This is a genomic window from Trinickia mobilis, assembly GCF_017315705.1.
GTDB lineage: Bacteria > Pseudomonadota > Gammaproteobacteria > Burkholderiales > Burkholderiaceae > Trinickia_A > Trinickia_A mobilis.
The window spans coordinates 105580-163059 of sequence record NZ_JAFLRF010000006.1 but is presented as its reverse complement, the minus strand read 5'-3'; the positions used below and the strand labels follow the sequence as shown (position 1 = coordinate 163059).

Sequence of the window (57480 nt, the reverse complement as noted above, 5' to 3'; positions counted from 1 at the left end):
CATGTTCAAAAACATCGAATTGGAGGCGGACCTGAGAAAGCAGCACGTCTCGATGGCGTCGCCGGCAGCCGGATGGAAGAGCGAATTCACGCCCGACCTGGTGCGGATCGAATCCTTCGAAGGAAAGCCCGCCGAGCAGCGCAACGCGCCTCGGACGTCGTATGAAGGCCACACGCAGCTATCGCCATGGGATCGCTTGCACGCCCTGTACTTCTGCAGCTATGCGTTGTGGAGCTACCTGACCATTCCGTTTCTCTACGCCTATCCAGGGTTCCGCACGGAAGAGCTCCCCGAGTGGAAGGAAAACGGCGAAGTCTGGCGACGGCTGAAAGTCAAATTCCCGGACGGGATCGCCAGTCACAGCGCCGAGCAGGTCTCGTACTTCGGCGAAGACGGCTTGCTGCGCCGTCACGATTACACAGTCGATGTGATGGGCGGCGCGCCCGGTGCCAACTATGCATCGAACTACCGCAACGTCGCGGGCATCATGGTTCCCACGTCGCGCCGGGTCTTTGCGTACGACGAAGCCGGTCAAAAGGTCAATGAGCCGCTGCTGGTTTCCATCGACTTCCACGACATTGCGTGGCAGGTGGACTGAGCCTCGGTCCTGAACGTTCTGGCCGTGCCGTGGCACGTCCAGCCCTGGGGCAAATCACTTATCGCATCAGTGGACGCCCCTACTCCCAGTGCCATCGTTTCCAACAGGAGTCTCGGCCATGAAAGCCGTCGTTCTTCACACCTATGGTGAGCCGTCCGCGGCTCTTGAATTCCGCGAGATTCCGGAACCTGCAAAGCCAGGCCCCGGCCAGGTCCTGGTGGCGGTCCAATACGCCCCGATTAACTTCAGCGATATTCTTGTTGCCCGGGGGCTCTATCCACTTCGTCCCGAGTTGCCGTCTGTCATCGGCAACGAAGGCGCAGGTCAGGTGCTCGAGATTGGCGAGGGCGTCAGTAACGTGCGCGTCGGTGAACGCGTGGTTCTTCCGATGGGCGGCTTTGCCTGGCGCGAACGGTTGGTCGTCCGCGCGCAAGACCTGGTTGCGGTCCCTCAGGCAATCGACCCCCGGCAAGCGGCGATGCTTCGCATCAACCCGCCGTCAGCGTACCTGCTGATCAATGCGTATGTGGATTTGAAAGCGGGGGACTGGATCGCTCTCAACGCGGCTAATTCGGCCATCTCTCGCTGGATCGTCAGATTCGCCAAGCGAAGGGGAGCCAAGGTACTCGGTCTGGTCCGTCGCCCGGAAGCAGAACGTGCAGCCGTGGAAGCAGGTTGCGACCTCGTCTTGCTTGACGCCGGCAGGGCGCCCGATCAATTTGCCGAATCGCAGGGCGAGACGCACATTCGTCTTGCCCTGGATGCCATCGGCGGCGAAGCGACGGGTCGGCTGGCCAAGTTGCTTGGGCCGCGAGGCACGCTGGTGTCTTACGCTGCTGAGAGCCTCTCGCCGATGGTGACAAGTCCCTTTGATGTCATTTTCAATGACCTGACCATCCGTGGTTTCTCAATTGGGCACCCTGACTTCGCCGACCAGATCACCGGCGCCATTTTGACCGCAGCAGAGATGGTGGTGTCGGGTGAAGCGTCGATCCCGGTGGCGGCGGAATACAAACTCGAGGACATTCGCGAAGCCATTGCGCATGTGGAGAAGGGCGGAAAGGTTCTGCTGAAAGTCGCTGGTTAAAAACGATCTCGTCATTACGTGCCGTTATGCGCCCTTTCCCGCGAGAGCAGCTCCTGTTTCAGCGAGAGCGCCTCGCGGTTGTCATGTTCGAGCGAGAGCGCCCAGTAGACGCCCGAGCGGGCCTTGCGCAGATCGTTCTTGTCGAGGCCGTCATGCGCACGCGCCAGCGCAAGCGATAGCAGCTTGCTACGTCGATCGCCGTGCGGCGCTTCGCTCGGCGCCAGGCTCGGCGGCCGCGCCGCCACCGCCGTGGACGACGCAGTGGCCGGAGCCGCTGGCGTTTGCGGCAGCGTCCGATTGGAGGCTGTCGGCGTGCGCTGCGCCGGCATCGAATCCCGGGCAATCGTGGCCCCCTGTGTCGCCGTAACAGTCCGGCCGTCCTGGCTCGCGCCTTCTGCAATTACGCTGCCTTGTACCGTTTGCAACGTGTCATGCCGTTCGCGCGCGGCGGCGCTCTCATGCCGCTGCAAAACCACCGATGCGCCGAACAGAATAAGGAATGCGAACGATGTGAGCGCTGTGTTCGGCTTCACACTCCAGAATCGTGAGGCGCTGTGCAAAGGCGAGCGCACCTTCCCATCAAGATAGTGGTCGGGCGACTCGAACAAGAGCGTCGGCCGCGGGAGCCGTTGCAATTCGCCGAGCGAAACTGCGGCACGCCCTCCTGCCGCACTTGCGCGCGCGGATGCGATTGCCCTGTCCGGCAGCTTCGTACGCTCGTGTTCACTGAGAGCCCGGCGAACATTCACGCCGCAGTGCGGACAATAAGAGACAGGCTCCAACAATTTGCCGCCGCAACGGGCGCACGTGGTCGGAGAAATGCGGTCGTGAGCGAGTGGATCGCTCATCGTGAAACCTTCCATTCTGATCTCAAGCATGAAGACGGGACTAATGCGTTGGGGGTCGGATGGCGTGCTCGCCGGGGCGAGCACAAGCCCTTGCTCGATCCGTTAAAGAGGGCCTGCTTTCGTCGTGATGACGATACGATCGAAGCAAATGACCCGGCCAATATCGTTCAGCAGCGGCGCAGCGTCAACCCGCGAAAACCGTGCACATCGGGACTCATCCGCCAAACTTCAGCGGCTGCCCGCCATGCCTGTTACCGAGCCCTTGCGGCCCCCGCCGGGCTGATGCCTCTCTGACCTAATCCGCAGAATTCGTGCCCGCCCAGACTGGCAAGCAGTCGAAACCGATGCCGATCCGCACCTGCGCGCGTTTTACTTCAGCCGGTCAATTGTGTTATGAAAGAGCCCGATGGTCGAATCGGCGAGATAGCTCGCATTAAAGGAGACCGTAAATGTCCGTACCCGCTGACGAGCTGGGCAGGCTGGCCGCCTATTTCACGCAGAGGCGCGCTCCCAGGTTGCCGCTGAAATACGCGGAATCGAAGCCGGACCGCGCCGTGCTCTATCGAAAAATGGTCCAGAAGGAGTGGGACGACGGTTCGGAACCCATCGGCGGGGCGAAAGAGGGCGAGTGTGAATTCGACTTCGCGGTCGCTTTCAAGACTTATCACACGGGCGACTACGCCAGAGTCTGGACGTCGACCGAGCTCGCGAAGGTGCGAGGCTTCGACAACGAGAGCAAGGGCGGGACCGGCTATGTGATCGCACAGTTCGTGTTCGACCAGGAATTGACCACCCTCTTCAAGGGGAAAATCCTGCCGCAGAAGATGCAAGGCGCGCAACATATGAACGACTTCGTTCTCATGCATCGTGAAGGCTACGAGCCTTTTTTGCATGGGCGGCTCGAGGTCAAAATGTTCACGAGCCAGGAAGAAGTCGAGGTGACGATTGCGCGTCACAGGGCGTTCGACTTGGGATTCTCGGAAGAGCAAGCGGACACGCTGAACGAACACCTGAGGTTTGCGCGCTTGATGGATGATTGATGCCGCTGACCCAGTCCGGCGGCCGCCCCGCCCAAGCGCTAAAATCCGCCGCCTGAGCGTCAACGGCGAGCGTGCGTTTTGACGGAGTTCGAGCAGGGTTTCATCCTCACCCGCCACTGGCGGGACACCGCGACCGGCATCGAGATCGAGTTCTGGCTGGCAACCGAACGCGGTCCGCGCCGGGTGCGGTTGCGCCCGCAGGAATCGGTCGCCTTCATCCCGGCCGAACAGCGCGAACAAGCCGAGCGCGTGCTGGCGGGCGAAAGCGGCGCCGAGCTGCGCCCGCTCGCGCTGCGCGACTTCCGTCAACGCCCGGTCGCCGGTCTCTATTGCCGGCGGTATCGCCATCTTGTCGCGCTTCAGAAGCGCCTGACCCGGGCGGGCATCGACGTCTACGAATCCGACGTACTGCCGCCGGACCGCTACATGATGGAACGGTTCATCACGGCGCCCGTCCTGTTCCGCGGCGTGCCGGCCGCTGACGGCGTCGTGTCCGACGCGGAGCTGAAGAGCGCCGGCGACTATCGTCCTGCGTTGCGATGCGCGTCGCTCGACATCGAGACCAGCGCCCGCGGCGAGCTCTATTCGATTGCGCTGGAAGGCTGCGGGCAGCGGCAGGTGTTCATGCTGGGCCCGGCCAACGGCGACGCCCGGGACCTCGACTTCGATTTGGAATACTGCGACAGCCGGCCCGCGCTGCTGGCCCGGCTGAACGACTGGTTCGAGCAACACGACCCGGACGTGCTCATCGGCTGGAACCTCGTCCAGTTCGACTTGCGCGTGCTGCACGCGCATGCCGAGCAGTATCGCGTCCCGTTGCGGCTCGGACGCGGCGGCAGCGTGCTCGACTGGCGCGCGCACGGCCAGCAGCCCGATCATTTCTTCGCGGCCGCGGCCGGACGCCTCGTGATCGACGGCATCGACGCGTTGAAGTCCGCGACCTGGACCTTTCCGTCGTTCAGCCTCGAATACGTCGCGCAGTCGCTGCTGGGCGTCGGGAAGGCGATCGACGACCCGTACCGGCGCATGGAAGAAATCCAGCGCCGCTTCGATCACGACAAGCCCGCGCTCGCGCACTACAACCTGAAAGACTGCGAGCTGGTCACGCGCCTCTTCGAGAAGACGGATCTGCTGTCGTTCATGCTCGAACGCGCGACTGTCACCGGCCTGGCGGCGGACCGCATGGGCGGATCGGTCGCGGCCTTCACGCATCTGTACCTGCCGAGGATGCATCGGCTCGGCTACGTCGCGCCGAACGTCGGCGACGTGACGGGACAAACGAGCCCCGGCGGCTTCGTCATGGATTCACGGCCCGGCCTCTACGATTCGGTGCTCGTATTCGACTACAAGAGCCTGTACCCGTCGATCATCCGCTCGTTCCTGATCGATCCGGCCGGGCTGATCGAGGGCCTCGCCCACCCTGGCGACGCCGAATCGGTGCCCGGCTTTCTCGGCGCGCGCTTCTCCCGAACCCGCCATTGCCTGCCGGACATCGTGCGGCGCGTATGGGACGGCCGCGAGCTCGCGAAACGCCAGCGTAACCAGCCGCTGTCGCAGGCGCTGAAGATCATCATGAATGCGTTCTACGGCGTGCTCGGCTCGACCGGCTGCCGGTTCTTCGATCCGAGACTCGCGTCGTCGATCACGATGCGCGGCCACGAGATCATGCACAGGACGCGCGAGCTCATCGAATCGCAGGGCTACGAGGTGATCTACGGCGACACCGATTCGACCTTCGTCTGGCTGAAAGAGCCGCATACCGACGATGAAGCCGCGCGCACGGGGCGCGCGATCGTCGAGCACGTGAATCGCTGGTGGAAGACCCATCTGCACGATCGTTTCGGGCTGGAGAGCGCGCTGGAACTGCAGCACGAGCGGCACTACCGCCGCTTCCTGATGCCGACCGTCCGCGGCACGGAGGAGGGCAGCAAGAAGCGCTATGCGGGGCTCGCGGTCACGCCGGACGGCAGCGAAGATGTCGTGTTCAAGGGCCTCGAGACGGTCCGTACCGACTGGACGCCGCTCGCCCAGCAGTTCCAGCGGGAGCTGTACCGGCTCGTCTTCAAGCGGGAACCGTATCAGGACTTCATCCGCGACTACGTCCGCCGCACGCTCGCGGGCGAGCTCGACGATCTGCTGGTCTATCGCAAGCGCGTGCGCCGGCCGCTCGCCGAGTACGAGCGCAACGTGCCGCCGCATGTCCGCGCGGCGCGCATCGCCGATGCGTTCAACGCGGCGCACGGCCGTCCGCTTCAATACCAGCGCGGCGGCTGGATCGGCTACATGATGACGACGGCCGGCCCGGAGCCGCTCGAAGCCATGCGCTCGCCGATCGATTACGCGTTCTATGTGAGCCGCCAGCTCCAGCCCGTCGCCGATGCCATCCTGCCGTTTCTGCGCGATGACTTCGAGTCCGTGATTTCCGGGCAGGAGCGGCTGTTCCAGGGTTAGCGCAATGGGCGGCGGTGCGGCGCCGGCCAACACTTTTCTTCCTCACTCACACGCTGCGTATCGCAGCAACCGCCTTGATCTCGACGAAGAGGGCCGGCCTGGCCAATGCCGCCACCCCGAGAATCGTCCATGCCGGAGCGTTCTCCTTGATGTAGCGGTCCTTGATTTCGCGAAACGCCGCAAGCTGCTTGTCGATATCTACGTGATAGCTGACGAGCTCGACGAGATCATCGAAACCCAGCCCGGCGGCTTGCAGGACCGCGCCCAGCCGCTGAAATGCGAGATCGATCTGTTCTTCGACGCTTGCGGGAACGGTCCCGTCCGCCCGGATCCCGATCTGGCCGGCGACGAACAGCAGACCACGCGCCGCAACTGCGGGAGCGTAATTGAAAGTCTTGAATACGTCGGTGCTGCCCAGAACGGGATGGGGATTCGAAAGGGCGATGGCGGTCTTGGAGGGTTGCATGATGAGTCCCTTGGAAACGAACAAGAAGATTGGCTGACCTCAGCAAGATGCTTCCATCACCCTTGCCGTAAAGAAGGATCCCCCGGCTCGCGCCGGCCGAAACGCGTTCCGGCCGGCGCGCTGTGCGATTGCGCGATTACGCCGTTTCGAGCGCCGGGTAATCGGTATACCCCTGCGCACCTTCCGCGTAGAACGTTGCGGGATCCGGCTCGTTGAGCGGCGCATCGAGCTCGAAGCGCTTTGGCAGATCCGGATTGGCGATGAAAAGCTTCCCCCACGCGACCGCATCGGCTTCGCCCGCATCGAGCGCTTGCTGCGCGGTTTCTTTCGAGAACTTTTCGTTTGCGATGTAGGTGCCGCCGAACTCGGTCTTCAGCAGATGGCCAATGCGGTTGTCGCCAAGCGATTCGCGCACGCACAGGAACGCGATCTTGCGCTGGCCGAGCGCGCGGGCGAGAAAGCCGAACGTCGCTGCCGGATCGGCGTCGCCCATGGTGTGCGCGTCGCCACGCGGCGCAAGGTGCACGCCGACGCGATCCGCGCCCCAAACATCGATACATTCGTCGGTGATGTCGAGGATCAGGCGTGCGCGGTTTTCAATCGGGCCGCCCCACTGATCGGTGCGCAGGTTCGTGCTGTCCTGCAGGAATTGGTCGAGCAGGTAGCCGTTTGCGGCGTGAATTTCGACGCCGTCGAAACCGGCGGCCTTCGCGTTTTCAGCGCCGCGGCGGAACGCTTCGATGATGCCCGGGATCTCCGAGGCTTCGAGCGCGCGCGGCGTCACGAACGGGCGTTGCGGCCGCACGATGCTCACGTGGCCTTGCGGCGCGATTGCGCTCGGTGCGACGGGCAGATCGCCGTTCAGGAAGATCGGGTCCGATACGCGGCCGACGTGCCATAACTGCAGGAAGATCTTGCCGCCCTTCGCATGGACGGCGTGCGTCACGAGCTTCCACCCTTCGACTTGCTCTTGCGACCAGATGCCCGGCGTCGCGGCATAGCCGACGCCTTGCGGCGTGACCGCGGTCGCTTCGCTCAGGATCAGCCCGGCGCTCGCGCGCTCGGCGTAGTACCGCGCCATCAGCGTGTTGGGGACGCGTTCGTCGCCGGCGCGCTGGCGCGTCAGCGGCGCCATGATGATGCGGTTCGCCAAGGTCAGGTCGCCCACGCGGAGCGGATCGAATAATGTCGGCATAACAATTCACCTCTTCGGCGGGCAAGGGCCCGCGCTTCTCGGATCAAACAACAACGGTTGGAGACGCCGCACGCGGGGACTAAAGCCCTGTATGCAGCGCATCGAGAAATGCCTGAATGACGGTTTCGTTGCGCTTGAAGAACACCCACTGGCCGATGCGCGTCGAGCTGACGAGCCCCGCGTTTTGCAGCACGGCGAGGTGCGCCGAGACGGTCGATTGAGAGAGACCGCAATGCGCGTTGATCGCGCCCGCGCACACGCCGTTCTCGAACGACAGTTCTTGCTCCGGAAAGCTGGCAGCCGGCGCCTTGAGCGACGAGAGGATTTCCCTCCGTACAGGGTTGGCAAGGGCCTTGTGGATTGCGTCGATGTCGATCGTCGTCATGATTCAGGCACGGGTTCGCTAACCAGCGGGTACGGCGTTCGCCGCGAGGACGGCGCCGGCCGTACGAATCGCTGTTGGCGGAATCATAAATCGGATTTTGACGATATGTGAAAAGGCACTACTCGATATGAGGTTTAGCGTGGGTAAGTCCGCGCTCGACCATTTCAAAATGCTTTGGCTTTCATCTAATGAATCGGATGGGTTGGTGGCGCATCGGCTGGTCTGGCTGGTCCGGCTCGGCCGCGTCGATCGAGACGACACTCTGTTCACAGTGGGGTCATCGTTTGGTCACATCTCATCCCCGATAATCTGGCCGCTTGATGAGCTGTTAAACCAGAAAAGCGAACCACCTTACCAAAACTACGACGAGCTGGTTCGCTCCGGGGAATCCTGCTATGACCATTCGTCACCGCATTACCTTATTGGTAATCTTGATGTTCGTCGCGTTGTCTGCCATCGGTGGTTACGCGGTCTACCAGACGCGCAACAGCGCTGCCAACGTGAAACAGGTCACACAGGGTGTCGTGCCCAGCGCGCTGGCCTCCGCCGATCTTGTCTCCGAAGTCAAAGACGTGCAGCTCGCGACAATGACGCTCGTCTACGCGCCGGACAGCAATATGGTCGCGCAGGCGCAAGACGAACTGAAAGCCAAGGAAGCGTCGTTGCGCGCTGCGCTCGACGTGCAGGCGAAAGCCGCCGCAAGCCACGCGCAGGAGGGCCTGGTCGCGCAGGCCCGGGATAGTCTCGCGAATTATTTCGCGGCGATTAACGACACCGCGAAGATGAAGGCCGAGGGCAAGAACGAACTCGCGCAAGCGTATCTGTTCGCGAATGTCGCCGAGTACCGCGACGAGTTGGAGGGCATCGTCGAGACGCTGCGCATCGAGAAGAACCGTCAGAAGGACGACGCGATCAGTGCGCTGAACGGCTTGCTGTCGACGACGACCACCGCGATCGCAGCGGTTACCGGCGCGGCGGCCCTGCTGTTGACCGTGATTGGTTCGCTTCTCTACCGCCAGATCACCCGGCCGCTGAGCCGGATGCAGGAGATGATGAGCGAGATCGCGTCGAGCCAGGACTTCACGCGGCGTGTGCCGGTCGGCCGAATGGACGAAATCGGGCGCTCGATCGTCGCGTTCAACGAGATGATCGAGAAGATCCAGCAAAGCTCCGCGCTGCTCAAGCAAAAGACGGCCGATATCCAGGCGATGCTGCAGAACATGCAGCAGGGCATTCTGACGGTCGTCGACGGCGCGGTGGTTCACGCGGAATACTCCGCCTATCTCGAGGCGATCTTCGAGACACAAGAGATTGCCGCGCGTCCGGTGATGGACCTGGTATTCGATCAGACGGATTTGGGGGCCGACGGGCGGTCACAGGTCGATGCCGCCATTCACGCGTGCCTCGGTGAGGACGCGATCAATTTCGAATTCAACCAGCATCTGCTCGTCAACGAGATTGCGAAGACGATGCCTGACGGTCGCGTGAAGACGCTCGACCTGAGCTGGTCGGCGATCACCGATGAAAGCGATACGGTGATGCGCCTGATGCTGTGCGTTCGCGACGTGACGGAGTTGCGGCAACTGGCCGCCGAAGCCGGCGAGCAGAAGCGCCGGCTGGAGATGATCGGTGAGATTCTCGCCGTCAGCCAGGAGAAGTTCCACCAGTTTGTCGACAGCGCAACGGGCTTCGTCAGCGAAAACGAACGCATCATCCGCCAACACGTCCATGCGGACGGCGCAGCGGTCGCGGAACTGTTCCGCAACATGCACACGATCAAGGGCAACGCACGGACCTATAGCCTGCAGCACCTGACCAGCATCGTCCACGAGACTGAGCAGCGCTATGACAATTTGCGCCGGCCGGAATCTGCCGAGAAGTGGGACCAGCAGCTATTGATTGCCGATCTGGAGCGCGTAAAGGAAGCCATCGAGCGCTACGCGACGATCAATGAAGTGAGTCTGGGCCGCAAAGGGCCTGGCGGGCGCGGCAGTGTCGAGGGCTACCTGATGGTTGACCAAGAACATATCCAGGAAAGCTTGCGCCTGCTGGAATCAGCCGATCCTGCCGATATGGGCGGCCTGCTGACGATGCGCGACTCGGTGCGTCAGACCTTGCGCTTACTCGGCACGGAAACCGTCGCCGAGGCGTTGGCGGGGGTACTCGAATCGCTGCCGTCGCTGGCGAAGGAGCTCGGCAAGGAGGCGCCTCTGGTACGCATCGACGACAACGGCTACAGGGTACGAGCGCAGGTCAGTGGCGCACTGAAGAACGTTTTCATGCACTTGATGCGCAATTCGATGGATCACGGTATTGAAACCGCCGCGCAACGCGCTGCTCAAGCCAAGGACGCGGCAGGGACGATCGATATCGAGGTTGGGATGGACAACCAGACGCTGCAGATCACCTTGAGCGACGACGGCCGTGGCCTCGCGCTCGCGCGGATTCGCGGCATCGCGGTCGAACGCGGGTGGATCGATGCGGATGCTCAAGTGAGCGACGAGACAATTGCCGAATTCATCTTCCGTGCGGGTTTCTCGACCGCGGAGAAGGTATCGGAAGTGTCGGGTCGCGGGGTGGGCATGGACGCGGTGAGAGACCTCCTGAAACGCGAGAACGGCAGCATCGAACTGCGCTTCACTGACGATCGGCGCGGTGCCGATTATCGCCACTTCCAGACAATCGTCTACTTGCCTGAACACTGCGCAGTCGACAGCGTAGGCCTGGCGAGTGAGCGTGATGCAAAGCCGTTGCAGCTCGACGCGCTTTCGGATTGAGCCTATTTGGGGAAACGCCGTGGTTGAACGGTATGGGGTTGCCGCATTGGCGGGCGGCGCGCTGGTCATGCTCGCCACATGGTTCTTGCAAAAGCGAAGGAGCGCCAAGGCGATGGCGGTGCAGCGCGCGCAAGCCGATGCGAGTCGCGAGGCCGCACTCGCACAAGCCGACGCAAGGCATCAGGAATCGATGAGCAAAGTCGAGCAGGAGAAACGCGAGCTCGAATCGCTGGTGGACAGCATGCGTGAGGATTTAGCATCCCAGTCGGCCGACGCAGACGAAGTGCGCACGGCTCTTGCAGCTGCGATCGAGCGCGAGAAAGAATGGTTGCAGCAAGCCACGCGCATCGCTGCGGAATCCGCTCGATTGAAGGGTCTCGCGGTGACCTTCGAGCGCTGGCATGAACAGATGATCTCGCTGATGTCGCAGAACCAGGACATGCACAGGAAGAATCACGAGTTGTCGTCGATCGTCAACCACGTGCTGATCGTTTCGCTGAATGCGTCGATTGAAGCGGCTCGCGCAGGCCCGACCGGTCGCGGCTTTTCCGTCGTTGCGAGCGAAGTGCGTACTCTCGCTTCGCGCTCGCAGGAGTTGTCGCGGAGCTATCGAGAGAGTTTGAACAAGAACGACTTGGTTACAACCGCCACGTTCCAGGACATTCAGGCGGGCGGCAAAATGATCACCGCATCGCTTGGCAGTGTCGAGACGCTTGCGAACCAGTTCCAATCCAAGCTTGAACAGGCGATGACGTGATCAGCGCGCAGGCGATAGACAGCTTCGAGAAAATCTTCTACTACGCCGCGCGTTCCCGGTTGACGGTCGACTCCGCGCATTCGTGCGAAATCACGCCCGTGGCGCTGCCGGAAGGCGAAACGAGGACGCATGCCGATGTCGTAGTGCTCACCATTTCATCCATATTTTTCAGACTGCTGCTGATCCTGCATTTCGACAATGAGCAAGCGACGCGTAACTATTACCTCGGTGCTGGGCAGGGAACGCTGGAGGAGAGTTTGCTCGAGGTCAGCAATCTGTGCTGCGGAGCGATGAACCAACAACTGGTCGAATACTTTCCTGATCTCGGAATGTCGACGCCGTACTTGCTCAGCAGTGGTTGCGTCCCCTATCTGGATCAGTTGAAACCGGACCATGTGTCGTCGTATCGGGTCATGATCGGCGATTCGGTGCGCCTCGGGGCAACGCTATGCCTGTGCGCCGACGCTCCGCTCGACTTCGCCGCCAAGGTCTCCGACACCACGGAAAGCGTCGGCGAACTTGAACTCTTTTGAAGTCGAACCCGTGGGTAAGGAAATCAGCATGAATATGAACATGCCGGTCAGCAAAGTGCTCGTGCTTGATGATTCATCGGAGCATGCTGAGGCGATCAAACGCTTCTGCGATGAGAACAATCTGATTGGTTTGAAGGTGCGCAAACATCGTTTGCCGGCGGTGTTGCGCTCAAATATCGATCTGGGTGCGATTCTGCTCGCGGAGAACTATGGCGGCTCGATTGCAGAAAGCACGGCAATTGCGACCCGCATCGATGCGCTTCGCCCGGAGCTGCCCGTTATCCTGCGCCGTCATGAGCAGCCGACGCTCGACGATTTGCCGACCGCGTTGCGGGGGACGGTGTGTGCAGCCTACGTCGCCAGTGACATGGGGACGTTGCGCAAGGCGATCGACGAATACATCTTCGGCCTCGACTATCCGAACGCGCTAGTGCGCGGTATCAGCGAGATCACCGAGTCGAGATTGGGGCATGTGTTTCGGGACCTCACCGTTAGTTGGGACACGCCTTGCATCGTGCGGGACCAGATCATCTTCGGCGAAGTGTTCAGTCTGATTGCCCTCGAGAGTGCGTGGTGCCGTGGCTACATGATGATTCAAGCGGACGAGCAACCGCTGCTCGATATGCTCAGCAGAGAACAAACGCGCAACGAAGCCGCCGACTTCCGCGACCTGAACAGCTCGCTTGGCGAGCTTACCAACATGATTTGGGGCGCGTTTAAGGACCGCTATCTCGGAGATGCCGATGCGGCATCGCGCAGCCAGATTCAGGTGCCCCTGTTGATCAATCACAAGCAGCGGTACATTTCTTTCGGTTCCAGCAACCCGCAACTCTGCTTCAAGTACCGCCTGACTGACGAAGCGTCAGGACGGTTTGTCGTTCTCGACCAGCGTTTCATTTTCAGCCTGACTTGGTCGCCTGAGGACTTCAAGGAAAACATCGGCGATGTCGATGCGCTCGTCGAAGCCGGTGAACTGGATTTATTTTAATGGGTAGCGTTTCAAGGATACGATAGGAAAGATCATGGCGAAAATCTTGGTGGTGGACGACTCGAGCACCGTGCGCGACGAAGTGGCGGGTTTTCTAAGAAAGAACGGCCTCGATGTGGATACGGCGGTGGACGGCAAGGACGGGCTCGCGAAACTGAAGACCGGTTCGGGCATCAAGCTCGTCATTAGCGACGTGAACATGCCGAACATGGACGGCCTGACGATGGTCGAGAAGATCCGGGGCGAACTGGCGAACCAGACCGTCAACGTGATCATGCTGACGACGGAAAGCAGTCCGGCGATGAAGGAGCGAGGCAAGGCAGCTGGCGTCAAAGGCTGGATCGTCAAGCCTTTCAAAGGCGAGGCGGTACTCGAAACGTTTAAGAAGCTCGCAAGCTGAGCAACGGAGCCGTCTGGCCTTTAATGGCCAATTTCTCTCGAGACGCGGCACCCCGGTGCCGCACAGCTTCAAGTCGCCGCGACGCTCTCGAGCACGAAGTCCTTGATATCGCGCCGACCTTCGTCAGGCACTTGCACAATCTGGAGTCCGTACTTGAAGCAGCCGCCCTCTTGTCGGCGGTTCCGGACTTCCACCACCACCTCGACATGACGCGTGCGGCTGTCGATGGAGAGGTTCATCGCAAGGCGGGCGCTCTGCCCCACTATCAGGAAGTCCTGTTCCGCTGAAATGCCAACCCCAATTGAACTCACGTTTTCGACCAGGACATCTGTCGCCGGGCGCTGATACTCGTTAGTGTGAAGCTGGCCGATGATCGACGTCGGCACGCGGTGCTGCCTGCGCACAATCGCCTGAGAAACGACCTCAGGATATTTAAGGAAATGGCAACCTAGCGGTCCGGAACTTTCTGGCAGCAGCCGGGTGGCGAACTTGAAGACCCGCGAACCGGTAAAGAGCCGTGCCTCATAGACCATCCCTGTCGCCAGCGCCGGCGCGTCCTGCCTCGTGTGGCGGGCAATGAGCGCTTCGTCGGGAATGACGCCGGCGAGTTCCATGCGTAAGGCATCCGTGCCGCCGTCACGCGTCAAGTGAAAGAATTCCACCTTCTGCCGAAGATTGGGCAGCGACGGGCTTTTCTTGGAAGTGGTCGGATTTTCGTCCGGTTGACTGCGGTCCAGATTGACGGTGCCGAAGAGCAGTTGATTACGATCAGTGTCGCCCGTTGGTGAAGGTTCGATCGTGGAGGGAATGCCGGTCCTGGCTCGCGCTGCCGTACCTTCACGGTGTCCCAGGCGATAAAGTCGCTCGAGCAAGCCCTCTGAATCGACGACATACCCCTGCTGAAGCAGAAGCTTGCCGTCACCGCTATAGACCGCAAAGTCGATTGGCTTGCCAAGCCTAATGTCGCCGGCAGAAAGTTTGATCAGCATATTTTTTTGTAGTTTCAGGACAATCCGTACGCTCGCAGCCACTCGTCGACTTTCACGTGGACCTGCATTTCGACCGGGACGTCCATGTACAAACCGATCGTACTCCTTCGATTATTCGAGTTCTGCGCTACCGCACGATCCGATGCGGATCGGGGGCGCTCGAATCTTTCGAAACGACTCCAACGCTCAAGGCGGAAGGGTACCTTCATGCTGTTTCACCGTTGTGACGGCAATGATCGGCGCTCGCCGGCCGGCCGCGGGCGCTCACGGCCGACTAGTCGTCCTGCCGCCCCGGTGCGGGTTCGGCCAGGCTGACAATGAGCTTCGCCAGCGTTCTCGCAGGTTCGGTCAGTTGCTGGGTCGCGCGATGGAGCAGCCCGACGTCGCGGTGGAACGTGTGTTGTCCGAGGTCGATCGCGCGCACGGCAGCCGGCCAGCGCCGGTGGGTCGGGGTCTGGGGCACGAGCGCGACGCCGACGCCGTTCGCCACCAGCTTGACGATCGCTTCGAGTTCATCGGCCTCGCACACCTCCCGCAACGCGAAGTGCATCCGGCGCAAGAAGCGATCGACCTGACGGCCGCCGAATGACGCACGATCGTAGCGGATGAACGGCTGCGTGGACAGCAGTTCCGCCCAGTCATCCCCCGGCACGCCGCGCGGGACGATCAGCCGGTAGGGTTCGCGAGTGAGTGTCGTCCAGCGCAGGTCGCTTTGCAGCGAGAATGGTGGACGGATGACGGCTGCCATGTCGATTTCTCCGGCATCGACCCAATTGACCAACTCCATCGACAGGCCGGGAATGATCCGCGTCCGGCATTCCGGACATTGACGGTGAAGCTTGGCCAGCGCGTCGGGCAGCAACGAGCGCTGCACCGACGCGATGGCGCCGATGCTCACCAGAACGGAAGCGGGCGTCCCGACTGGCGCGGCCCCCAGATTGTTGTAGAGGCGGATGACCTCCTGGGCCTGAAGAAGGATCTGTTGGCCCGCCTTGTTGAGATGGGCTGCACGGCCTTTCCTGTCGAACAGCTCGAAGCCCAGTTCGGCCTCGAGGCGCTGCATTTGTGCGCTCACGGCCGCCTGCGTCAGGCCGATCTTGTCGCCGGCCGAGGCAAACGTGCCTTCCCGGGCGACCGCAATCAGGGTTTTCAGTTCGCGGATCATATACAAATGCTGTTTGTGTATCTGACAAATATATATTGATTTTATTATCATCGGATTGTTTCTACGATTGCAGCCGGAGCCAGACCGGATTCTGGATAGGCAATCGCTCGGCCGCCTGCGGCGCAACCAAAAGTCTTGGCAATCCAATCACTTCGGAGCACACGATGAATCTCTCGCCGTTTCACCTTGCAATCCCTGTTTACGATCTGCCGGCCGCACGCCGTTTCTATGGCGAGGTGTTCGGCTTGGAGGAGGGGCGCTCGAGCACGCAGTGGGTGGACTTCAACTTCTACGGGCATCAACTCGTGATCCACGAGCATCCGAAAACCGCGTCGCAGGAACACGCGCACTCGAATCCGGTGGACGGCCACGACGTTCCCGTCCCGCACTTCGGCATCGTGCTCGAGTGGGACCAGTGGGAAGCCCTGGCCGAGCGTCTAAGGTCGTTCGGCACGAAGTTCGTGATCGAACCGTACATCCGCTTCAAGGGGCAAGTCGGCGAACAGGCGACGATGTTCCTGCTCGATCCCTGCGGCAACGCGCTGGAATTCAAGGCCTTCAAGGATTTATCGCAGTTGTTCGCGAAATAATGAAAGAGGGCACGACTTCCTTCGTCGTGCCCTTTCGTATTGGCAAACCGACGCGCTACGAGGCGTTGAAGAACCGCTGATATCAGAACGCGACGTAAGGTCCGTTGCCGCGGGGAGTCGGACGGTCCTGAATCGCCGTGTACACCGTGCGGCCGAGGAAGATCGGCAGTCCGAGATCCACGAGCGGCGCGTCTTCTATGGCGACCCTGGGGCAACCTGTTCATCGCAACTAACGGTCAGCGCCGCCAGCCCCTCCGAATTCGGCGAACTGCGCGGCAGTTAACGAGGCTGCCGCGCGTATCCGGTGCGGGCAGGGCGCGCTCACCGCTAGTTCATTCAACGGTTGCCGTCAAGCAGATCGCCTAGCATTTCGTCGAACGCGGCTTGTGCGTCTTCGAGTTCCTGCAGGGCGGCGTCGAATGTTTGCAGCGCGAATTGCGACGGATTGCCGGCGCCTTGCGGCGGGAACTGCGATTGGAGCGACGCGAACGCCGTCTGGACTTGGCGCGTGGCGTTGAGGACGCGCTCCATCGCGCGGGTTTCTTCGGCTCGTGCCTGTTCGGGGTTCATCGGGAAGGCTCCATGGTTCGTCGGCGTCGCCACTATGCCATGCGCGGCCCGGGCAGGTTAGGGGAAAGCTCCAAATGACTTGGAAGACGCTTTGAAAATAGCCGGAAATCGCTTGTGTGCCGGCTGCAAGATAGAGCCCTCTCGAGAAAACGCCGGGCCGCCCCAAGTTTTCCGCCCCGCAGGAAGTCCCCTTGGGGGATTGCCCCCTCGGGGGGCCTGACGCGCAGCGGCAGGTCTGGGGGCGCTATTAATCAACGGTGTGCGTCATGGTTTCCAGTCATTTGCTGATCGTTTATCTCGCTGCATTGGTGGTCGTCTTTGCGATGCCGGGGCCGGACATGGCCCTCGTGCTGCAAACGAGCATCGGACGCGGTGCGCGCTCCGGGCTCGCCGCCGCGGGCGGCCTCGCCGTCTCGCGGGCGACGCACGTGACGCTGTCGGCGTGCGGGGTGGCGGCGCTCTTGCAAAGCGCGCCGTGGCTCTATGAAGCGGTGCGCTATGGCGGCGCGGTGTATCTGGCCTACGTCGCGATTCAGATTTTCCGGTCGCCGGTGTTTGCATTGCCGGCGGGCGACGAGGCGGATCGCTCGTCCCGTCCGTTGCGCGCGATGTTCGTCAAGGGCTTGCTGACGAACCTGCTCAATCCGAAGGCGCTGTTGTTCTGCTCCGTGCTGCTGCCGCAGTTCGTGCGCCCCGAAGCCGGTCCGGTCGCGCTGCAAGTGACCGAACTCGGCATCCTGCTCGTCGCAGCCGGCGCGACTTTCGATATGGTCTATGCGGTCGGCGCCGCGCGGATCTCGAACTGGATGCGCTCGCATCCGCTCGCCCAGACCTTGCAGCGCTGGACGTTCTCCGCCGCGCTGATCGGCTTTGCGCTGCGCTTGTCGCTCGACTGAAATCCCCTCAGCGGATGATCCGGATCGATAGGGAATCCGAATCAACCTGCCCGCCTTGCGACGCCGCGGCCATCTTCGCCCGCGGCTTGCGCGGCGTTCGCTTCGCTCGATTGCGGCGGGCATGCTCGGACGCGTGGCGCACGGCCGCCGCAAAACGCTCGAGCGCGGACACCGAGCCGCACACGCTTTGGTAGATCTCGCTGCCGATCCGGCCGTCGAGGATGACTTGCATGCCCGAAGCACGCGCCAAGTCGATGATGTCCATTTGCGCCCCCTCTTTCGAAATCCACAGCTCTTGATTGGCTAACACGGCGTCGTGCGTGTTTATTCCGCTTGGGCGAGGCTTTCCTTTGCGGTGCGGGCGCTGGGAAGTCGGCCTTCATGCGGTCAAGACGAACGCGGCGGCCGGGCTTTTCAAGGGGGAGGGATCGTGGCTGACACGGATGCGCAGCGCCCCCGCCGGCGGGGGCGCTGCTGTCGCGTTGAAGACGCGGGCGCGTGCGGTGCTGGTGTAGTCCGTTGCACCCGGCGCGATCAGCTCGCTCAGTCGGATTTGCCGAGATAGTCGAGCTTGCCGATTTCGACACCGTTGTGCCGCAGGATGTCGTACGCGGTCGTGATGTGGAAATAGAAGTTGGGCATCACGAAGTACATCAGGTAGCTCGCGCCGGTGAACTCGACCGGGCCGGAGCGCATCTTGAGGACGACGCTGCGCTCCTCGGTGCCGTCGATCTGCGCGGGCGTGAATTCCTTCAGATAGGCGATGGTCTTGTCGAGGCGGTCGCACAGCTCGTCGAACGTCGCTTCGACGTCTTCGTACTTCGGCGCTTCGACGCCGGCGAGGCGGGCGACGCAGCCCTTGGCGGTGTCGGTGACGATGTGCACCTGGCGGTTGAGCGGCAGCATGTCCGGAAAGAGGCGGGCGCCGAAGAGCGCCGATGGATCGATCTGCTTTGCGGCAGCGTGTGCCTGGGCCTTGCCGAGAATGGACTTCAGATTGGTCAGGCCGCGCACGAGCACGGGCACCGATGCTTGATACATGGACAGGGTCATGGAGTATTCCTTGAGTTCTTCGATGGGCGCAGCCGACGTGCGCCGGAGGCAGCGCGGCGGTGGACAAAACCGCCGTCCGCATGATATGCCGAAAGCGGCATGGCGCGCCGGCTTTCAAAGCGGCCTCGACGATTCGTCCAACGGTCATCATGTGCCCCGGAACTGCGCGCGAGTGCTATTGTCGGAGCTTTGGCGTAGTCCTCGAAACGGCGGCACGGCGCGGGTTTCGGCGTGATGAAGCCAACCTCCCGCGCGTTCCCGTGTCCGCCTCTGTTGCAACCGCACCGCCGCGAGCCGCGGCATCGCACGGCGTGCAGCCAGCGCTGAGCGGCGCCAGCCGGCCGGTGGTGCATTCAGGAGCGTCAGACCATGGCAAAACATCCATTGGCCGGCAGTGAACGAGCGGTGGCGGAAGGATCGAAGTGTCTGGGGCAGTGCGACCCGGGCGAGAAGATTCAAGTGGTGGTCATGCTGCGCCGCCAATCGGAAGCCGCGCTTCATGCGTTACTGGGGGAAATCGGCAAGGGTTCGAAAATCGCGCCGCTCGCGCGTGACGATTTCTCGCAACGCTTCGGCGCCGCAGCTGAAGACGTCGCCAAGCTGCGCGCGTTTGCGGCGCAACATGGGCTCTCGGTCGTGCGCGCGGAACCCGCCGAGAGCACGGTCGTGCTGTCGGGCACCATCGCCCAATTCCAGGCGGCGTTCGACGTCAAGCTCGAGCGCTATGAACACCGCACGATCGGCCAGTATCGCGGCCGCACGGGCGCCATCAGCCTGCCGGACGAGCTGAGCGGCATCGTCACCGCGGTGCTCGGGCTCGACAACCGGCCGCAGGCGCGTCCGCATTTTCGCATCCGCCCTCGATTCCAGCCGGCGCAAGCGGCGCTGGAATCGTTTACGCCGCCGCAAATCGCTTCGCTCTACAACTTCCCCGCCGGCGACGGCAGCGGCCAATGCATCGGCATCGTCGAACTCGGCGGCGGCTATAACAGCGGCGACCTGCGATCGTATTTCTCGAACCTCGGTGTGCCGATGCCCAAGGTGGTGGCGGTGTCCGTCGACAGCGGCAGCAACGCGCCGAGCGGCGACCCGAACGGCCCCGACGGCGAAGTGACGCTCGACATCGAAATCGCCGGCGCGATCGCGCCGGCCGCGACGATCGCCGTCTACTTCTCGACCAATAGCGACGCCGGCTTTATCGATGCCGTCAACCGCGCGGTGCACGATACGACGAACCGTCCGTCGGTCATCTCGATCAGTTGGGGCGGGCCGGAATCGTCGTGGACCCAGCAGTCGGCACAGGCCTTCAACAGCGTGCTGCAGGCGGCCGCGGCCGTCGGCGTGACGATCTGCGCCGCGTCCGGCGACAGCGGGTCGAGCGAAGGCGTCGGCGACGGCGCCGATCACGTCGACTTTCCCGCGTCGAGCCCCTACGTGCTCGCTTGCGGCGGCACGCGCATCACGGCCTCGGTTGGCGCGGCCGGCAACACGATCAAGAGCGAAGTCGTATGGAACGACGGCGCTTCGGGTGGCGCATCGGGCGGCGGCGTGAGCACGCTGTTCGCGCTGCCGGCGTGGCAGGAAGGCCTGAGCGTGACGCGCACGAAGGGCGGCGCCACGCCGCTTGCCAATCGCGGGGTGCCCGACGTCGCGGGCGACGCCTCGCCGGATTCCGGTTTCGTCGTGCTGGTCGACGGCAGCCAGTCGGTGGTCGGCGGCACGAGCGCGGTGGCCCCGCTCTGGGCGGCGCTGATTGCGCGCATCAACGCGGCCAAGGGCGCGCCGGCCGGCTTCGTCAATCCGAAGCTCTATCAGGCGGCAAGCGCCTTCAACGATATTACGAAGGGCAACAACGGCAGCTTCGAGGCATCGCCCGGCTGGGATGCCTGCACCGGGCTCGGCAGCCCCAACGGCCAGAAGGTGGCCGCGGCGCTGTAGCCCGGGTTCGGCGGATCGCAAGCGAAGTCCGCCGACGCAGTACCGGAAGCACGCAAACGAAGTCCGCAGGAGCAGTTCGTCACGCAGTCCGCAAAACCAAGCACTGAAACGACGCCAAACGTCGCTAACGAAATCGATGGAGCGGTCATGATGAATACCGATTCAGGTTCCGGCAGCACGCAATCGCATCACTCGCCTCATAACTCGCATGCCTCGCCCACGCCGGGAGTGGTATCGATGTCGCCTGCATTCGGCCATGCCGACGGCGACCAGCCTTTCTTCGATCCGGTCGCCTACGGCAACGGCCCGAACGATTCGGTCACGGACATCACCGAAAGCGCGGCCGTCACGCATCACTCGATCGTGATCGGCGGGCGCAAGATCGCCTACACGGCGACGGCGGGGCACCTCGTCACCGTCGACGAAAGCAGCTCGCAGCCGAACGCGAAGATGTTCTACGTCGCCTTCACCGAAGACAACCAGCGGGAGGAGACGCGGCCCGTCACGTTCTTCTATAACGGCGGGCCGGGCTCGTCGTCGGTGTTCGTGCTGCTCGGCTCGTTTGCGCCGCGCCGCATCAAGACCGCGATGCCGAGCTTCACGCCGCCCGCGCCGTATCAGATGGAGGACAACCCCGACAGCCTGCTCGACAAGAGCGACCTCGTCTTCATCAACCCGGTCGGCACGGGCTATTCGGCGGCGGTCGCGCCGAACAAGAACCTCGACTTCTGGGGCACCGATCCGGACGCGGTCTCGATCAAGCAGTTCATCAAGCGCTTCCTGACGAAGAACAACCGCTGGAATTCGCCGAAGTTCCTGTTCGGCGAATCGTACGGGACGGCGCGCAGCTGCGTGCTCGCTTACCTGCTGCACGAGGACGGCGTCGACTTGAACGGCATCACGCTGCAATCGTCGATCCTCGACTACACGCAGGCGGGCAACCCGGTCGGCGCGCTGCCGACCGCGGCCGCCGATGCGTGGTACCACAAGAAGCTGGGCGTCTCGCCGACGCCGACGAACCTTGGCGCTTTCGCCGAAGAAGTCGCGCAGTTCGCGCGCAGCGACTATCTGCAGGCGCTGCAGAAATTCCCGCAGACCGACGACGCGACCGTGGAGAACCTGAGCGAATTCACGGGGATCGACAAGACGACGCTGATCGCGTGGAGCCTCGACATCGCGGGCTACGACAGCCGCGGCAATTCGCTGTTCCTGACGACGCTGCTCAAGTCGAAGGGGCAGGCGCTCGGCGCCTACGACGGCCGCGTGACCGGCATCGAGACGGGCATCGCGGGCAAGATCGATCCGAACTCGGGCGGCAACGACCCGACGATGACGGCGGTCACGGGCGTCTACACGGCGATGTGGAACAGCTACCTGAACGAGCAATTGAAGTACACGTCGAACTCGGCGTTCACCGATCTGAACAACCAGGCGTTCCAGAACTGGAATTTCAGCCATATCGATCCGACCGGTGCGCAAAAGGGCGTCGACGCGCAGGGCAACGTGATCCTCTACACGGCGGGCGATTTGGCGGCGGTGATGGCGCTCAACATCGACTTGAAGGTGCTGTCGGCGAACGGCTTCTACGACTTCGTCACGCCGTTCTACCAAACGGTGATCGATCTGCAGAAGATGCCGCTGATCGAGCAGCAGGTGCGCGCGAATTTGTCGGCGCGTTTTTATCCGTCGGGGCATATGGTCTATCTCGACGGCAATTCGCGCACGGCGTTGAAGGCGGATCTCGCGAAGATGTACGACGCGGCGACGGGCGACCAGCCGGCGATGGGGCGGATCCGCGCGCTGCAGCAGCGGCATAAGGCGTAGCGGACGGCGGGTTCGATGAGGCGTTCGGTGGCGTGACCCGTCGCATGCGGCTCAGATCGGCGGAAACAGGCGGGGATGGCCGGCGCGTTTCAAGCGCCGGCCATCCCCGCCGGCCTTTGCGCCGGGGCTTTCGTCGCCGATGCGCCGCGCTGGCAGGCGGTCGCTGCCGGCACTCACGATCGCGCCAGCAACACCCCCGCCAGCGCGACGCCGAATCCGGCGATCTGCACGAGCGACAGCGTCTCGCCGAACCCCACATAGCCTTCGAGCGCCGCCAGCGGCGGCGCGAGAAAGAGCAGGGCGGTGGCGCGCGAGGCGTCGCCGCGCCGCACCATCCACATCAGGAGCGTCACGCTGACGCCCGACAGCATCACGATCCCCCACGCGACTGATATCCAAAGCGTGGTCGACGGTACCCAGTGTTTTTCATGCAAGGCCAACGCCAGCACGGCGGCGACGAGCGCCGCGCCGAAGTTCTGCACGGCGCTCGCGCTGCGGATGTCGGCCTTCGCGAGCGACGTCTTTTGGAACAGCGTGCCGGCCGTGATCGCGACGACCGCCAGGATCGAAATCGCGACGACGAGCCACGACGGGGCGTGACCTGGCCGAGCGGGAGCGGCCGCGAGCTTCGGCGCCAGCACGAGCGCCACGCCCGCGAGCCCGAGCGCCATCCCGCTCCAGCCGCGCGGCGACAAGCGCTCGCCGAAGAGCGGCGCCGCGAGCGCCGCGGTCATGAGCGGCTGCAATGTGCCGAGCAGCGCCATCACGCCGGCGCTCAAGCCTTGCGCGACGGCCCAATAGCCGGCCCCGAGATAGACGCCCTGCAGCAAAGCCCCGGCGAGCACGTGCTTGCCGAACGCGCGTGGGCGCGGCCACGCCGCGCCTGCCGCCGACGCAGCAAGCGCGAACAGGACCGCCGTGCCGCCGAAGCGGCAGAGCAGAAACAGATTGGGATCGGCGTAAGGCTTGATCGCGCGGGCGACGACGAACCCGGTCGACCAGAGCAAAACGAAAACGGCGGCTATGACGTTGGCGAGCATCGCAAATGGGCGTCGGCATAAGAGCAAAAAAAGACGAGCCGCAGTATTGCGCGGGCCACGCGGCATGTCTTGTTCGAGACTGCAACGCAATAGCGACCGGGAAAACCCGCGTATTTGCCGCGCCATTCGTGCGGCTTAATCATGAATGGCGCATCGTGCCAAGGCGGTGCGCGAGCCGGCGCGCCGGCACGAAGTTGGTGCCTCCCGCCGGCAGGGGATTGAGCGGCAGGACGCCTCTTGGCGACTCGCCAGTGCATCGCGCGCACGCGGCAGGTGCGCTCGGCGCTGTGTTGCGCTGCGCGATACGCCGAGCGGGCGGAAGACCCTGTATTCGGCATGGAAGTTGCGTTTGCCGCTATCGACGCCTGGTTGCCTCGGCGTCGCGACGTCAGCCGCACATGGCGAACCACGGCTTGGTTGCGACGCAACGAGTGAGCGGTCCGGCAGCATCGGACTGCATGAGCGATGTTCCGATCGGGCGCGAAGTACGCTGCGAGCCGCAGCCCATTCCCGCAGGACGCCTGGCCACGGCCGGCAGGCCCCATGCGAATGCACTGGCGGATCGGCGGCTCGATCGGAAGAACGCGAAGCGACGGATTGCGGGTGCAACCGGGCGGCACATTGGGCACGCACAACAAACGGGTACCGCTTATGACGCAAGCATTCTTCAACGAGATGTTCGAGCGCAACGAGATCGAGGCCCGCGGCACGACCGCAGCCGCTTTCCTGTCGAGCGGCGAGCCCCGCGCGCATTACCGCCAGTTGCTCAGGTGGATGCAAAGCCAGAGCGAGCAGCAGATCCGCGACAAGCGCGCCGAAGCCGACCTGATCTTCCGCCGCGTCGGCATTACGTTCGCGGTATACGGCGCACAGGATGAAAGCGGCGTCGGCACCGAGCGCACCATCCCGTTCGACGTGATCCCCCGCATCTTCCCCGCCGAGGAGTGGGCCGCGCTCGAACGCGGCTTGCGGCAGCGCGTCAACGCGCTGAACCAGTTCATCCACGACATCTATCACGAGCAGAACATCGTGCGCGCGGGCGTGGTGCCCGCCGACCAGATCGTCGGCAACGCGCAGTATCGTCCGGAGATGCAGGGCGTGAGCGTCGCGCGCGACATCTACGCGCATATCGCCGGCATCGACATCGTGCGCGCCGGCGCCGGCGAGTTCTACGTGCTCGAAGACAACCTGCGCGTGCCGTCAGGCGTCTCGTACATGCTCGAGAACCGCAAGATGATGATGCGGCTCTTTCCCGAGCTGTTCTCGCGCAACCGGGTGGCGCCGGTCGCGCACTACCCGGACCTGCTGCTCGACACGCTGCGCGCCGCGGCGCCGCAAGGCGTCGACAACCCGACCATCGTCGTGCTGACGCCGGGCATGTACAACTCGGCTTACTTCGAGCACGCGTTTCTTGCGCAGCAGATGGGCATCGAGCTGGTCGAGGGGCAGGACCTTTTTGTCGAAAACGATTACACGTATATGCGCACGACCCAGGGCCCGCAGCGCGTCGACGTGATTTACCGGCGCGTCGACGACGACTTCCTCGATCCCGACGTCTTCCGCCCCGATTCCGCGCTGGGCGCGGCGGGCTTGATGTCCGCCTATCGCGCGGGCAACGTGACGCTGTGCAACGCGGTCGGCACGGGCGTCGCCGACGACAAGTCGATCTACCCGTATGTGCCCGACATGGTGCGCTTCTATCTCGGCGAGGAGCCGATCCTCAACAACGTGCCGACGTGGATGTGCCGCAAGCCCGACGACCTCAAGCACGTGCTCGACCGCCTGCCCGAGCTCGTGGTGAAGGAGACGCACGGCGCGGGCGGCTACGGGATGCTCGTCGGCCCCGCATCGACCCAGGCCCAGATCGAGGCGTTTCGCGCGGTGCTCGTCGCGCATCCCGAGAAGTACATCGCGCAGCCGACGCTCGCGCTCTCGACGTGCCCGACCTACGTCGAGGCGGGCATCGCGCCGCGCCACATCGACTTGCGTCCGTTCGTGCTGTCCGGGCACGACGTGAAGATGGTGCCGGGCGGTCTCACGCGCGTCGCGTTGCGCGAGGGCTCGCTCGTCGTGAATTCGTCGCAGGGCGGGGGCACGAAGGATACGTGGGTGCTGGAACGCTAATCCAATCAAAGACGAACCAAGCCTCTTTTGGGAGTTTTTATGAACCACCCCCACGCTTACTATCGTTCGCTGTCGACCGGAGTTAGCGCTTTAGCGCTTACTCCGGTCCCATGCAAAGCTCCCCCCGCGGGGGCGGATGCCTCCCTTGGGGCGGCCCGGCGGGAGGCATCATGCTGAGCCGCACTGCCGACCACCTCTTCTGGATGGCGCGCTACATCGAGCGCGCCGAAAACACCGCGCGGATGCTCGACGCGAACTACCAGCTCTCGCTCTTGCCGCAATCGGACGAGTTCGCGAAGTCCGGCTGGCGCGCGATGCTGTCGATCTCCGAGCTTTCCGGCGCGTACGCCGCCGAGCACGAGAACCTGACGAGCCGCGACGTGATCGCGTTCATGGCGTGCGACAAGAACAATATGTCGTCGATCGTCAGTTGCCTGCGCGCCGCGCGCGAGAACGCGCGCGCCGTGCGCGGCTCGATCACGACGGAATTGTGGGAGAGCCTCAACACCACCTGGCTCGAATGCCAGAAGGTGCTCGCCGACGGCATTCTCGAACGCGATCCGGGCGAGTTCTTCGAGTGGGTCAAGTTCCGCGCGCACCTCTCGCGCGGCGTGACGCTCGGCACGATGGTGCGCGACGAAGCGTTCTGTTTCATGCGCCTCGGCACCTTCATCGAGCGCGCGGACAACACCGCGCGCATCCTCGACGTGAAGTTCGAAATGCGCGAGCAGACCGGCACGCCCGGCGGCGCGCAGTCGCTCGACTACTACCACTGGACGGCGCTGTTGCGCTCGGTGTCGGGCTTCGAGGTGTATCGCAAGGTCTATCGCGACGTGATCACGCCGGAGCGCGTGGCGGGCCTCCTGATCCTCTTCGGCGACTGGCCGCGCTCGCTCGCGGCGAGCCTCGAGGAAGTGCGCGAGATACTCGGCCGCGTGCGCAACGCGCGCTCGGCGCAGACCGAGCGCATGGCCGAGCAGCTGTACGAGGATCTGCGGCGCGGGCGCATCGGCGAGATTCTCAGCAGCGGCTTGCACGCGTATCTCACCGTGTTTCTCGCGCGCGTGAACGACTTGGCGAGCCGCATCAGCCAGGATTTCCTCGTGCCGCTTGCGCCGCAGGAGCCCGAGAGCGTCGCTGCGTGAGCGCGTGACCTCAGGGTCTGCGCCCGCTGGTAACAGGCCCTGACTTCTTTGCTAACCCTTTGGAGCCGAAGTGAGGATCACGCGATGCACGAAGCGCAGCTTGTCGATGACGGGGGGCGGCAGCGTGAACGGGTAGCCGTCGGGCATGCCGAGGCTGCGGTTCAGGCTGTTCAGCACATAGGTGAGCGGAAACCAGCGTGCCATCAGGCTATCGAAGCCGGCGTCCTCGACGGGCGTCTGGTCGGTCAGCGTCGGTTCGAGCGGGCTGTCGGGCAAGAGGGCGAGTCCGCACGACACGGCCGTGTCGATCGTGTCGACGACGTGCAGGTAGTGCGCCCACGTCTCCGCCCAGTCTTCCCACGGATGCATCGCCGCGTACGCGCTGACGTACGACTGCGCCCAGTCGGCGGGCGGGCCGTTCTTGTAGTAGGCCTCGAGCGCCGCGGCGTAGTCCGCGGTTTCGTCGCCGAAGCGGCGGCGAAAGAGCGGCAGCCAGCGCGTCTCGCCCACCAGGCGGTCGAAGAAGTAATGGCCGGTTTCGTGCCGGAAGTGGCCGAGCAGCGTCCGGTACGGCTCGCCGAGCGACGAGCGGGTGTGCTCGCGATAGGCGTCGTCGGCCTCCGCGACGTTCAGCGTGACGATGCCCCGGTGGTGGCCCGTCATCACGGCGTCGTCGTCGCCGGTGCTTTGGAGGAAGTCGAATTGCAGGCCGCCCTCGGGGTTTTCGGCCCGCGATTCGAGCGTGAGCCCGAGCGCCATCAGCGTATAGAGCAGGCGCCGCTTCGCGGTTTCGAGCCGGTACCAGTAGACGCGGTTCTCCGCAAGATCCAGGTTCGGGATCGTGCCGTTGAACTGGCACGAGCGGCACAGCGTATCCGGTGCAGCGGCCGGGATCATCCAGTTGCAGACGTTTTCGACCGCGTAGTTGCGGCACTGCCGAAAGAGCGCAGCGCCCGTGCCGGGATGCAGGCTGCGCCAGAGGCCGTCGCCCGCGTCTTCGAACGCGCTGATCTCGCCGACTTCGGGGACGTAGCCGAGCAACGCGCTGCAGCGCTCGCAGAGCACGTTCTCGAAGAACACCTGTTGCTGGCAGCGGTTGCAGTGGAAGGTTTTCATCGCGCTGGTTCTGGTTTCGCCGGACTCGCGTGAAGGGCGGTCATGGCGTCGCGCGGGGCCCCGCGCCACGTGCGGCCTGTGCCGCAAACTTTATGCCGTGCCGTGCGGCCGTGTCACGTGTTTCACTCGGAGCGCACGCAAAAATGCAGTCTTGTCCATCGGTTGGCGTTCTAGTCAGGAGCCCTGTGTGTCTATTCGAGTCGCGTTGAACCACGTCACGCATTACCGCTACGACCGCCTGGCCGGGCTGTCGCCGCAAGTCGTCCGCCTGCGGCCCGCGCCGCACTGCCGCACGCCGATCGTCTCGTATTCGATGCGCGTGGAGCCTGCGCAGCACTTTATCAACTGGCAGCAGGACGCGTTCGCCAACTATCAGGCGCGGCTCGTGTTTCCCGAGAAGACGCGCGAATTCAAGGTGACGGTGGACCTGGTCGCCGAGATGGCGGTCTACAACCCGTTCGATTTCTTTCTGGAGCCGGACGCCGAGCGATTTCCGTTCGCCTACTCGGACGATCTCGCCCACGAGCTCGCGCCGTACCGCGTGAAGCGCGAGCCGACGCCGCGCTTTGCCGAGTTTCTGGCGAGCATCGACCGCACGCCGATGAAGACCATCGACTTCCTGGTCGACCTGAACCAGCGGCTGCAGCGCGAAATCGGTTATCTGATCCGGATGGAGCCCGGCGTGCAGACGCCGGAACGGACGCTAGAGCTGCGCTCGGGCTCGTGCCGCGACACCGGCTGGCTGCTCGTCGAGACGCTGCGGCAGCTTGGGCTCGCGGCGCGCTTCGTGTCCGGCTATCTGCTGCAGCTCACGCCCGATACGAAATCGCTCGACGGCCCGAGCGGCACCGAAGTCGACTTCACCGACCTGCATGCGTGGTGCGAGGTCTACCTTCCGGGCGCGGGCTGGATCGGCTTCGATCCGACCTCGGGCTTGCTCGCGGGCGAGGGGCATATCCCCGTCGCGTGCACGCCGGAGCCGGGCAGCGCCGCGCCGATATCGGGGGCGGTCGACGACTGCGAGGTGGAGTTCGCGCACGCGATGTCGATCGTCCGCGTGCTCGAGACGCCGCGCGTCACGAAGCCGTATGCCGAAGCGGATTGGGCCGATGTCGTGAAGATGGGGGCCTACGTCGATTCGCAACTGTTCGAGCAGGACGTGCGGCTGACGATGGGCGGCGAGCCGACTTTCGTCGCGGTGCGCGACCGCGACGCGCCCGAGTGGAATACCGACGCGCTCGGCCCGACCAAGCGCGGCTATGCGGTCGCGCTGATGAGCAAGCTGCGCGAGCGCTACGGCACGAACGGCTTTCTGCACGGGGGGCAGGGCAAGTGGTACCCGGGCGAGCAGTTGCCGCGCTGGGCGATGTCGCTCTATTGGCGGGCCGACGGCGAGCCGTGCTGGCGCGATCCCGCGCGCTTCGCGGACGAGCGCGAGCCGGGCGTCTACACGTCGGCCGATGCCGAGCGCTTCATCCGCCACGTGGCGGCGAAGCTGTCGGTCGACGCGAAGCATGTGCTGCCGGGCTACGAGGACGTCTGGTACTACCTGTGGCGCGAGCGCCGCCTGCCGGTCAACGTCGATCCGTTCGATTCGCGGCTCGACGACGAGATGGAGCGCGTGCGGCTGCGCCGCGTGTTCGGCGCGGGGCTCTCCGCCGTGACGGGCTATGTGCTGCCGCTCGCGCGCGAGAACGGCAACGACCGCGGCGGGCCCGCGCTGTCAGGGCCGCGCTGGGTCAGCGGGCCGTGGTTCTTCCGCGACGATCGGATGTACCTGATTCCCGGCGATTCGCCGATGGGTTACCGGCTGCCGCTCGATGCTTTGCCGTGGGTGTCGGAGGCAGACTATCCGTACCTGCATGCCCAGGATCCGTTTGCGCCGCCGTCGCCGCTGCGCACGGCGGCGGAATTGCGCATGCAGTATGCGCTCGACAGGGCACCCCATACGACGGCTGAGATCGACCGCGGCGAGCGCGCCGCGCCCGACTCGCAGCGGGTGCCCGCGCGCGGCGAATCGGCAGCGTGGATCTGGCGCACGGCGCTGTGCGTCGAAGCCCGGGATCCGGCGCGCGCAGCGGGCCCGAAGGTCGAGGCCGACGCGTTCGGCCGCGGGCGGAAGCTGCTGCACGTCTTCATGCCGCCGCTCGCGGCGCTCGACGACTATCTCGATCTGCTCGCCGCCGTCGAGGCGAGCGCGGCCGAGCTCGAGGTCAAGGTGGTGATCGAAGGCTATCCGCCGCCGCGCGACCCGCGCCTGAAGGTGCTGCAGGTGACGCCGGACCCGGGCGTGATCGAAGTGAACATCCACCCGGCGTCGAACTGGGACGAACTCGTCGACCATACGGAATACCTCTATCAGTCGGCGCACGAGTCGTATCTGTCGACCGAGAAGTTCATGCTCGACGGCCGCCACTGCGGCACGGGCGGCGGCAACCACTTCGTGCTCGGCGGCGCGACGCCCGCGGACAGCCCGTTCCTGCGCCGCCCCGACCTGCTCGCGAGCCTGATCGCGTACTGGCACAACCATCCGTCGCTGTCCTATCTGTTCTCCGGGCTCTTCATCGGTCCGACGAGCCAGGCGCCGCGCGTCGACGAGGCACGCAACGACCAGGTCTACGAACTGGAAATCGCGTTTCGCGAACTGCAGCGCCAGGTCGACTTGCTCGCCGGCATCGGCGACGTTGACGGTAACGGCGCGGGCGGGCAGATTCCGCCGTGGCTCATCGACCGCGCATTGCGCAACATCCTGATCGACGTCACCGGCAATACGCACCGCGCCGAGTTCTGCATCGACAAGCTCTATTCGCCCGACGGCCCCGCCGGCCGCCTCGGCCTGCTGGAGTTGCGCGGCTTCGAAATGCCGCCGCACGCGCGCATGAGCCTCGTGCAGCAGCTCCTGCTGCGCGCGCTCGTCGCGCATTTCTGGCGCACGCCGTACACGACGCGCCTCACGCGCTGGGGCACCGAACTGCACGACCGGTTCCTGCTGCGCACCTTCGTGCAAATGGATTTCGACGACGTGCTCGCCGACCTGCGCGAGGCCGGTTTCGCGTTCGAGCCCGCTTGGTTCGCGCCGCATTTCGAGTTCCGCTTCCCGCTCGTGGGCGAACTTCATACCGGCGGCATCTCGATGACCGTGCGCAACGCGCTGGAACCGTGGCACGTGATGGGCGAGGAGGGTTCCGCGGGCACCACGGTGCGCTTCGTGGATTCGTCGGTCGAGCGGCTCGAGGTGCGCGTGCTCGGCCTGAACGACAATCGCCACGTCTTGACTGTCAACGGCATGCCGCTGCCGCTGCAGCCGACGGGCCGCGTCAGCGAACTTGTCGCCGGCGTGCGGTTCCGCGCGTGGGCGCAGCCCTCCGCGCTGCATCCGACGATCGGCGTGCATGCGCCGCTCACGTTCGACCTCGTCGATACCTGGACGGGCCGCTCGCTCGGCGGATGCCAGTATCATGTCGCTCACCCTGGCGGCCTGAGTTATCAGACGTTTCCGGTCAATGCTTACGAAGCCGAAAGCCGGCGGCGCGCGCGCTTCTTCACGATCGGCCATACGCCCGGCCCGCTCGACGTGAAGGTGCCCGATCGCATGCTGGAATTCCCGTTCACGCTGGATTTGCGGCATCGTTGAGCAGGAAGCAGTGAAGCGGGCCGCCGGGCTTTTGAACGACCAGAACCGATACGACCTTGTCTTTCCAATCGACCTTGCCCTTCGACGCCACGACGCTCCATGCGGACGCCGTGGCGCGTCTTCGTGCCTTGCCGGTGCGCGAGGGGCATTGGGACGAGCTGCGCGACGCGTCGGGTCTCTTGCGCGAGCCTTGGCGGCATTTCTTCGAGCTGCTCGGCGACGAAGGCGTGGCTGGCCTCGACCAGGCGCGCGCGTCGGTCGCCCAGCAGGTGCGCGACAACGACATCAGCTACAACGTCTACGCCGACAAGGGCGAGCCGCGTCCGTGGTCGCTCGACCTGCTGCCGTACCTGATCGACGACGGCGAGTGGGCGGTGATCGAGCGCGGTGTCGCGCAGCGCGCGCATCTGCTCGACGCGATCGTCGCCGACATCTATGGCCCGCAGACGCTGCTTTCGCACGGCCTCCTGCCGCCCGCGCTCGTGTTCGGGCACGCCGGCTACCTGCGCGCGGTGAAGGGCTTCACGCCGCCGGGCGGACGCTATCTGCAGATCGTCGCGGCGGACCTCGTGCGCGCAACCGACGGGCAGTGGACGGTGATGTCGCATCGCACCGAGGCGCCGTCGGGCCTCGGCTACGCGCTCGAAAACCGGCTGATCGTCTCGACCCTGTTCGCCGAGCCGTTCCGCGCGATGCGCGTGAGCCGCCTCGCCGCGACCTACTCGCAACTGATCGCGACGCTCGCCGACGCGGCCCGCACGACGATGCGCGGCGGCGACCCGAGCGACTCGCCTCACATCGTGCTGCTCACGCCCGGCCCGTTCAGCGAGACCTACTTCGAGCATGCGTTCCTCGCGCGCTATCTCGGCATGACGCTCGTCGAAGGCAAGGACCTGACGGTGCGCGACGACATGCTGTATCTCAAGACCTTCGCCGGGCTCGAACGCGTGCACGCCGTGCTGCGGCGCCTCGACGATACGTTCTGCGATCCGGTCGAATTGCGCGCCGATTCGACGATCGGGGTGCCCGGTCTCCTGCAGGTGATGCGCGCGGGCAACGTGATGGTGTCGAACGTGCCCGGTGCCGGCTTCGCCGAATCCGCGGCCCTGCACGGCTTCATGCCGGGCATCGCCAAGGCGTTCCTGAACGAGCGGCTCGCGCTGCCGAGCGTGGCGACCTGGTGGTGCGGCGAGGACGCCGCGCGCGAGGCCGCGTTCGCCCAGCTCGACGAAGCGTTCGTGCTGCCGGCCTGGCCCGCGCCGCAACCGGGCGGCGCGCCCGGCATGGCGCAGGGGCGGCAGCGGCTCGCGGCCTGGCGCGAGCGCATCGAGCGCGCGCCCGACGCCTACACGATCCAGGCGCCGCTGCCGTATTCGTACACGCCGCGCTACGAGGAGGGCACGCTCGCCGGACGGCCCGCCGTGCTGCGCGTCTATGCGATCGCCGATTCCATCGGCGGCTGGCACGTGATGCCCGGCGGCTTCACGCGCCTCGCCGCCGAGCGGCAGTCGAGCGCGTCGATGCAGTTCGGCGGCAGCAGCGTCGATACCTGGGTGCTGTCGAGTCAGCCCAGTTCGACGTTCACGCTGCTGCCCTCGCCGATGGCGCCGGGCGATCTCGCGAGGAAGCCCCATCGGATCGTGTCGAGCCGCGCGGCGGAAAATCTGTTCTGGGCGGGCCGCTACGGCGAGCGCGCGGAAAACAGCGTGCGCTTGTGCCGCTTGATCCTCGGTTCGCTCGAAAGCACCGACGACGAAGCCGCGCTCGCGACGCTCACCGACCTCGCGACCCGCTGCGGCCTGCTGCCGAACGACGACGCGCTCGCAAACCTCACGCCGGGCGCGTTCGAGCGCGCGCTCGTCGCGGGCCTCGGCGAGCACACGGGCGCGTCGAGCATCGGCTACAACCTCGCGAGCCAGGCACGCGCATGCGGCGAAGTGCGCGCGCGGCTGTCGAACGACCACTGGCGCACGATACTCGCGGCGCGCAACGGCTTTCGCGACGCACTCGCGTGCTTTACGCAGACGGGCAACGGCGCGCGCTACGATCGCGTCGCGCTGATGGACGCGCTCGAACATCTCGCGACGCAGCTCTCGGCGATCAGCGGTTCGCAGGGCGACCGGATGACCCGCGACGAAGCGTGGCGGCTGCTCTTTGCGGGGCGGCACATCGAACGCGTATGGGCGATGTCGACGTTTTTGCGTGTCGTCGCCACGCACGGGCGGCTTGCGCGCCCGGAGAGCTTCGATCTGCTGCTGCAGCTTTTCGACAGCACGCTCACGTATCGATCGCTGTACCCCGGCCGCGTCGAGGTGCCCGCGCTGCTCGATCTGCTGGTTGTCGACGCAACCAATCCGCGCGGGCTCTACGGCGTCTACGCCCGGCTGTGCAAGAAGCTCGACGAGATCGCGGAAGCGGCGGGCAGCACATGGCGGCTGCCGTTTGCGGAACTGATGCCGGGCGTCGACACGCTGCCGACGCTCGAGCGCCTGTGCGCGTCCGATGCGAGCGGCGCGTACCCCGAGCTGTGCGATGTCTGCGACCAGCTCGGCATGTACGTCGCGGCGGCGTCCAACGAGATCAGCGCGCGCTACTTCAGCCACGCGAACACGTTTACCGCGCAGGTGTCGTCATGACCGCCGCGCGTACCGTGCTGTCCGTATCGCACCGGACGACTTATCGCTACTCCACCTACGTCGAGACCGCGCAGCATCTCGCGACGATCCGTCCCCTGTCGTGTGCGTGGCAGCACGTGATGTCGCACGAAGAGAAGATCGAGCCGAAGCCGTCGTATCAAACGAGCCGCGTCGACGCGTTCGGCAACGACGTCCTGTACTTTTCGCTCGATGCGCCGCACGACAGCCTGCATATGACGAGCGAAACGATGGTGCATCTGCTGCCGCGCTGGGCGTCGCTGGACCCGGAGCAGACGCCCGCGTGGGAGAAGGTCGCCGAGCGTTTGCGCTATTGCGCGGGCGCGGCGTTTCATCCGGAGTCGGAGTTTTGCTTCGCGTCGCCGAACATCCTGCCGCGCCCCGAGTGGCGCATCTACGCACTGCCGAGCTTTGCGCCGGGCACGCCGGTCGTGGCCGGCGCGATCGACCTGATGCACCGCATCCACGCGGATTTCGAATACCAGCCGTCCGCGACCGCGTTCGATACGCCGGCCTCGCGTGCGTTCGAACTGCGCCGCGGCGTGTGCCAGGATTTTGCGCAAGTGATGATCGGCTGCCTGCGTTCGCTTGGCTTGCCGGCGCGTTATGTGAGCGGCTATCTGCGCAACGATCCCGCGCCGGGGCAGCCGAGGCTGATCGGCGCGGATGCGTCGCATGCGTGGGTCTCGGTGTTTTGCCCGGAGAGCGGCTGGGTCGATCTCGATCCGACCAACGACGTGCTGGCCGATCTCGATCACGTGACGCTTGCGGCGGGGCGTGATTACAGCGATGTGTCGCTATTGCGCGGGATGATTCTCGGCGGCGGGCAGCATCAGGTCGAAGTGGCGGTGAGTGTGTTGGCGCTTTGAGCGCGGGGTGGGGCCGCACTCGAAGATCGCTTGATAATCGTCCCGCTCGGTTCGCGACCGGCTAACGGCGACGTTAGTGCACAAGGCACATCGCCCCGACGCCAAGCAGCCCGCCGCACACCACGCACGCCCACAAAAGCACGCGTGTGCGCCGGTATTCGCGCTCCAGTTCATGCGCCCATGCGGCCGTATCGAATTGCGGGCGATGCCGATCGTGATGCTGTTGCAGCGCCCGCATCACGAGTTGCGGCAGCCGCGGCGCGATGTGCGCGAGATGGGGCAGCTCTTGCGACAGGTGCTTGATCCAGCCGCGATGATCGAGATCCTTGCGCGCGATCTCGCCGAGCGTCTCTTTGGCGATGAGCCAGGTATCGACGCTCGGATGCAGCATGCGCGCGAGCGATTCGGCTTGCGCGAGCGAATGCTGCGCGGCGGCGAGACGCGGCGACACGTCGCCGTCGAACGCATGCGCCGCGCCCAACAGGTGCTGCAACAGGCCGCTTGCCGAGCGCTCGTGCGTATCCGCCGCGAAGTGCGCCTCGCTGCGCCTGCGCAGCTCCGCTTCGAGCACTTCGGTGCGCGTCGATTGCGGAACGTGGCCCGCTTCGCGATGCATGTCGGCGATCCGTCCGTAGTCCTGAGCGAACAGCGCCGTCGCGCCGTGCACGAAAAACTCGCGCTCGGGCGCAGACAGGCTCGACATGATCGAGAAGTCCGCGAGCACGAGGCGGCCGAGCGTGGCGGGCTCGATGCTCACGCGAACGCGTCGCGCGTCGAGCGCCGCGTGAAAGAAGCCGTGTTCGAACGCCTGCTGCGCGATGACTTCGACGATATGCGCCGCAAGCCGCGCGACGTTCACGCGGTGCGCGTGCAGGCCGTCGATATCGGTGGCGGCCAGCGTGTCGACGCGCTGCGTGACGAGCGTGCTGGGCGTGACGAGATCCCAGATGACGTCCGGCACGACGAGCCGCGTGTCGCGTTCGAAATGGCGGCCCGACTGCGAGAGATTCGCCGCTTCGGCGCGCGGATCGAAGCGGCGCAGGATGTCGGCGGTGAACGATTCGGCGAGCGCGTGCATTCGCAGCCTGCGCGCGGCTGGCGAAAACTTCTCGATCAGGCGCGCTGCCCAGCGCAGCAGCGCGGCCTCGTCGCCGATCTGCTGGACTTGCTGCATCCGCAGCAGCTTGATCGTGACGTCTGTGTGGCCGCTTTCCGGCATCGCCAGCCGCGCGGCGTGGATCTGTTCGGCAAAGCCGCTTTGCACGGGAACGAGGTCGATTTCGGCGAACAGCTCCGCGAGCGGGCGGCCGAAGGCCGCCTGCAATACCTGCCCGGATTGCTCGGGAGTCAACGGCGCTTCGAGATGGCTGACGGCGTCGATCGCGTCGTGCAGCGTGTGCATGGCGAGTTCCGGATGCTCGCCGAGGCTTTCGGCAAACGCGCTCGCAAGCGGGCCCAATCGCGGCAGTGCACGATGCAGGCTCGCGCGCGTGCCCTCGGACTCGTGCATGTTTTTGACGAGGGTCGCAAACCAATGAAGCTTGTGGTCCTGCGGCGCGGCGAGCCAAAGCAGGCGCGCGCCGTAACGCAGGATACAAAAAAGCAGCAGCAGCCGACGAAACAGAGTCCTCATGAACGGGAGCGGCGAGTCGAGCAGGCGGGTCGCCTAGGTTAGCAGGGATGCACGGCGAAGGGGAGCGCGGCTTTGCATTCAGGCCGGACGCAAGCCGCATCCTCGTGTCGTGTAAGGATTGCCCTACAGGCTAAAACGGGCGCACGTAATACAATACGCGCGCTTACATTTGACTCCACGCGCCGCTTCCCGGCCGCCATTCGCGATGCTTGCAAAACAACGGCACCAATACATTCTGTCGCAATTGACGAAGACCGGCGCGCTGTCGGTGGCCGAACTCGTGCAGGCGCTCAACGTTTCGCGCGAAACGATCCGGCGAGATCTCAACGCGCTCGCCGAACGCGGTCTCATCATGACGACGCATGGCGGCGCACTCGCCGCGGACCGCCGCGAGCCGAGCCTCGAAGCGCGCGAAGCCGCCAACGCCGCGGCCAAGCGTGCAATCGGCGCGCGCGCGGCCGAGCTGGTGCCGGATGGCGCCTCGCTGATCGTCGATTCGGGCACGACGACGCACGCGGTGGCGCGCGCGCTCGCGGATCGCCATCAGCTGACGGTGTACACGAACGACTGGCGCATCGCGCAAGCGCTCGCGCGCCGCAACGGCAACCGCGTGACGCTGCTCGGCGGCGAACTCTCCGACGACGAGGACGCGACCTTCGGGCTCGACACGGTGCAGCAGCTTGCGCAATATCACGTCGATTTCGCATTCGTCGGCGCGGGCGGCATCTCGGCCGAGGCTTATCTGACGGATTACACGCGGATGGCCGCGGAAGTGCGCAGCCGCATGATCGCGTCGGCGAGCGTCGCGGTGGTCGTCGCCGATCATTCGAAGTTCGGCCGCGTGACGCCGGTGCGGATCAACGGCTTCGAAAACGTGCGCTATCTCGTGACGGAGCTCGCGCCCGAGCGCGCCCTGCGCAAGGCGCTTGCGGCGCGCGGACCGGAGCTGCTGATCGCGTGACGCGCCACGAGCGGGCGTCTCTGCCCGTGCCCGACGGGGCCGTCGCAGACATCAATGCGCGCCGCTTGCGTCCCCGCCGCCGCCTTTGCCCGGCCGCGTTATCCAGATCAGCGGAATGATCAAGAGAAAGATGACCGCGGAGACAAAGAAAATATCGTCGAGGCCCATCATCGCCGCCTGCGTGTTCACCGTGAAATCGAACAACGCATGCGCGGTCTGGCCGTTCACGTTCAAGAGCGATTGCGTCGAGCTCATTTGCTGAGTAAATACCGGATTGGTGGCGCTCGCCTGCTCGGTCAGCCGCACGTGATGCAGGATCGTGCGGTTGTTCCACTCGTTGCTGGCGATCGACGTCCCCACCGCCCCGCAGAACACCCGCACGAAGTTCGACAGCCCCGCCGCCGCGGGCACCCGGTGCGGCGGCTGCCCGGAGAGGATGATCGCCGTCAGCGGCACGAAGAAGAGCGCCATCGGAATGCCTTGCAAGAGCGTCGGCAGCACCAGGTGCCAGGTGTCGATTTCGGTCACGTAGTTCGAGCGCAGCCAGAATACGAACGCAAAGCCGATGAACGCGAGCGTCGCGATGATGCGCGCGTCCGAGCGCGGCAGCACGCGGCCCATCACCGGCGCGAGGATCACGGCGAATATGCCGAGCGGCGCGGTGACGAGCCCGGCGTCGACCGAGCGGTAGTTCAGATACTCCTGCATCCACTGCGGCAGCAGCACCAGATTGCCGAAGAAGACGGCGTACGCCACCGAGATCGCGACCGTGCCGCCCATGAAGTTGCGCTGCGAGAAGAGGCGCAGATCGACGATCGGATACTCCTCGGTCAGCTCCCATACGAGGAAGAACGCAAAGCAGATGATCGCCGTGAGGCCGAGCCCGACGATGAAAGGCGATGAGAACCAATCGAGATCCTTGCCTTTGTCGAGCATGATCTGCAGCGACGCGACCCACGCGATCAAAAGCCCGAGGCCGACGACGTCGATCGGCGGCCGCTTGGTCGGGCTTTCGCGCTTGCGGTAGATGACCCACGTCGTGAAGGCCGCGAAAAGGCCGACCGGAATGTTGATATAGAAGATCCACGACCAACTGTAGCTATCGGTGATCCAGCCGCCGAGCGCGGGGCCCGCGATCGGGCCGACGGTGGCGGTCATCGCCCATAGCGCGAGCGCCGTCGACGATTTTTCCTTCGGATACGAGCCGAGCAGGATCGCTTGCGAGAGCGGGATCAGCGGCCCGGCGACCACGCCTTGCAGCACGCGCGACGCGAGCAGGAACGGCAGGGTCGGCGCGACGCCGCACATCCACGACGACAGCACGAACATCAGGATCGCGCCGACGAAGAGCTTCACTTGGCCGATGCGCTGCGTGAGCCAGCCGGTCAGCGGAATCGCTACGGCATTGGCCGCGGCGAACACGGTGATGACCCAGGTGCCTTCATCGACCGATACGCCGAGATCGCCCGAGATGGTCGGAATCGCGACGTTGGCGATCGACGTATCGAGCACGTTCATGAACGTCGCGAGCGCCACGGCGAGCGTGGCGAGCGCGAGCTGGCCGCCCGCGAGCGGCGGTGGCGGCGCCGGCGGCGCGGCGGGGGCAGCGGGGGCGGCCGAAGCAGGGCTCTCCAATCGTTTCTCCACTTCGCAATGAGGAGCGGGCGATGCGCGCTGCAGGCCGCATGCCGGATGCTGCGAAGCCACTGAGAATACGCGTTTTCCGCAACGCTTGCTGATGGCTGAACGCGTGGCGGATCGGGACGGGAACGGGCAATGCGGGCGGTGGCCGGTTCGAGGCGGTGCCGAAGTTGCGACGGGCGCCGTCAGGCGGGCACTCGCCTGGAAGGCACAAACGATTGCTCCTTATCGCTTCAGGGCACTAGGGGCTTTCTTGCACGCTCGGGCACGCGAAGCTGAAGTTCGAAAGGGCGGCGTCGTTCGTGGCGCCGATCGAGCGCAGATGCTTGCTGCGGATGTTGAGATAGTCGCCTAGCGCATGCAGCGCCGAGGGCACGCGCCGCAGGTGTTCGTCCTCGAGCATCACCTGCGGGTCCGTCATCAGCGACGCGAGCAGCTCCAACGTATCGGCAACGGCTTCGACATCCTTCAAGCCGAGTGAGAACTCGGCGGTATCGACCAACGTGTAGTCGCTCGAATAGGCGGCATTTTCCATGATCGCTTGCTCCGCTCAATGGATGGGCTGGACAAAAAAGGGCGTGCTTCCGGCAATCGACGTGTGTGCCACCGGCGCTCAAGCGTCGCTTCCGACCGCCCCCAGATTGTCGAGCTGTTCGTCCTGCACCGGTTCGGGGTAGGCCTCGCCCGATATCCGCATCGCCACGGCCGTCGCGACGGTGCTCGCATAGACATTCAGCGCGGTGCGGCCCATGTCGAAGAAGGCGTCGATGCCGAGGATCAGCACGACGGCTTCGGCAGGCAAGCCGATGGCCGACAGAATGACGGTGATCGCCACGATCGCACCGGACGGCACGTTGGCGGCGCCGTCGATCGTGACGATCGTGAGCACGGCGATCGTGAAGAGCAGCGGCCAGCTCCAGGTCAGATGGTAGGCGTCGGCCAGGTACCCGACCGCGAGCGCGGTATAGAGCACCGCACCGTCGCGGTTGAATATGTAGGACAGCGGCAGGATCGTGGAAGCGACGGACTTCGGCACGCCCATCTCCGTCAGCCGCTTGAGGTGAACGGGGAACGTGATTTCCGAGGACCGCGTGGTGAACGCGAGAATCAGAGGTTCGCTGACGCGCTTGACCACGGCGGCCGGCGACAGGCCGATCGACTTGACGATCAGCGTGAGCAGCAGCGCGAGGATCGCCATGCCGAGATACGCGACCCCGAGCAGCTTGAGCAACGGCACGATCGCGGTCAGCCCCTTTGCGCCGAGCAGCGACGCGAGCCCCGCGAAGATCGCGAGCGGCGACAGCGCGATGATCCACTCCGTCATCTTGAAGAGGGCCGCGAGCATCGATTCCACCACGGCGATGAACGGCGCCGCGCGCGCTTCGATCGTGGACAACGCGGAACCCAGCAGCACGCCGAAGACGAGCACGGGCAACGCGTTTCCGGACGCCAGGGCGCCGACGAGGTTGGTCGGCACCATGTCGACCAGGAAGTTGGTCCAGTCGATCCCGCCGGCGAGGTTCTTGGGCATCGCTGCAGTTTGCGTCATGGCTGCATTGAGACCTGGCCGGAAGAACAGGTTCAACCCGAGGCCCAGCGCGCCGGCAACCGCCGTCATCAGCAAGAAGAACCCGATGCTGAGCAGCACGGTCTTGCCGAGGCGGCTGCGCTGCACGCCGAGCCGGAATACGCCGACCGTCACCGAGAGCAGGATCAGCGGCATGACGACCATCTTGATCGCGTGTCCGAACAGCGTCGCGAGAAAGGCGAGCTTCGTGCCGGCCGACGGCGCGAAGATTCCGAACAGAATGCCCAGAACCAGCCCGGCGAGCATTTGCACCGGCATGGAGATTCGCTTACTCGGTCGGTTCATGTTCGCCTCGTATGATTCGGATTCGTGCGTCGGTGCCGTCGACGATGTGATTCCACATATGCCGCCGTGCCGCTTCGGGTTCGCTGGCCCGGATCGCTGCGTAAATCTCGAGGTGCTCCAGCGTGCCCCGGCGCACCGTCGCCACATCGTTGCGCTGCAATTCGTTGAGCGCGAGACCGGTCTGTATACGCAGCATCCGGTACGTGGTGAAGAGGCGCTCGTTTTTCGAGGCCGCGAACATCTCCTGATGAAACACCCAGCCGATCCGCTGTTCGATCATCACGTCGGCCGAGTCGTCTTCGATCAGTTGCTGCAGTTGATCGGCTGCTTGGGTCAGTCCTGCCGTCGCCCCGTTGACCGCGGCGAGGTAGGCGGCCGTGCTTTCGAGCGCGAGCCGGACTTCGAAGATTTCGCGCAGGTCGTCGAAAGTCGGGGCGGCCACATAGGTCCCCTTCCTCGGCACGACTTCGACCAGTCCTTCGACCACCAGGCGCTGAATCGCGGAACGCACGGGCGTGTGGCCGAGCATCAGTTCGTCGGCCATGTTCCGCGGCGAAACCGGACGGCCCGGCGGGAGGCGGCCATCGAGGATTCGAGAGCGGATCTGAACGTAAGCCGCCTGCGTATCGGATTGATCGTTGACGAGCATCTGAGATCTCAAGATTCTTAAAAAACCCAAAGCAAATTAAGACGAGGTCGAGAATACTCAGTCGTGTTGAGTTGCACACCTGTCAGATTTATGAGGTATCGGTCCGAACTTCGGACACCTGGCGCTACGCATGTTGCATGGCGGTCAAAGACTGGGTAGCGTGCACGCCTAGCGGTTCGACCTCGGCACGCGATGAGACCAATAGCCGTCGAAAATAGAACCTGTCGATCCATTGCCGCGGGGATAGCGCCGACTCATGTCCGACAATCACATGCTTTTTTCTGTCTGCTCCGTCGCCGCGGAGCGGGTGTTTCCGTTGCGAAGCAAAGTCTTGCTGGAGGGCAACGCCGAATCGTGCCGCTTCCGCCACGACGAAAACGACTCGACCTTGCATCTGGCTGTCTATCGCAGCGACCGGATCGTTGCGGTCGCAACGATATGCCGGGAATCGCTGCCCGGTTCCGCTAGCGATGCCGAATGGCGGCTGCGCGGGGTCGCCGTCGAAGCGAGGCTGCGCGGATACGGCCTGGGCCGGCTGCTGACCAAGCTATGTCTCGATCATGCGCAGAACGAAGGCGGGCGGCTCGCGTGGTGCACGGCGCGCGAGAGCGCACGAGGTTTCTACGAGACCTTGGGCTTCGCGTCTTGCGCGCCGCCGTTCCAGTTGCCGTCGCGCCCGGACGTGCTGTTCCACGAGATGCACTGTGTCCTGCCCGTCGAGGCCGCATCGAAAGCCGGCTGAGACGCCGTCACGTACCGGTCACACACACGAATCGCCAACCCGGCGTATGCTCCCGCCTGTGCATCACGCGCCACCGCCTTCTGCGGGGCGGGAAGCCTGCCCCGACGGGGCTGCCCGGGAGACTCCGATGGACTGGAACCGATTCGAACATGGCTGGCGCCGCGCCCCGCTCGAGGGCCCGGCGCAATCGCTCGTCGTGCTGCTGCACGGCGTGGGCGGCAGCGCGCGCGACCTCCTGCCGCTTGCCGATTCCTGGTGCCGCGCGCTGCCCGACACGGCCTTCGCATCGTTGGACGGCAGCGAAGCATTCGACGGCGGCGCCGGCGGGCGTCAATGGTTCAGCCGGCGCGAAATCGACGAGTCGCGCCGCCCGCTGCGCGTCGCCAATGCGTATCCGGCGCTGTATCGCATGCTGAGCGAGGAGCTTGCGCGTCACGGCCTGGATTTCGATTGCCTTGCAATCGTCGGCTTTTCGGAAGGTTCGATCATGGCGCTGCATCACGTCGCGACGAACGCCGCCGGCGCGGCGGCCGTGGTCGCTTATTCGGGCCGGCTCGCGTCGCCGATCGTGGCGAAGAGCCGCACGCCCATTACGATCGTCCACGGCACCGACGACGATGTCGTCCCCGTGCTCGAACTCGAGCGCGCCGCCCACGCGTTCAGCGACGCCGGCTACGCAGTCGGAGCGTACGCCCTGCCGAAAGTCGGCCACACCCTCTCCAGCGACGGCGCGCTGCTCGGGCGCGACGCGCTGGTGCGCGCGCTGGTCGAGCGTCCGCGCGTGCTCGCCCACTTGCGCACCGGAAAAGCCGTCGGCGCACATGAAACGCTTTGAAGCGGGCGATAAAAATCGTTAGGGCACACAAATTGTTCTGAACATTGGGTTTTCCCTGGCCTAAAGTCATGGCGCGGGATGCCGTAATTCGCTTATCGGCAGAGTCGATGTCGACCCTTCAGCCTGCTGTGACGGGTAGTCTGCACGGCTTGACAACAACAGGCCGCCGGCGAGCGAGTGACTTCAGAGCCTACGATGGCGCACACACCATTCTTTGGACGATTGTTCCATCAAAGCGTCGCGGTCGATCTCGGCACGGCGAACACGCTCATTTATATGCGCGACAAGGGCATCGTTCTGAACGAGCCGTCGGTGGTGTGCTTCCGGAAGCACGGCACGTCCGGGCCGGGGTACGCGCGCATCGCGGCGGTGGGCACGCAGGCCAAGCAATTGCTCGGGCGCTCGCCCGGCAACCTCGAAGCCGTGCGGCCGATGCAGCACGGCGTGATCGCCAATTTCCCGGCAGCCGAGCAGATGTTCCGCGAATTCGTCGACATGGCGCAGCTGCGCTCGCTCTTCGTGCGCCGCGCCGAGTTCACGGTCTGCGTGCCGTCGAACGCGACCGACGTCGAGCGCCGCGCGATCCGCGAAGCGGCGATGACAGCGGGGGCGTCGAAAGTGAATCTGCTCGGCGAATCGCTCGCCGCCGCCGTCGGCGCGGGACTGCCGGTCGGACAGGCGCGCGGCTCGATGGTCGTCGCCATCGGCGGCGGCACGACCGAAGTCGGTGTGATCGCGCTTGGCGGCGTGGTCTACAAGGGCTCGGTCCGCGTGGGCGGCGACCAGTTCGACGCGGCCATCATCAACCACGTGCGCAGCCTGTATGGCGTCGTGCTCGGCGATCAGACCGCGGAGTACGTGAAGAAGACGATCGGCACGGCCATCTACGACGTCCCGCAGGAAACGATGCGGGCGACCGGGCGCAGTCTCGAAGACGGCTTGCCGCGCACGATCGAATTGTCCAATCACGATGTGGCCGATGCGCTCGCGGTGCCGCTCAAGCAGGTGATCGGCGCGGTGAAGGCGGCGCTCGAAAATGCGCCGCCCGAGCTCGTGACCGATATCGCCGACACCGGCATCGTGCTGGCGGGCGGCGGGGCGCTGCTGGCGAATCTCGACCGGCGGCTCGTCGAGGAGACCGGGCTGGAAGTGCGGGTCGCGGACGAGCCGCTGACCTGCGCGGTGCGTGGAGCCGGCGCGGCGGGGGAGATGCTCGACGTGGGCGTGTTCGAGTAACATCGCGGCTGGCAGCCGTTCCTCTTCCCATTCCCCGCATTGCCCCATGCCAGCCATCAGCCAACTCCTCGTCTATCCGATCAAGTCCTGCGCAGGCATCGCGCTCGATTCGGTCCGTCTTCTGCCGTACGGCCTCGAATACGACCGCAACTGGATGCTCGTCGACCCGGCGGGCCAATTCATCACGCAGCGCAGGTTTGCCGGGCTCGCGCTCGTCAAGGTCGAGATCGGGGCCTCCGAGCTCATCGTGCGCGCGCCCGGCATGGACGAATTGCGCACGCCGCTTGCCGCGTCCGATTTGCGCGGTGCAGAGGGTGTCGACGCGACGGTCTGGGGCGACACGGTCGCCGCGCTCGATACGGGGCCCGTTACCGCCCGCTGGTTTTCGGCGTTTCTCGGCACGCCGGTGCGGCTCGTGCGTTTCGATCCGTCGGCGCAGCGCCTGGCGAACCGCAAGTGGACGGGCGATCTCGACGTGCCGACACAGTTCGCCGACGGCTACCCGCTGCTCGTGATCGGCCAGGCATCGCTCGACGACCTGAACGAGCGGCTCACGCGCAAAGGGGCGACGGCGATTCCGATGAACCGGTTTCGTCCCAACATCGTCGTGACGGGGATGGAGGCGTACGAGGAAGACTACGTCGAGACTTTTCGCAGCGAGGGCGGCGGCGCGATCGAGTTGCGCGTGGTGAAGCCGTGCGCGCGCTGCCCGATGCCGACCATCGATCAGGCGACCGGCGCGCCCGACCCGCAGTGGCCGAACGAACCCACCGACACGATGAGCGCCTATCGCGCGAACAGCCTGCTCGACGGCGCGCTGACGTTCGGCCAGAACGCGATCGTGGTTGCCGGCGCTGGCGCGCAGCTCGCAGTCGGACAAACCTTCGACGCGGAACTGGGCTTCGCCGGCTGACACGCCGGCGGCTCATCCCAACCTCGATTCCCCCAACGAATATGGATTCACTGGACGAGCCCGATTCGCGCCCGGAAGCGCCGCACGCGTCCCGTTTCGCGGACGCCGCCGACCCGTCGCTGCGCGAAATCGAGCTGGCGAGCGGATTGCGGATGCCGTACGTCGTGCGCGGCGAGGGGCCATTGCTGCTCTTCGTACACGGCTCGCTGTGCGATTACCGCTACTGGCAGCCGCAACTCGATGGGCTGTCGCCGCGCTACCGCTGCGTGAGCGTCAGCCTCACGCACTATTGGCCGCGCATCGGATTGCCGCCCGACATCCCGTTCAGCTGGAGCCGCCATGCCGACGAGCTGGCCGATTTCATCACACGATTCAATGAGGGACCGGCTCACGTCGTCGGACATTCGCGCGGCGGTTGCGTGGGGTTTCACTTTGCGCGGCGTCACGCGCAGCACGTCCGCACGCTCACGCTCGCGGATCCGGGCGGCCCGCTGCAGATTCCCGGGCGGCCGCTCGCGCAAATGCCCGAAACCGTCAATGCGTTGCGCGCCCGCGCAGCGCAACTGATCGAGAGCGGAGAGATCGACGCCGGGCTGCAACTGTTCGTCGATTCAGTGAGCCGCCCGGGCTTCTGGGAGAAGAGCACGACGGCTTTCCGCACGATGGCGGCGGACAACGCCGGCACGCTGCCGCGCCAGTTCCGGGACCCGCTGCCTGCCTACACCGCCGAAGATGCCGCCGATGTGCGCTGCCCGGTGTTGCTGATCGACGGCGAAAGGAGTCCCCTCATGTTCAAGCGCGCGGTCGCCGCGCTCGAATCGTGGCTCGGTGACGCGCGGCGGCAAACCGTGCGCGGCGCGTCGCATGGAATGAATCTCGCGCATCCGTCGGCATTCAACCGGTTTGTCGACGAATTCATTCGCAGCGCGGCGTGAATGAAGCGACCGACGTGGCCGAGGCGACGCGAGCGCAACGCATCGCCTCGCCGCGTTGAACTTCCGGCTTGCCCATACCTCTCTACAATCGGAACGAAGTCAACGACGTTGCATGGGATCACAGGAGGCAAGACGATGCTGGACCCAGAATCACTCGGCGGACTGAGCCATGGCGAGCCGCCCGAGCATGAGCATGAACCGGACGGCGCATTCATCCCGACCGAAAACCCCAACATTGCAAGCGCAAGTCAGTACGTCCTGAAATCCGGCGATACCTTCGTCGTCAACGATCCGCTCGGCGACATCATCGGCCACGACGATGGCCTGTTCGTCAACGACACCCGCGTGCTGTCCCAATTGCGTCTGACGTTCGGCGGCCGCGCGCCGTCGCTCTTGTCGGGCAGTGTCAGCAGCGACAACACCGCGTTTACCGCGCATCTGACCAATCGCCCGCTGCCCCCCTTGGGCGGCGCGGTGACGCCCGAAGGCGTGATCCACGTCGAGCGGCTGCGCGTGTTGTGCGGCACCGTTCTTTACGAAGCGATTACGCTCACGAACTATGGCATGACCGATGCGGTCGTGCCGCTTTCGGTGTCGTTCGCGAGCGACTTCAAGGACATGTTCGAAGTCCGCGGCTTGAAGCGCGAGAAAAAGGGCGCCGTCGAGCCGCCGCGTGTCGAGAACGGCGAAGTCCTGCTCGGCTACGTGGGGCTCGATCGCGTCGAGCGCGACGTGCGGATCGCGTTTTCGCCGGAACCCGACAAGCTCCTTTCGGGCCGCGCCGACTACTCGGTGACATTGCCGGCGCAGGCGTGCGTGTCGATTTATTTGTCGGCGGCCGTGCAGGCGCGCGCGCAGCAGTCGGTGCCGGGCGCCGCGACGGGCGCCGACGTCGCGCGGCCGCCGCACAGCGCAAGCCCCGCGCACTTGACCCAGATCGATGCCGCCCGGCCGCGCGTGGGCCGCGCGGCGGTGCGGGCCGCGCTCGCCGACGCGCACCTGGCGATGCGCGAGCGGCGCCGCGTAACGGCACGCGTGCGCTCGAGCAATCCGCTCTTCAATGCGTGGATCGATCGTTCGTTTTACGACCTCGGCCTCTTGACGACCGATCTCGCGACCGGGCCGTATCCGTACGCGGGCATTCCGTGGTTCTCGACGCCGTTCGGGCGCGATGCGGTCATCACCTCGCTGCAGACGCTGTGGCTGCAGCCGCTGCTCGCGCGCGGCGTGCTGCGTTTTCTGGCCAAGCACCAGGCGCGCGAAGATTCGGCGTTCCGCGATGCGTCGGTCGGCAAGATCATGCACGAGATGCGCAAGAGCGAGATGGCCGCCACGGGCGAGGTGCCGTTCGCGCTCTATTACGGCGGCGTCGATACGACGCCGCTGTTCGTCGTGCTGGCGGGCGCCTATGCGGCGCGCACCGGCGACATGGCGCTGATCGACGAAATGTGGCCCGCGCTCGAGCGCGCGGCGCAGTGGGTGGCGGGTGTTTGCGACAAGAACCGCTTCGGGCTGCTCGATTACCAGCGCGCCTCCGACGGCGGCCTCGCGAACCAGGGCTGGAAGGACAGCCACGATTCCGTGTTCCACGCGGACGGGCACTTTCCCGAGGGACCGATCGCGCTCGTCGAAGTGCAGGCCTACGCGTGCGCCGCGTTCGACACGATGTCGCATTTCGCCACGCTGCGCGGCCATCCCGCGGATGCGGTGCGCTACAAGACGCGCGCGACGGCGTTGCGTGAGCGCGTCGAAGAGAAGTACTGGATGCCCGAGGAAGGGTTCTATGGCATCGCGCTCGACGGCAAGGGCGAACTGTGCCGCGTGATGGCGTCGAACGCCGGGCACCTGCTCGCGTTCGGCCTGCCGGCGCGCGAGCGCGGCGAGTCGGTCGCGCGTCATCTGGAATCGACCGTCTTCCATACCGGCTGGGGCGTGCGCACGCTCGCGGCGAATCAGGCGCGCTTCAATCCGATGGCGTATCACAACGGCTCGGTCTGGCCGCACGACAACGCGTTGTGCGCGCGCGGCCTCGCGCGCTACGGCGACAAGGGCGCGGCGGTGCGCTTGCTGCAGGCGCTCTTTCAGGCGGCGGTCAATTTCGACATGCGCTTGCCCGAGCTGTTCTGCGGGTTCCCGCGCCGGCGCGGCGAGCCGCCGACCGCCTATCCGGTCGCCTGTCTGCCGCAAGCGTGGGCCGCGGGCGCGCCGTTCATGATGCTCGAGGCCTGTCTCGGCATGACGATCGACGCCGAGCGCCACGAAGTGCGGATTGAACAGCCGGCGCTGCCCGAGGGCATCGACTGGCTCGAGATCGGCGATTTGCGCGTCGGCGACAAGATGGTGTCCATTATGTTCAGCCGGGTCGGCGGCAAGGTGGTGGCGTCCGCCGAGCAGGGCGACGTCCGGGTGGTGGCGTTGCTGTAGCCTCGCGCGCAGCGGACGTCGTTCCGGCGGCGTCCGCTTGAACAGTTCGGCCGCTGTCGGAGAGGGCCTCGGCCGTCCACGAATCGAACGTGGACATGGCTTGTCGTTCAGAAGGACGTTGCATGCTTTCACCGCAGCATGGCGTTTTCTTGTGCCATCATCGAGACACCACGGTGGGTTGCCAGGCGGCAGAAGCTGGAGAATTTATCGCGGCGGTGCGCAAGCCGGCGGGTAGGTTGGTCAGACCCTGACGGCACGCCGACTCGGTGCCGTTTTGCCGGAAACCAGTGAGGAGGCGCGATGACCATCGAACTATCCGACATGAGGTTTTTCGTTGAAGCGGTGCGCTACGGCAGCATCACGCGCGCAGCGCTCGAACTGGACATTCCCAAGTCTTCCGGAAGCCGGCGCATCACGCGGATGGAAAAAGAACTCGGCGTGCAACTCGTGAAGCGCACTACACGCAAGGTGAATGCGACCTCCATCGGCAAGGCCTACTTTGAGCGGTGCGTACAGGTGCTCGAGGATGTCACGCGTGCGGAACTGATGGTCACCGAAGAACGCATGACACTCGGAGGCCGACTGCGCGTCGCCATTCCCGCGGAACTGGGCGCACACCGTTTTGCCGCCTGCTTTGCCGAATTCATGCAGGCAAACCCCGGTATTTCGATGGAAATCGAAGCTGGACCGGGGAGCCGCCTCGTCGATGTCGTCGCGAGCGACGTCGATGTCTGGATCAAAACCGGCGAGGTGCCGGACTCCAACCTGATTGTCAGGCGCCTCGGCGCGCTCACCCGGTCGCTTTGTGCCAGTCCCGCGTATCTCGAGCGACACCCTGCGCCCAACCGCCCGGAGGAGCTCGAAGCTCACGAGTGTCTGCTGCTCGGCGACCAGATCTACTCGGTCGAGCCTTGGTCATTTACACGGGACAACAGCTGCATTACGCCTGAGCCGCCGAGCAACATGTGGGTGAACAGTCTCGCGGTGCTGCGGCAACTGGCCGTGTCGGGACTCGGCCTCGCGGTGATCCCGGATATTCACGTGCAGGCCGACGTGGGCAGCGGCAGCCTCGTGAAAGTCATGACCGACTGGGCGCTCGACCCGGTCGAGGTCAATCTGCTGATGTCGCATCGCGAACTGTTGCCGGCGCGCATCCGGTCGTTCGTCGACTTCATGGTCAGCAAGGCCAAAACTTGGTAACGCGGGGCGTCCCGCAGTGTTCCATCGGCAGCAACCAAGCGTTCCACTGCTGCACCCTCTCCCGGATACCCTCACTCATACTCAGACATCTACGCGCTGCGTGCCTCCCCGGCACATAGCACTCCAGAGCAACTGATCGTTCCCCCGCAGCGCCCAATTCGCGCGTCGTTTCGTACCTAGAATGCGACGTAACATCGAGCGCGCACCCACGACCCGAAAGCGCGTTCGAGCGATTCGGAGACAGTCGAATGAACCCTCTCGAAGTACGTCGTGCGCCGCCGGCCGTGGAGGCTATCCAATGAACGCGCGCCGTCTCTTTTCTTCCGGAGCGGGCCTCGCGTCCGAGGTGCGCACCGCGCTGGCGGACTGGGTTCGCAGCGGCGGCATGAGCTGGCTTCACGTTCTCAAAACCGTCGCGGCTGCGTTGCTCGCCATGGGCCTTGCCATGCGCCTCGAGCTCCCGGCGCCCCGCACGGCAATGGTGACAGTCTTTATCGTGATGCAGCCGCAAACCGGCATGGTGCTCGCCAAGAGTTTCTATCGCTTCGCGGGCACCGTGGTCGGCGCGGTCGTCACCGTCGCGCTGACGGCCGTCTTTGGCCAGGTGCCCGAGCTCTTCCTGCTTTCGATTGCGCTCTGGATCGGGGTCTGCACATTCGGCGCTGCCCTGAACCGCAATTTCCGCTCGTACGGATTTGTGCTTGCCGGCTACACGACCGCGCTCATCGGCATCCCCGCCCTTGCCCATCCGGATGGCGTATTTCTCTCGGCCATGACGCGACTGAGTGAAGTGTCGATGGGCATCCTCTGTGCGGCGACGATCAGCGCCCTGGTGTTTCCGCAGCGCGTCGCTGACACAGTGCGCGACACCGTACGCGCCCGCTACACGCGCTTCGCCCAGTTCGTGACGGATACGCTTTCACGTGGCCGTCATCACGAGAATGCGAGGGAGGTCCACACACGTTTTGCCGCGGATGTGGTGAGTCTCGAAGCGTTGACCAGCGTAGCCGTATTCGAAGACTGGGGCACCCGCATGCGAGCCGGCCGGATGGCGCGTCTGAACACGGAGTTCATGAATGTATCGACGCGCTTTCGTGCATTGCAGCAGTGGCTTGGCCGCATACAGGCGCAAGGAGGCGCCGCCGTTGTCGACGCGATTGATGCTTGCCTGCGGGACGTTCCGCCGCTGCTCGCCAAACCAGACAATGAACCGATAGGCAGCGCGGCCGACGCGGCCCACGCCGTGTCGCAATTGCAGGCTTTCCGGGGCTCACTGCCTAAGCGCCTGAGTCTCTCACGCGCGCGCCTTGAACATCTGCCTGACGCGACACCGCTTGAATTCGACACCGCGGCTGAACTGCTCGAACGTTTTGTCGACGAGATGCATTCCTACACGGAAACTTACGCGTCACTCGCGGTCGATTCTCACAAGCGCGAACTGTCGACCAAGCGTTTTGTCTCGAAGACCAACCTCGTGGCGGGCGGTGTCGCCGGCTTGCGCGCGGCTGTGGCGCTCCTCTCAAGTGCGGGGCTCTGGTATGAAACGGCCTGGACAAGCGGGGCGGGTGCTGTGCTCAATACGGCGGTCAACAGTGCGCTCGTCGGCACGATGCCGCAACCGGCGGCCGCGGCTTCGCAGATGGCGTGGGGCACGCTCGTGGCGGCCATTGTCGCGGTGACGGTGCTCTTTGGCGTCTACCCGAATATCGATGGCTACGTGCTGCTGTGCGTGGTCCTCGCGCCGGTGCTGATGTTCGGCGTGTATATCACTACGCGTCCCGGCGGCATGGGCTTTGGGCTCGGATACTGCATTTCGTTGTGTGTGCTGGCGGGGCCCGACAATGCGATGAATTACAACATCGAGGGCGTCATCAACGACGGCCTCGCGCTTGTGGCGTCGATGATGATTGTGACGGTGGCGAGTGCGGTCATTTTCCCGCCCGCACGACCGTGGTTACGCAAGCGGCTGCTGCGCGATTTGCTGGACCAGGTGGTGGCCGCGTGCACCGGTGGGCTGCCGCGCGCGCGACTTCATCTGGAGAGCCGAACCCGCGACCTCGTCCATCAGCTCAATGGGTTGTCCACGGAGGAACCGGCGTTTCAGGCGGCCGCGGCGAGCTGGATGTTCACCGTGCTGGATGTGGGGCACGCCGTTATTGAACTGCGCTCCGAACTGGCGATACATCCTGAGGCATGGCAGGGCACCGAAGGTGCGTGCCGGTGCGTGCTCGACAGTCTTGCGCTCTTGTTTGATGCGCCGACGGCCGCCAATCTGACGGCCGCACGCGAAGCGGTCGACGCGGCTGTGAGCGCCGTTCGTGAAGCGTCGCAAACCAAGCGCGCGTCGCCGGATGCGCGCGCCCGGTTCCAGCGCATGTCGGGCTATCTCCACTTCATCCGCGTTACGTTGGCCGAGTTGCCCTCGCCATCGAACGCCGACGCGCACGACTGGCTGGAGGCCTTTCTTGCCCGGCGCTGACTGCTGCTACAGGACCGCTTCGGCAATGGATGCTAGGCGTAGGCCGCTTTGGCGGCATTGCCGGTTCGTTTCTCGTCGCTGAGCTCTCCAGGCAACAGGTCAGCCTGCCGGGCATCTTCACGGTCGTGGCATTCTATGCTCTCAATGCTGCGGCGGCGTAACGTCGTACGCAATCCGTCCGGCGGGCAGGAAGAACAGTGCGATAACAGCGCCGCCCTTGGGCGCTCACGTATTGGCGATGGTTCGAAAATGTCGGATGCGTTACCGCGTAGTGTGACGATGCCACAAGCTCGCGACCTATAGAAGGGAAACTGTTGCAACACAATAATTCACGGTGTGCACAATACTGGCACTCCTGTTGAACACGGCGAAGCGAGGGCCTTCGGGCAGCACCATGGCACATGGTGAGGTTGCATGCGCAACGTTATGCCAAGTATTGTGCGCGTGTGCGTCGCTGGCTGTGAGAGCGATCACACGCCAATGCGTCCTGTGGTCGATTTCTGCATGTCAGCCGCGGGTGGAAACACGTGCCAGGTGCCGTCGTCGTGCCGAAAGAAGAAAAGCACGCGCAACCCGGTCGGTGAGGACGTCTCGACACAGACATAACGCGTCCGGCCCCAGCGTGTCCGGCCAAATGCGGTCACGTGAACTGCCGACGTGGGAGCCGGCGCAAGCCATTTTTCGACCTCATAGCGAAGCGACCTGTTATCCGTATGCCTCATGTTCCGCTCCAGCAAGTCGGGGGCGGCACCCGTTAGACCTGGTGCAGGCCGCGACCGAATCGACCACAACTACAAAGATGGCCTTTGGCGTGTGAGTTCTGAAACCGGATATTTCGGCAAGAGCGAACTCAAGAACGTGTCATGCCGAGGTCGATACCTTCGCGACGATGTCTGCCACGCGTTGGTTATCGTAAAAAAAGCACTCGAAAAAGCGAGCAGGGCTCGCTTTAAACATCGGAAGGCGATGGCTGACGTCAGTAACGCTACTTCTTCTCATCCGTTTCGGTGTGTTCAACGACCTGCCTGGCGGACCTAGTCGGAGCGTCAAGCGCGGTGCTGACGTTGTTTTCAGCAGTCTCCACCGCCAGCGTCGCGGCCTTCCGGACAGGTTCTAACGCTGAACTGGCGGACTCGATAACAGACCTCGACGCGGACAGGTCGGCGTCGCTCCCAGCGGGCGCGTTCTTCGCGAGGTTGTCGATGAACGCTTGCACATCGCGCTGGTACCGGTTGAACTGGGCTTCAACTGTCTCAGTGAATTCAGCCTGGACGCTGGCCGTGATTTCATAAACGTGTTGCCAGTACGACTGCGTTTTTTCTACTGCCGGTTGCACCTGACTTGCCTGCGGCGCAAACAGTTCCTGCAGGTCTTTCACCGATAACGCCTTGGCTGCGAATTCCTGATTTGCAGCAAGGGTTGATTTAAATGCCTGTAGGTTCAGACTGACGAACTTTTCAAAGCCTGCGAAAGTTTTGTTCAGGAGACCAAACGTCGATTCGAAACTCGCTTTCTGCGTGGCTAGGGTTTGTTCGAGGTCGAGACTGCTCATCACTAACTCCATGGGGGTGGGTGGCGAATGTCCGAAAGACCGCTGAACGGAATGACGAACGGCGAGTTAGGGCAGGAATAATTGGTGCGATGCAGCGAAATCCCATTCTAGAGCCGGGACTGCGAATGTCAATCGCTCGTTGCGTACAGGCGCTAAACGGCGTGTGAGAGGAACCGTGAGAAGCCCGTTGGCGTTGAGACTCAGCCATATTTCGGGGGAAACCCTGCTACCCGTCAGCCTGTGGACGGAAGCTGAGGGCGAACTTTTTTCTCGGGCTTGTGCGACGCGGCAATAAATGCAGGTGCCAAGCTGCCGAAGCCGCTTCGGAGCGCTGTAGCGCTGGACGCCGAGAGGCGATGTCTCTGTGAACAGGTTCTTACGTTACGGTCAACCCGAGACGTTGAAGCAGCGCCTCGCCCTCGGAGGTCAATCGTAATTCGGCATTCGTGGAAGTCGTTCGCACGACTTCCACCAAGCGTTCCTGCCGAAGCGTGACCGCGTCGGGGTCAGCGAGCGCCACCTGCGCCGGCGCACTGAACAACACCAGCAGCATTGCAATCTCGTGGTGACTGAGCGGCTTTCTTCATCAGGCGTCTCCTTGATAGCTGCGCACGCAGCCTATCGCGCTCGCAAGATGGCGAGCGACGGCAGAGGATAAGCGCAATACGGGGAACGCGGGACTGTAGCGTCGCCATATGACATTGAAGTGACCGCCTGTGTATACGGGCGCCAGAAAACCAAAATGGAAGAAAATGACTTCAACGATTTATGGCCGATGGTGCGGCTCAGTCTTCCGCGGTGCGATGTCCGAGGTATGAATTCAATAATCCGCTGATGTTCTCTCTTCCGACGGGATTGGCGCTGTGCACTGAGAAGAAAAATTCCGGCGGAATGAATCGCCCCGCAGCATCGAGGTCCATCTCTATCATCCGCTTCACGACGACCATTCCCGTATCGTCGCCACCTAAGTCGTGGTCGAAAGAAATCTCAAGGGGACAGCCCATTGTCTCCAGCAAAGCGATTGCTTTCGCAGAGGTGCGAGCAATTACCCATCCTTCGCTCGCCGGGTCGCGAATGTCGTCGATGAACAGACGGTAGGTGCCGGTATGCACGAGTTATAAGTTTTCGAAGTACGAGTAGACGTAGATAGACGACGAGAGCGACTAGTCCCGCCCTCGCCGCAGCTAACCTGGGGTGATGGCCATCATGCCGATACAGCAGCAGGGGTACCGTATTCATTGCCGGGAGGCAATCCATTTCTTGTGCAATTTCACGCCCTGCCGGTCAGCTTCAGTTTTGTTCAAGCAAGTCCTCGGCCGCTTGCCAGTGCCCAGCGACGGCTTTGTCTGTTACGCGTACTGTTGCAAGCAGTGGCACATAGCCGCGCAGTTTGCTCTCGCTGACCGCGAGAATCTCTGAGCGGTAAACCTCTTGGCTAACTCTGGTCCCGTCTTGAAATTCGACGGTATAACCCTCGACGGGACCCCATCGGCCCTTCGGTACAGGTTCCACATAGACGTGCTGCATGTGATATCTCCAGCATTATAAAAAGCACTGGGCGGTTCGCATCAACTTGCCATCGGTCGGTTGGCACGTCATCGAACATCCACCTCTTGTATAAGAGGGTACCGAAGAAAGCGATGTCCGCACCGTCAGAATGCCGACCAAGATTCAAAACAAAAATGGCGAAGAATCAACGGTTTGCCTAAGAAATTTCACGAAATAAAAAACCATTTCCCGATGCGCAGCGCCGGCACGGCGTCGTGCATTCAACCGTTTTGAGACACGAGCCTCCATTTTGCATCGTGAGATTTCCGGGGGCTCGGCCGTATGACGTGAGGCGCATGCGCCCAGTGGCCCACGCGTTTATTTACCGCTTAGGCGTGCATCTACGATTGCTGGCTCGTTACGGCCTCGGAATTGACCCGTATTCGAGTTAAGGTTGGGCAATTTCCCTGGGCGCCATTTCTTGAGTTGAGCGTGTTATTGCGGCAGGAGCGCCCGCGCCTAATCGGGGAGCGCGACCTCGCCCAGCCAGCCGTGAAACTTGCGCTTTGCTTACTTTGTGGGCAGCGTTGCGCTTACCATTTCACGACTTGAATGACCTGCCCCGTGATGTCCTCGACCAGGCTTCGTTTGTATGCCTGGGCCACGGCCTCGGCGGGAACGCCCGCAGAGCGGGCTTGGCCCATCGCGGCGAGTGTTTCGGACACCCAGCCCGGACTGACGACATTGACCCGCGCCTTGCCTTGCAGCTCGAGTGCCGCCGACCTGCCGAACGCTTCGACCCCCGCATTCACGATGCTCACGGCGGCGCTTCCTTTCATCGGATGTAGGGCAAGGATGCCGCTGGTTAGCGTCAGGGACCCACCTTGCGTAACATGGCCGACGGCGCATCGGACGAGATTGACCTGACCCATCAGCTTGTTGGCCAGACTGAACGCAAAATCTTCATCCGTCAGCGATTCAAATGGTGCGAATTTCGCCGCACCTGCGGCGCAAATCACGGCATCCACGGTTCCGAGTTGCCGGTACATGGACACGATGGACGCTTTGTTTGTGAGGTCTACGGACAGGTCCGAGCCTTTCCGGCTGGCGCCAATGACCTGGTGTTCGGGCGAGAGCAGGCGAACAACCTCCTTGCCGAGCAGTCCGGTTGCGCCGACTATCAGTACGCGCATAGGTCCTCCTGTGTCTGTAGAGGTCACACCTGCGCGGCGTGACGCTCACGCATGCTGTGAGGAGAAAGGACAAGCGAATATCGTACTACTGCTCGCGGCAACGCGAACACCGCACCTCACACGGCGCTGCGCGGCAGGCGGGCTAGAATTGCCCGTTGACTCACATGGAGAAATGAGCCGATGTGCGCCAGGTCCTGCCCGTCACCGTGCGCACAATCGGAAAGTTGCGGGCAGAGTTGATGGAGCACGCGCAGTTCGTGGAAGAACTCGAGACCGTTCGCCAGACGTATCGCGCCAAGCGCAACTTCATCAAGCTGCTGGCGACGCTGGCCTGGAGATTCCACAACGCGTGCATACGAGACCGGCGTTGCCGGTCTCTTGATACATGCGCACCCAACGTAATCGCATCGCGATTTCGCGCTCCATCGTCCCATATTAGTTGAAACGATGTCCGCGAATCACACATCTCAGACGAACGGCAGTTACGTCGAGACCTCTGCAGTAGCGAGTCTTTGCTTGCCATTGAGCAAGCCTCCCACCATCCGCGCTTCAGCCTTGGCAATGCTATCAAGGGGCGCCACATACAGCTGGCGA

The 57480-nt window shown here is 64.2% G+C and carries 53 protein-coding genes and 2 pseudogenes (2 of these 55 cut by a window edge); 29 read left to right on the top strand and 26 right to left on the bottom strand.

Annotation, left to right across the window (positions count from 1 at the left end; all coding sequences use genetic code 11):
• On the top strand, positions 1-598 hold the 3' portion of the coding sequence (locus J3489_RS10935; RefSeq protein ID WP_206997781.1) for a hypothetical protein. The gene continues 125 nt to the left of window position 1, outside the view; only the last 598 of its 723 coding nucleotides appear in the window; its start codon lies off the left edge, out of view; it ends in the stop codon at positions 596-598.
• Positions 599-716: 118 nt separating this feature from the next.
• Entirely contained in the window at positions 717-1685 is a 969-nt protein-coding gene (locus J3489_RS10930; protein WP_206997780.1) for a zinc-dependent alcohol dehydrogenase family protein, read from the top strand.
• 14 nt (positions 1686-1699) lie between these two features.
• Here J3489_RS10930 and J3489_RS10925 read toward each other — a convergent pair whose 3' ends face one another.
• Entirely contained in the window at positions 1700-2218 is a 519-nt protein-coding gene (locus J3489_RS10925) for a hypothetical protein (protein WP_206997778.1), read from the bottom strand.
• Positions 2219-2512: 294 nt separating this feature from the next.
• Between J3489_RS10925 and J3489_RS10920 the strand changes: the two genes are divergently transcribed.
• The 3 genes from J3489_RS10920 to J3489_RS10910 all read left to right on the top strand — a co-directional run bounded on the left by J3489_RS10920 (position 2513) and on the right by J3489_RS10910 (position 6024).
• The gene (locus tag J3489_RS10920; RefSeq protein WP_206997775.1) at positions 2513-2827 is read left to right on the top strand and encodes a hypothetical protein; all 315 of its coding nucleotides are present in this window, start codon (positions 2513-2515) and stop codon (positions 2825-2827) included.
• A gap of 155 nt (positions 2828-2982) precedes the next feature.
• The gene (locus tag J3489_RS10915) at positions 2983-3573 is read left to right on the top strand and encodes a hypothetical protein (protein WP_206997773.1); all 591 of its coding nucleotides are present in this window, start codon (positions 2983-2985) and stop codon (positions 3571-3573) included.
• Positions 3574-3651: 78 nt separating this feature from the next.
• On the top strand, positions 3652-6024 hold the full coding sequence (locus J3489_RS10910) for a DNA polymerase II (RefSeq protein ID WP_206997772.1): 2373 nt from the start codon (positions 3652-3654) through the stop codon (positions 6022-6024).
• Between the two features lie 46 nt (positions 6025-6070).
• On the opposite strand, the gene J3489_RS10905 is transcribed toward J3489_RS10910, so the two are convergent.
• The 3 genes from J3489_RS10905 to J3489_RS10895 form a co-directional block, all read right to left on the bottom strand.
• Complete coding sequence (locus J3489_RS10905) at positions 6071-6490, bottom strand: RidA family protein (protein WP_206998048.1); 420 nt, start codon at positions 6488-6490, stop codon at positions 6071-6073.
• 136 nt (positions 6491-6626) lie between these two features.
• Positions 6627-7685 carry an alkene reductase gene (locus J3489_RS10900; protein ID WP_206997770.1) on the bottom strand — a complete coding sequence of 353 codons (1059 nt, stop codon included), beginning with the start codon at positions 7683-7685 and terminating at the stop codon, positions 6627-6629.
• A 79-nt stretch (positions 7686-7764) separates the two neighbouring features.
• Complete coding sequence (locus tag J3489_RS10895; RefSeq protein WP_309491364.1) at positions 7765-8073, bottom strand: ArsR/SmtB family transcription factor; 309 nt, start codon at positions 8071-8073, stop codon at positions 7765-7767.
• Between the two features lie 392 nt (positions 8074-8465).
• Here J3489_RS10895 and J3489_RS10890 point away from each other — a divergent pair, with 392 nt between their 5' ends.
• From J3489_RS10890 to J3489_RS10870, 5 genes are read left to right on the top strand one after another with little or no spacing between them, the layout of a single operon-like run.
• Entirely contained in the window at positions 8466-10847 is a 2382-nt protein-coding gene (locus tag J3489_RS10890; protein WP_206997766.1) for a HAMP domain-containing protein, read from the top strand.
• Between the two features lie 19 nt (positions 10848-10866).
• Positions 10867-11604 (top strand): methyl-accepting chemotaxis protein, encoded by a 738-nt coding sequence (locus J3489_RS10885; RefSeq protein ID WP_206997764.1) that lies wholly within the window; start codon positions 10867-10869, stop codon positions 11602-11604.
• Positions 11601-12137 carry a hypothetical protein gene (locus tag J3489_RS10880; RefSeq protein WP_206997762.1) on the top strand — a complete coding sequence of 179 codons (537 nt, stop codon included), beginning with the start codon at positions 11601-11603 and terminating at the stop codon, positions 12135-12137. The genes J3489_RS10885 and J3489_RS10880 overlap by 4 nt, the downstream gene beginning before the upstream one ends.
• Positions 12138-12165: 28 nt before the next feature.
• Complete coding sequence (locus tag J3489_RS10875) at positions 12166-13125, top strand: chemotaxis protein CheX (protein ID WP_206997760.1); 960 nt, start codon at positions 12166-12168, stop codon at positions 13123-13125.
• Between the two features lie 34 nt (positions 13126-13159).
• Entirely contained in the window at positions 13160-13525 is a 366-nt protein-coding gene (locus tag J3489_RS10870) for a response regulator (RefSeq protein WP_206997758.1), read from the top strand.
• A gap of 68 nt (positions 13526-13593) precedes the next feature.
• Here the strand turns inward: J3489_RS10870 and J3489_RS10865 are convergent, their stop codons facing one another.
• Both J3489_RS10865 and J3489_RS10860 read right to left on the bottom strand, forming a co-directional pair.
• Positions 13594-14514, bottom strand: coding sequence for a PilZ domain-containing protein (locus tag J3489_RS10865; RefSeq protein ID WP_206997755.1), 921 nt, complete (start codon positions 14512-14514; stop codon positions 13594-13596).
• A gap of 274 nt (positions 14515-14788) precedes the next feature.
• The gene (locus J3489_RS10860; protein WP_206997753.1) at positions 14789-15679 is read right to left on the bottom strand and encodes a LysR family transcriptional regulator; all 891 of its coding nucleotides are present in this window, start codon (positions 15677-15679) and stop codon (positions 14789-14791) included.
• A 164-nt stretch (positions 15680-15843) separates the two neighbouring features.
• Between J3489_RS10860 and J3489_RS10855 the strand changes: the two genes are divergently transcribed.
• On the top strand, positions 15844-16269 hold the full coding sequence (locus J3489_RS10855; RefSeq protein WP_206997751.1) for a VOC family protein: 426 nt from the start codon (positions 15844-15846) through the stop codon (positions 16267-16269).
• 82 nt (positions 16270-16351) lie between these two features.
• On the opposite strand, the gene J3489_RS10850 is transcribed toward J3489_RS10855, so the two are convergent.
• Both J3489_RS10850 and J3489_RS10845 read right to left on the bottom strand, forming a co-directional pair.
• Entirely contained in the window at positions 16352-16450 is a 99-nt protein-coding gene (locus J3489_RS10850; protein WP_309491358.1) for a DUF3443 family protein, read from the bottom strand.
• A gap of 155 nt (positions 16451-16605) precedes the next feature.
• Complete coding sequence (locus tag J3489_RS10845) at positions 16606-16839, bottom strand: hypothetical protein (protein ID WP_206997749.1); 234 nt, start codon at positions 16837-16839, stop codon at positions 16606-16608.
• 266 nt (positions 16840-17105) lie between these two features.
• Between J3489_RS10845 and J3489_RS10840 the strand changes: the two genes are divergently transcribed.
• Complete coding sequence (locus J3489_RS10840; RefSeq protein ID WP_206997747.1) at positions 17106-17735, top strand: LysE family translocator; 630 nt, start codon at positions 17106-17108, stop codon at positions 17733-17735.
• A 7-nt stretch (positions 17736-17742) separates the two neighbouring features.
• Here J3489_RS10840 and J3489_RS10835 read toward each other — a convergent pair whose 3' ends face one another.
• Complete coding sequence (locus J3489_RS10835) at positions 17743-18000, bottom strand: hypothetical protein (RefSeq protein WP_206998086.1); 258 nt, start codon at positions 17998-18000, stop codon at positions 17743-17745.
• A gap of 278 nt (positions 18001-18278) precedes the next feature.
• Positions 18279-18788 (bottom strand): DUF1993 domain-containing protein, encoded by a 510-nt coding sequence (locus J3489_RS10830; RefSeq protein WP_206997745.1) that lies wholly within the window; start codon positions 18786-18788, stop codon positions 18279-18281.
• A gap of 369 nt (positions 18789-19157) precedes the next feature.
• Here J3489_RS10830 and J3489_RS10825 point away from each other — a divergent pair, with 369 nt between their 5' ends.
• Both J3489_RS10825 and J3489_RS10820 read left to right on the top strand, forming a co-directional pair.
• Positions 19158-20726, top strand: a complete 1569-nt coding sequence (locus tag J3489_RS10825) for a S53 family peptidase (protein WP_206997743.1) — start codon at positions 19158-19160, stop codon at positions 20724-20726.
• A gap of 147 nt (positions 20727-20873) precedes the next feature.
• Positions 20874-22550 (top strand): S10 family peptidase, encoded by a 1677-nt coding sequence (locus J3489_RS10820; RefSeq protein ID WP_206997742.1) that lies wholly within the window; start codon positions 20874-20876, stop codon positions 22548-22550.
• Positions 22551-22723: 173 nt separating this feature from the next.
• On the opposite strand, the gene J3489_RS10815 is transcribed toward J3489_RS10820, so the two are convergent.
• The gene (locus J3489_RS10815) at positions 22724-23590 is read right to left on the bottom strand and encodes a DMT family transporter (protein WP_206997741.1); all 867 of its coding nucleotides are present in this window, start codon (positions 23588-23590) and stop codon (positions 22724-22726) included.
• A gap of 651 nt (positions 23591-24241) precedes the next feature.
• Here J3489_RS10815 and J3489_RS10810 point away from each other — a divergent pair.
• Positions 24242-25714, top strand: a complete 1473-nt coding sequence (locus J3489_RS10810; protein ID WP_206997740.1) for a circularly permuted type 2 ATP-grasp protein — start codon at positions 24242-24244, stop codon at positions 25712-25714.
• A 170-nt stretch (positions 25715-25884) separates the two neighbouring features.
• Positions 25885-26859 carry an alpha-E domain-containing protein gene (locus J3489_RS10805; protein ID WP_206997739.1) on the top strand — a complete coding sequence of 325 codons (975 nt, stop codon included), beginning with the start codon at positions 25885-25887 and terminating at the stop codon, positions 26857-26859.
• Between the two features lie 51 nt (positions 26860-26910).
• On the opposite strand, the gene J3489_RS10800 is transcribed toward J3489_RS10805, so the two are convergent.
• On the bottom strand, positions 26911-27975 hold the full coding sequence (locus J3489_RS10800; RefSeq protein ID WP_206997738.1) for a zinc-binding metallopeptidase family protein: 1065 nt from the start codon (positions 27973-27975) through the stop codon (positions 26911-26913).
• 187 nt (positions 27976-28162) lie between these two features.
• Between J3489_RS10800 and J3489_RS10795 the strand changes: the two genes are divergently transcribed.
• The 3 genes from J3489_RS10795 to J3489_RS10785 are packed head-to-tail and all read left to right on the top strand — an operon-like array spanning position 28163 to position 35132.
• A complete protein-coding gene (locus J3489_RS10795) occupies positions 28163-31609 on the top strand; it encodes a transglutaminase family protein (protein WP_206997737.1) in 3447 nt (1148 codons plus the stop codon).
• Positions 31610-31665: 56 nt separating this feature from the next.
• Positions 31666-34245 (top strand): circularly permuted type 2 ATP-grasp protein, encoded by a 2580-nt coding sequence (locus tag J3489_RS10790; RefSeq protein WP_206997736.1) that lies wholly within the window; start codon positions 31666-31668, stop codon positions 34243-34245.
• A complete protein-coding gene (locus tag J3489_RS10785) occupies positions 34242-35132 on the top strand; it encodes a transglutaminase family protein (RefSeq protein ID WP_206997735.1) in 891 nt (296 codons plus the stop codon). The genes J3489_RS10790 and J3489_RS10785 overlap by 4 nt, the downstream gene beginning before the upstream one ends.
• 73 nt (positions 35133-35205) lie before the next feature.
• Here the strand turns inward: J3489_RS10785 and J3489_RS10780 are convergent, their stop codons facing one another.
• The gene (locus tag J3489_RS10780) at positions 35206-36765 is read right to left on the bottom strand and encodes an ABC1 kinase family protein (protein WP_206997733.1); all 1560 of its coding nucleotides are present in this window, start codon (positions 36763-36765) and stop codon (positions 35206-35208) included.
• A 205-nt stretch (positions 36766-36970) separates the two neighbouring features.
• Between J3489_RS10780 and J3489_RS10775 the strand changes: the two genes are divergently transcribed.
• Complete coding sequence (locus tag J3489_RS10775; RefSeq protein ID WP_206997731.1) at positions 36971-37726, top strand: DeoR/GlpR family DNA-binding transcription regulator; 756 nt, start codon at positions 36971-36973, stop codon at positions 37724-37726.
• 51 nt (positions 37727-37777) lie between these two features.
• On the opposite strand, the gene J3489_RS10770 is transcribed toward J3489_RS10775, so the two are convergent.
• The 4 genes from J3489_RS10770 to J3489_RS10755 form a co-directional block, all read right to left on the bottom strand.
• On the bottom strand, positions 37778-39361 hold the full coding sequence (locus tag J3489_RS10770) for a DHA2 family efflux MFS transporter permease subunit (protein ID WP_242539933.1): 1584 nt from the start codon (positions 39359-39361) through the stop codon (positions 37778-37780).
• Positions 39362-39608: 247 nt separating this feature from the next.
• Positions 39609-39902 (bottom strand): hypothetical protein, encoded by a 294-nt coding sequence (locus J3489_RS10765; RefSeq protein WP_206997726.1) that lies wholly within the window; start codon positions 39900-39902, stop codon positions 39609-39611.
• Between the two features lie 78 nt (positions 39903-39980).
• Positions 39981-41240 (bottom strand): dicarboxylate/amino acid:cation symporter, encoded by a 1260-nt coding sequence (locus tag J3489_RS10760; protein WP_206997724.1) that lies wholly within the window; start codon positions 41238-41240, stop codon positions 39981-39983.
• Positions 41224-41889: a GntR family transcriptional regulator gene (locus J3489_RS10755; protein WP_206997722.1), complete on the bottom strand. Its 666-nt coding sequence runs from the start codon at positions 41887-41889 to the stop codon at positions 41224-41226. The genes J3489_RS10760 and J3489_RS10755 overlap by 17 nt, the downstream gene beginning before the upstream one ends.
• 256 nt (positions 41890-42145) lie before the next feature.
• Between J3489_RS10755 and J3489_RS10750 the strand changes: the two genes are divergently transcribed.
• From J3489_RS10750 to J3489_RS37550, 9 genes and pseudogenes are all read left to right on the top strand, one after another.
• Complete coding sequence (locus tag J3489_RS10750) at positions 42146-42631, top strand: GNAT family N-acetyltransferase (protein ID WP_206997721.1); 486 nt, start codon at positions 42146-42148, stop codon at positions 42629-42631.
• 127 nt (positions 42632-42758) lie between these two features.
• Complete coding sequence (locus J3489_RS10745) at positions 42759-43466, top strand: alpha/beta hydrolase (protein ID WP_206997719.1); 708 nt, start codon at positions 42759-42761, stop codon at positions 43464-43466.
• Positions 43467-43661: 195 nt separating this feature from the next.
• Positions 43662-44702, top strand: coding sequence for a rod shape-determining protein (locus J3489_RS10740; protein WP_206997717.1), 1041 nt, complete (start codon positions 43662-43664; stop codon positions 44700-44702).
• A gap of 46 nt (positions 44703-44748) precedes the next feature.
• Positions 44749-45615: an MOSC domain-containing protein gene (locus tag J3489_RS10735; RefSeq protein WP_206997715.1), complete on the top strand. Its 867-nt coding sequence runs from the start codon at positions 44749-44751 to the stop codon at positions 45613-45615.
• 152 nt (positions 45616-45767) lie between these two features.
• Complete coding sequence (locus J3489_RS10730) at positions 45768-46550, top strand: alpha/beta fold hydrolase (RefSeq protein WP_206998045.1); 783 nt, start codon at positions 45768-45770, stop codon at positions 46548-46550.
• Between the two features lie 135 nt (positions 46551-46685).
• Positions 46686-48974 carry an amylo-alpha-1,6-glucosidase gene (locus J3489_RS10725; RefSeq protein ID WP_206997713.1) on the top strand — a complete coding sequence of 763 codons (2289 nt, stop codon included), beginning with the start codon at positions 46686-46688 and terminating at the stop codon, positions 48972-48974.
• Between the two features lie 300 nt (positions 48975-49274).
• Entirely contained in the window at positions 49275-50174 is a 900-nt protein-coding gene (locus J3489_RS10720; RefSeq protein WP_206997711.1) for a LysR family transcriptional regulator, read from the top strand.
• Positions 50175-50472: 298 nt separating this feature from the next.
• Entirely contained in the window at positions 50473-52653 is a 2181-nt protein-coding gene (locus J3489_RS10715) for an FUSC family protein (protein WP_206997709.1), read from the top strand.
• Positions 52638-52814 (top strand): annotated as a pseudogene (locus J3489_RS37550) (aromatic acid/H+ symport family MFS transporter); the annotation flags it as partial. The gene J3489_RS10715 and the pseudogene J3489_RS37550, both read left to right, overlap by 16 nt.
• Here the strand turns inward: J3489_RS37550 and J3489_RS38555 are convergent.
• From J3489_RS38555 to J3489_RS10680, 9 genes and pseudogenes are all read right to left on the bottom strand, one after another.
• Positions 52795-52872, bottom strand: a pseudogene (locus tag J3489_RS38555) (DUF4863 family protein); the annotation flags it as partial. The pseudogenes J3489_RS37550 and J3489_RS38555 overlap by 20 nt on opposite strands.
• Before the next feature lie 251 nt (positions 52873-53123).
• A complete protein-coding gene (locus J3489_RS37545) occupies positions 53124-53375 on the bottom strand; it encodes a hypothetical protein (protein ID WP_242539932.1) in 252 nt (83 codons plus the stop codon).
• 263 nt (positions 53376-53638) lie between these two features.
• Positions 53639-54205 carry a phasin family protein gene (locus J3489_RS10710; RefSeq protein WP_206997707.1) on the bottom strand — a complete coding sequence of 189 codons (567 nt, stop codon included), beginning with the start codon at positions 54203-54205 and terminating at the stop codon, positions 53639-53641.
• Positions 54206-54581: 376 nt separating this feature from the next.
• Positions 54582-54758, bottom strand: coding sequence for a hypothetical protein (locus J3489_RS10705; RefSeq protein ID WP_206997705.1), 177 nt, complete (start codon positions 54756-54758; stop codon positions 54582-54584).
• A gap of 232 nt (positions 54759-54990) precedes the next feature.
• Entirely contained in the window at positions 54991-55317 is a 327-nt protein-coding gene (locus J3489_RS10700; protein WP_206997703.1) for a cyclic-phosphate processing receiver domain-containing protein, read from the bottom strand.
• A 178-nt stretch (positions 55318-55495) separates the two neighbouring features.
• Complete coding sequence (locus J3489_RS10695; RefSeq protein ID WP_206997702.1) at positions 55496-55732, bottom strand: hypothetical protein; 237 nt, start codon at positions 55730-55732, stop codon at positions 55496-55498.
• Between the two features lie 554 nt (positions 55733-56286).
• Positions 56287-56886, bottom strand: coding sequence for a short chain dehydrogenase (locus J3489_RS10690; protein ID WP_206997699.1), 600 nt, complete (start codon positions 56884-56886; stop codon positions 56287-56289).
• 116 nt (positions 56887-57002) lie between these two features.
• On the bottom strand, positions 57003-57230 hold the full coding sequence (locus tag J3489_RS10685; RefSeq protein ID WP_206998084.1) for a hypothetical protein: 228 nt from the start codon (positions 57228-57230) through the stop codon (positions 57003-57005).
• Positions 57231-57368: 138 nt separating this feature from the next.
• Positions 57369-57480: the 3' portion of a hypothetical protein gene (locus J3489_RS10680; RefSeq protein ID WP_206998043.1), read on the bottom strand. The gene runs 362 nt beyond the window's last position; 112 of the gene's 474 nt are visible here — the last part of the coding sequence; its start codon lies off the right edge, out of view; it ends in the stop codon at positions 57369-57371.

Bases quoted from the DNA above. Each gene is read 5' to 3' on its own strand.
- J3489_RS10835 (WP_206998086.1), bottom strand. From the start codon at position 18,000: ATGGACATCATCGACTTGGCGCGTGCTTCGGGCATGCAAGTCATCCTC.
- J3489_RS10760 (WP_206997724.1), bottom strand. From the start codon at position 41,240: ATGAACCGACCGAGTAAGCGAATCTCCATGCCGGTGCAAATGCTCGCC.
- J3489_RS10825 (WP_206997743.1), top strand. From the start codon at position 19,158: ATGGCAAAACATCCATTGGCCGGCAGTGAACGAGCGGTGGCGGAAGGA.
- J3489_RS10765 (WP_206997726.1), bottom strand. From the start codon at position 39,902: ATGGAAAATGCCGCCTATTCGAGCGACTACACGTTGGTCGATACCGCC.
- J3489_RS10930 (WP_206997780.1), top strand. From the start codon at position 717: ATGAAAGCCGTCGTTCTTCACACCTATGGTGAGCCGTCCGCGGCTCTT.
- J3489_RS10855 (WP_206997751.1), top strand. From the start codon at position 15,844: ATGAATCTCTCGCCGTTTCACCTTGCAATCCCTGTTTACGATCTGCCG.
- J3489_RS10745 (WP_206997719.1), top strand. From the start codon at position 42,759: ATGGACTGGAACCGATTCGAACATGGCTGGCGCCGCGCCCCGCTCGAG.
- J3489_RS10865 (WP_206997755.1), bottom strand. From the start codon at position 14,514: ATGCTGATCAAACTTTCTGCCGGCGACATTAGGCTTGGCAAGCCAATC.
- J3489_RS10785 (WP_206997735.1), top strand. From the start codon at position 34,242: ATGACCGCCGCGCGTACCGTGCTGTCCGTATCGCACCGGACGACTTAT.
- J3489_RS10755 (WP_206997722.1), bottom strand. From the start codon at position 41,889: ATGCTCGTCAACGATCAATCCGATACGCAGGCGGCTTACGTTCAGATC.
- J3489_RS10870 (WP_206997758.1), top strand. From the start codon at position 13,160: ATGGCGAAAATCTTGGTGGTGGACGACTCGAGCACCGTGCGCGACGAA.
- J3489_RS10915 (WP_206997773.1), top strand. From the start codon at position 2,983: ATGTCCGTACCCGCTGACGAGCTGGGCAGGCTGGCCGCCTATTTCACG.
- J3489_RS10820 (WP_206997742.1), top strand. From the start codon at position 20,874: ATGATGAATACCGATTCAGGTTCCGGCAGCACGCAATCGCATCACTCG.
- J3489_RS10900 (WP_206997770.1), bottom strand. From the start codon at position 7,685: ATGCCGACATTATTCGATCCGCTCCGCGTGGGCGACCTGACCTTGGCG.
- J3489_RS10750 (WP_206997721.1), top strand. From the start codon at position 42,146: ATGTCCGACAATCACATGCTTTTTTCTGTCTGCTCCGTCGCCGCGGAG.
- J3489_RS10815 (WP_206997741.1), bottom strand. From the start codon at position 23,590: ATGCTCGCCAACGTCATAGCCGCCGTTTTCGTTTTGCTCTGGTCGACC.
- J3489_RS10905 (WP_206998048.1), bottom strand. From the start codon at position 6,490: ATGCAACCCTCCAAGACCGCCATCGCCCTTTCGAATCCCCATCCCGTT.
- J3489_RS10780 (WP_206997733.1), bottom strand. From the start codon at position 36,765: ATGAGGACTCTGTTTCGTCGGCTGCTGCTGCTTTTTTGTATCCTGCGT.
- J3489_RS10735 (WP_206997715.1), top strand. From the start codon at position 44,749: ATGCCAGCCATCAGCCAACTCCTCGTCTATCCGATCAAGTCCTGCGCA.
- J3489_RS10800 (WP_206997738.1), bottom strand. From the start codon at position 27,975: ATGAAAACCTTCCACTGCAACCGCTGCCAGCAACAGGTGTTCTTCGAG.
- J3489_RS10740 (WP_206997717.1), top strand. From the start codon at position 43,662: ATGGCGCACACACCATTCTTTGGACGATTGTTCCATCAAAGCGTCGCG.
- J3489_RS10775 (WP_206997731.1), top strand. From the start codon at position 36,971: ATGCTTGCAAAACAACGGCACCAATACATTCTGTCGCAATTGACGAAG.
- J3489_RS10810 (WP_206997740.1), top strand. From the start codon at position 24,242: ATGACGCAAGCATTCTTCAACGAGATGTTCGAGCGCAACGAGATCGAG.
- J3489_RS10710 (WP_206997707.1), bottom strand. From the start codon at position 54,205: ATGAGCAGTCTCGACCTCGAACAAACCCTAGCCACGCAGAAAGCGAGT.
- J3489_RS37545 (WP_242539932.1), bottom strand. From the start codon at position 53,375: ATGAGGCATACGGATAACAGGTCGCTTCGCTATGAGGTCGAAAAATGG.
- J3489_RS10845 (WP_206997749.1), bottom strand. From the start codon at position 16,839: ATGAACCCCGAACAGGCACGAGCCGAAGAAACCCGCGCGATGGAGCGC.
- J3489_RS10730 (WP_206998045.1), top strand. From the start codon at position 45,768: ATGCCGTACGTCGTGCGCGGCGAGGGGCCATTGCTGCTCTTCGTACAC.
- J3489_RS10690 (WP_206997699.1), bottom strand. From the start codon at position 56,886: ATGCGCGTACTGATAGTCGGCGCAACCGGACTGCTCGGCAAGGAGGTT.
- J3489_RS10725 (WP_206997713.1), top strand. From the start codon at position 46,686: ATGCTGGACCCAGAATCACTCGGCGGACTGAGCCATGGCGAGCCGCCC.
- J3489_RS10830 (WP_206997745.1), bottom strand. From the start codon at position 18,788: ATGACCCTGTCCATGTATCAAGCATCGGTGCCCGTGCTCGTGCGCGGC.
- J3489_RS10875 (WP_206997760.1), top strand. From the start codon at position 12,166: ATGAATATGAACATGCCGGTCAGCAAAGTGCTCGTGCTTGATGATTCA.
- J3489_RS10860 (WP_206997753.1), bottom strand. From the start codon at position 15,679: ATGATCCGCGAACTGAAAACCCTGATTGCGGTCGCCCGGGAAGGCACG.
- J3489_RS10705 (WP_206997705.1), bottom strand. From the start codon at position 54,758: ATGCTGCTGGTGTTGTTCAGTGCGCCGGCGCAGGTGGCGCTCGCTGAC.
- J3489_RS10720 (WP_206997711.1), top strand. From the start codon at position 49,275: ATGACCATCGAACTATCCGACATGAGGTTTTTCGTTGAAGCGGTGCGC.
- J3489_RS10695 (WP_206997702.1), bottom strand. From the start codon at position 55,732: ATGCAGCACGTCTATGTGGAACCTGTACCGAAGGGCCGATGGGGTCCC.
- J3489_RS10715 (WP_206997709.1), top strand. From the start codon at position 50,473: ATGAACGCGCGCCGTCTCTTTTCTTCCGGAGCGGGCCTCGCGTCCGAG.
- J3489_RS10805 (WP_206997739.1), top strand. From the start codon at position 25,885: ATGCTGAGCCGCACTGCCGACCACCTCTTCTGGATGGCGCGCTACATC.
- J3489_RS10840 (WP_206997747.1), top strand. From the start codon at position 17,106: ATGGTTTCCAGTCATTTGCTGATCGTTTATCTCGCTGCATTGGTGGTC.
- J3489_RS10890 (WP_206997766.1), top strand. From the start codon at position 8,466: ATGACCATTCGTCACCGCATTACCTTATTGGTAATCTTGATGTTCGTC.